The sequence below is a fragment of the Salinivibrio sp. MA351 genome (genome assembly GCF_001996065.1).
Classification (GTDB): Bacteria; Pseudomonadota; Gammaproteobacteria; order Enterobacterales; family Vibrionaceae; genus Salinivibrio; species Salinivibrio costicola.
On record NZ_MUFG01000004.1, the window covers coordinates 57,672 to 115,342 of the forward strand.

A 57,671-nucleotide genomic window follows, 5' to 3' on the forward strand; every position below is an offset into this window, starting at 1 on the left:
CAAGGTGGAAAGCACCGTTGCGGGTTAAATGGTAATCATTGTTTTGCAGCTTGTCATTTGACACACCGAAGAAACCATTGCCGCTAATCCGCAAATCGAGCGGATTATTGGTATAAATACTCGAGCCTTCGTGGAATTGCTGCGCCACGGTCGATGTTTGAACACCTGTGCCGTTGGTAGTCTTCGAGTTTGAGAAGATCGACGTCGAATACACATCACCAAACTCTGCGCGAGATTCCTTAAAGCCATAGGTATTGGCATTAGAAATGTTGTTACTGGTGGTGTTCATGTCTTTCTGGGCCGCACCAAGGCCACTTAACGCAATATTAAAACCCATTGCTTTTCACTCCTAATAAATCGGTCAGCCTTTCGTCACATTACCGACGTCGGCATTACCGACCTCTAGCACTTCAGCCAGTTTCATCGGTGAGGAAAAGCCAGCAATATTTAACATCACATTGCCACCACCATTCCCCAGCAAAACACTGTTCACATTGGCATAGGTGGACACATCAAACTCTTGTGTCTGTCCATCAACCATGCCACTCACCTTGAGCTTGTAAGTGCCCTCCGGCATAGGATTGCCGTTGTCATCCATCCCATCCCACTCGACGCGATGATCACCTGGTGGTTTGGCACCCATACTGAACGTTCTCAATAGTTGTCCTTGTTCGTTCTCAATTCGAACACTGACATTATCTAGCGCTTGAGGCAGCTTCACCATGCCCGCGACACCGCCCGTTTCACCTTTCACACCGGTGGAGCCGGGAACTAGCACGTCACGCCCTACTAACGATGACGCTTGTAATGCCTGGTTGGACGTAATCGACTCATTGAACGTATCAAACTGCTTGTTCATTTTGCCGATGCCCTCTACCGTGGCAAACGACGCCATCTGCGAGATCATCTTGTCGTTATCGACAGGTTTGGACGGATCCTGCTGTGACAGCTGCTTGGTGAGCAATTTGAGAAAGTCTTCCTGTTCGAGTGCTTGCTTACCCGTGGTCGAGTCTTGCCTCTCTTGCAGTTTCTTCTCTTGCTGCGCCTTTAGCTGGTCAATGTAGGACAGTCCGTTACTAGAACCTGTACCGTCAATTCCGGCCATCTTCGCCTCCTACATTACTGACCCATCTGAAGCGTACGCATCAGCATTTGTTTACTCGCATCCGCGACCTGAACATTGGTTTGGTAAGATCGCGACGCAGAAATCATGTTCGCCATCTCTTCCATCACATTCACATTCGGTTTAAAAATATACCCTTCGTCATTCGACATCGGATGGTTGGGGTTATATTCCGCGCGTAGTGGTTTCTGGCTTTCGACAATACCATCAATGTTGACCGGCACACTTTCGCCCTGCTGCTTAAAGCGATTAAGCTCCGCAGAGAAAATGGGATGCCGTGCTCGGTACGTCTCTTCAGCAGAGCTACTCACCGAATTGGCATTGGCCAGGTTGCTTGATGTGGTGTTCAATCGTACTGATTCGGCGCTCATGGCCGATCCCGACACGTTAAAAATATTAAACAAACTCATCGATTATTTCCCATTCAATGCCTTCTTCATATTCTTGAACTTAGAGCCAAGAAAATCGAGTGAGGCCTGGTATTCCAGTGCGTTCTGCATGAACAAATTCTTTTCTAGCTGCGCATCAACCGTATTACCATCGCCCGTATCCGGCTGTGATGGGACACGGTACTTTTTCTCTCCGGTCACCCGGCTAGAGGCAGCGATGTGCCGCTCATTTGTGCGACTTAGGCCAATACTTGCCTCGGAGCTTGCCGCCTTGAGCGCGCGTTGAAAGTCAATATCTTGCGCTTTATAGCCTGGCGTGTTGGCATTAGCGATATTGCTAGACAAGGTCTCTGCCCGCTTTCCTCTTACGCCAACGGTGTGCTGGTGCACACCCAATGCATTGTCAAATGTAATCGCCATGGACAACCTCCGAATTCTTACTGAATAGAATAAAGCAAACAAAGTGCCAAGTTTCGATTTAGCACTGTTTTTTAAAGTGAACACTAGGTAGGACGCGGGTTCGAAGCACTCACACTTCGACATAATGCAGCGAGGAGGCAGGTGTTAAACAAAAAAGCGGCAAACACTGTGCCGCTTTTTAAAATGCTATTTTAACTTGTAGATGATGCCTGGATTACAACGGATCATCTCAAACTTATCGGTTAAACCAGTGAGTGACTCCGACGCCCCGAGAATAAGATACCCACCGGGGTTGAGCGCCCCTGCCATTTGATTAAGCACCTTGGCTTTCATGTCCGGAGAAAAATAAATCAAGACATTACGACAGAAAATAATGTCGAACTTGCCCAGCAAACTGTAGCTTTCCATCAGGTTTTGCGGACGGAAAGTCACCATTCGCTTGATACTGTCTTTGATCCGCATTTTGCCGTCACCCACATCTTCAAAAAAAGTGCGGCGACGCTCTGGAGATAAACCGCGGCCCAACGCTAAGTTGTCGTAGATGCCCTGCCGACACGCCTCTAACATCGACGTGGAAATATCTGTCGCAGTAATACTGACACTGCTCAGCATCCCAGGTTTTCGCTGCTGTGTTTCTGCGACCGTCATGGCAATCGAATAAGGCTCTTGCCCCGATGAACTGGCTGACGACCAAATTTTGATTGGTTTACGTGCTTTCGCCAGCTCTGGAAGTAAACGGTGTGCCAAGACTTCATACGGATAGGTATCACGAAACCATAACGTCTCGTTGGTCGTCATCGCATCAATGGCCGCAACAGCTAATTCACGATTTCGTCCAGTGATGACCGACTTAACCAGCTCAGACAGTGACGCCAAGCCAAATTTATTCACAAGTGGGCTCAGTCGGCTACGCACCAGATACTGTTTACTGTCTCCGAGTACGATCCCACACTTGGACTCGAGGTGCTTACAGAAGTCCCGATATTCTTGATCACTGATTGCTACATTTGTCATTAATTCACTCAATCGCTCTGGTTACGTTACGACTTAACCGCTTCAAGGACGGTAGATCCCAGCTCATCTGGATCGAACTTAGCGATAAACGAGTTGGCTCCGACGCGCTGAACCATCGCCTCGTTAAAAACCCCACTTAGTGATGAGTGCAATACTACATGAAGATCTTTAAGACTCGAATCTTTTCTAATCTCAGTTGTGAGCGTGTACCCATCCATTTCAGGCATTTCGATATCGGATATCACCAAGGCTAACTGGCTATAGATACTCCCCTCTGCGGCCATTTCTTTCAGCTTATCGAGCGCTTCTTTGCCATCTTGCACGAGGATAACGTCATAGCCGACACTTTCTACAGCACGTTTCACTTGTCGACGCGCGACACTGGAATCATCCGCTACCAAGACCTTACTGGGCGCGCTTTCCTCTCGCTCTTCACGTTTTGACAAGACTTCTTCGCTGATTTCCTCATTCACTGGGGCGATTTCGTTGAGGATTTTTTCGACATCAAGCACTTCAACCAGCTCATTATCGATTTCAGTGACGGCTGTCAGATAATGCGAGCGGCCCGTTCCCTGTGGCGGGGGCAGTATTTTTTCCCAATTCATATTAACAATGCGCTCAACAGAACCCACCAAAAATCCTTGCATGGATCGGTTAAACTCTGAAATGATCACAAATCGATTTTCAGGATCGGGAATAGCTGGCCCACCCGTTGCAAGGCTCATATCAATGACAGAGATCGTTTGACCTCGAATATGGGCCACGCCTTTGACAAGAGGATGCAAATTCGCCATCGCCGTCAATCGCGGACACTGCAAGACCTCTTTGACTTTAAAGACATTAATGCCAAAGCGTTGGTTTCTCATCAGGCGGAAAGTCAACAACTCTAAGCGGTTCTGCCCCACCAACTGCGTACGTTGGTTGACCGAATCAAGAACACCACCTGTCATAAGATAAACTCCATATTGCCCCATTTTTTTTGTAGAGTAGCATGGTAATCATAGTGGGTAATCACATGACTCTCGAGAAAGAAGGGAAATTTCTTCTTTGTCCGCTACCGATGGTTTGGAACTATGTCCAAGATATTACGCTTATTTAGCGTCACTTTGCTCGCAAGCTTTAGCTTAAGTATAGCCGCTGCAACAGTAAGTCAAATTGAAGCGGTACAAGATGCAGCAGAAAAACATGTTGCAGACATTATTTCTGTGCCCAAAAACGGCAAAATCGATATTACAGCAGGTAATCTGGATTCTCGCATGCGTTTAACAGACTGCCCTGTTCCTTTGGATACCGATGTGCCTGGACGACAACAGCTTAATACGTCGGTTACTGTGATGGTGTCTTGTGATCAAGACAACTGGCAAGTGTACATTCCGGTTAAGATTGCGCTGATGACACCCTCGGTCGTGGCGAAGCGGCCTCTTAATCGTGGCATGACTATTGCTTCAAATGATCTTGCCATTCAAATGGTAAATAGTCGGTTTCAACGCGGTAGAACCTATACTCAGCCCGCCCGCTTGATTGGTTCCAAAGTCAAACGGACGGTGGGGATGGGCGAACCGATCAGCAGTAGTGATGTCTGTGCGGTGTGTCGAAATGATGACGTTTTAATCACTGCACAAGGAAACGGACTCAATATTGTTGCAAAAGGCACGGCATTAAGTGATGGAGCGCTAGGTGAGCAAATAAAAGTCAAGAACAACAAATCTAAACGTCTCGTCGATGCTACAATCTCAGCGGTCGGCGAAGTAACGGTTAATTTCTGACTTTTTACGTCTCAATGCTAAAGTAACTGCAAAATGTGCCGATATGCTGAGCGACGGACTCAAAAGCGACTGACAGTAAGGCAATGTTATGGCGAGTATTGATCAACTACGTGGTAACCAGCAAGCGCTGACCACCACACGAAACACCAGTAACCAGACCAAAACACAAGAGACACAAGGCGGCGCGGTCCGTGAACAGCAGGGAGTGAAATCTCAAGACGATGCTGTTTCATTAAGCCAACAAAGCCAGAAGATCGACAAAATGAATCAAGAAATGGCCGCCGAGCCCCACTTTGATAGTGCGAAGGTTGAGCAAATCAAGCAAGCGATTGCTAACGGTTCGTATAGAGTGGATGCTGACAAGCTGGCTGCCAACATGATGCGCTTTGAGAATGATCTAAACGAAAGCTAAGCTGACGGAGTGGTTATGAGTCCTACTGCGCCTTTAATGACGCTTGTCGAGCAACAGCGTGAGTGTGTTCAAGCGCTGCAAACGCTCCTTGAACAAGAAGCCAGTATCATCGCGAGCCGTGTATCGGATGATATCGAAGCCATCGCGAAAGAAAAACAAGCGTTAATCAATGAAATCCAGCGAAATGATGCGCAAATCAGTCGTCACTCTGAACGTGATTCACTCCATCATGACGAAACCATGCGTGAACACATCAGCGCGATCCAAACGTGTTTGTCCACCTGTAAACAACAAAACGAAACCAACGGCGTTGCATTGCAACGAGCCAGCTTAAGCATTCATCGTCTGCGCAACTTGTTCCAAGAAAGCGGTGGCAAATCAGAGCTGACTTACAACCAGGACGGCAATGCATCAGGGAGAAAAACACTCGGCACTAACATCAAAGCCTAAAAAGCGCTGTCTATCTTCCCCTCGCCCCCTCTCTAAGCCTGCGCGTCAAATATTTGTCATCGATTAAAGCTTCAACCGTCTCAACGCGAAAAAAAGATTAAGCAACGGTCGTTTTTAATCACAATCAATCAGCCAACTAAAAAAGCGAGCACTTGGCCCGCCTTATTGTCGTGGTTCACACACATATTATTGAAAAATCAGACAACGCCATTAGAAGATAATAGAGTTGTTGGTTGGCACCTGCTGTGACTCACCATAGCGTTTCATTTTTTGCATTGTATCTAGGTTCAGTTCGAGCTCTGTGACGTAACTATCACCAACTTTGTAACTCGCCACCACTTCGGCGCCGCGAATAATGCCATCGACGGCGCCTTGTGTGCTGTCACGACCTAAACTTTGATCGTTAACGCTCGCACGGCTGCTTATCCGCAATCCATAAACTTGCTCGCTCAACTCTTTGTAGGCGTCCACTTTAGACGCGCGCATCGCCCGTGTTTCTTTGTCTTCTTGGGTCGCACCTTGTTGGGCGCTGATCGAGGCCATACCAACCGCCGAAATAATGCTTTCTTCTTTCATTCTGGTAAGAGGCTGACATGCAGAGAGCATCAATAATGCGGCGAAAAGTAATCCATGTCTTTTAAACATTTATCTACCTTACTCTTTTCCTGTGCTAAGGCTTTAGTACGACGGTTTCACGTTTCATGCGGTTTTGATCGTCGCGAATGATCACACCATCACGTTTACGCACCTTGTACAAGCTATCGATATCACGGCCAATCCGGTCCGCGGGTAAAAACCCTTGCGCTGAGGCGACAACCACACGCGACTCCATACCGATGACACGCGCATTGACGAGCACCCCACCGCCTTGACGCAGCATGGTGCCTGTTAATACATAGTCGATTTGCTGCTCAGGATCGAGCTCCTTCCAGTCACGGCTGATGGTGAAATCACCTTCTTCTGTGACCCGAATAGCGCCCGTTGACTTAAAGTCTACCACCGTAAAACCACGTCTTTGCATCTGGTAAATCAACCCTTCGGTGACAGTGTTCCCTAACCAGTTTGTTTCGCCCATATTTTGCAGATCGACAAACGAAGTCACGGCCAGCGGTGTGCGTGCCGTCAAATAAGCGTTGGTCGCTAAAAGTTCATCCGCCATGCTATTTAAAAAATAGTCGAGTGTGTGGCGTGGCCGCTGCTTAAGAAAAAACTCACTGCCTGAATACGGCTCTTTACCGTTATAAATAGGCGTATAAGCACAGCCCGTTACCAATAGCGCTACTATCGCCACTATCCACTTTTTCATCGTATCATGCTCCGCGCTCAGTCATCGATGTGAGACAAGTGTGTTATCTAGTGTATCGGTCAATGTCGTCAAACCTTTACCTTAGATTGCTCATTCTCATTTAGGAACACAACTTGCATCAGCGTCTTTGCGTCATCTTATTGGTAGGCCGTTACCCTACGCGTTAATGAAGTTAAAGCAATTTCCGTACCCACTAAGTGAGATCTTGACTATGAAAACCCTTTTGGCGCGGCTAACACTGGTTGTTAGCTTTGTTGTCACTCCGTTCACGCACGCTGCCTGGTATGAGGTATCCGCCAGTTCCCCTATACTCGAAAGCCAGCAAGCGGCGCGCGTGCGCGCACTCGAAGCGGCAACTTTTGACGCCATTCGCTTTGCGGGTGCCGATGTGGGGAGCCTTCAGCAGCTCAAACGTTTTTATACACAAGTAAAACCTGACTATCTATTTAGCGGTAACGCGGTGCGCGAGGTACAAGTGCTGGAGGAAGGCACACAAGGTGGCAATTATGTGGTTAACCTGCGGCTAGATATCTACCCCTCGGCAAACGCTTGCCACAAAACCCAGTATAAAAAAGGCATAGTGTTAACCCGTTTCCCCATTATGTCGCCACAGCAGGCAGCGTTAGGTGGGATCTATCAATTCGGTGATGACTTTTCAGTGCTATTGAGCCGTGAAGTTAAACAGCATGCACAAAGTTTTGTGGGACGCGGGATCGCCAATGTTGATGTATCACCCAATATGCCAAACGCGATTACCATGCTGGCGGAAGACAAAGACGCGCAGTTTGTTGTGACAGGTGCGATCACCGACTTATCTGCCACCACGGATGATAGTGGCTTCGGTAAAGCTAAAAATAATCGACAATTAGCGGTCAATGTACAAGCGATGGACAGTGAGAGCGGGGAAGTGATCTTCCAACGCCGCTATCGTGATATCGCGCAATGGCCGTTTGAGCGACACAGCCAAGTCGATACGCAAACGGCACGGTTTTGGCAATCACCCTATGGGCAGATGGCGCGCCGGATGAGCCGAAATATTTTGTTGGATCTCGAGTCTTCACTGGCTTGCCGTGCCAGTAAGCCTAAAATAGTGTCATTAAAAGACAATATTGCGCAAATTAATGTAGGCCGTGTGAATGGTGTGCAGCAAGGTGATCAATTAAACCTATGGCATGTCGCTTCTTTCACTGATGATTTAGGGATTGTACGCACCCAGCGCCGCAAAAGCGGTATCACCCTGACCGTGGCTCGCGTGTATGAGAGTAGTGCAGAAGCTGTGATTCAGCCTCAAACCTTAACCGGCAGCATTCAAATTGGCGATATAGTGACCAAAGGGCTTAACTAAATGAAAACAGGCGCTTAAATCGCGCCTGTTTTTACGTATAATGGCCGCACGCTCTCATAGCTCAACAGGATAGAGCAGTCGCCTCCTAAGCGATCGATCGGGGTTCGAGTCCCTGTGGGAGCGCCATCCTTAATGCATAATTAATGCTGAATGAGTCATGCTAAAAAAGCGTAGGCATGTAGGTCGTTAAGAGCCACAAGCTTAGCATCGCCATCACCCCGGCGAGAATATCATCCACCATGATGCCGATACCGCCATGAACATGTTTGTCTAACCAGCTGATTGGCCAAGGCTTTGCCATATCGAAAAGGCGGAATAAAATAAAGCCAGCCAATACCGTTTTCCAATCTGTTGTGGGGACAAGCGCCATCGTCAACCAGAAGCCGACAAACTCATCCCAAACAATCGCACCATGATCATGGACTTGCATGTCTTTAGACGCACGCCCACAGATCGCAATCCCTGCGATGCCGCCAACAATAATGGCGATCCAAAGCCCAACAACCCCACCAAAAGTGACCAGCGCACAATAAAACGGAATCGCAACTAACGTACCGACTGTGCCGGGCATTATCGGCGATAAGCCACCGCCAAACCCGAGCGCCAATAAGTGGATAGGATTAGACAACGATAAACGGTGTTTAGGATCCGTCACAATTTGACTCCTTAAAATGATCCCAACCTGTCAGCGTCCAATCAAGTGGCTGACCTTGTGAAACTAACTCAAGCGCACGGTGGCCATTAATTTGACCAATACGCTGCACCTTAGTGCCACTGTGTTTTAATGCTGTATCAAGTGTGCCACGATGCATTTCTGGGACAGTAAAGCAAAGTTCATATTCCTCGCCACTCGTCAGAGCCATTTTTTGTGCGGCTGTTTCGCTATCAACCTCTGCGAGTAAACGTTCAGAAATCGGCAGCCGTGTGACCTCAATTTGCGCCCCGACATCACTGGCTTGGAGAATATGGGTTAAATCTGCATACAAACCATCAGAGATATCGATAGCAGCCGAAGCAATGCCCCGCAGTGCCTGCCCGGCAGCTACGCGCGGTTGAGCGCGATAATGATGGTTAATCAAGCGATTAGCACGCGCCTCATCAACGATGGGTTTGCCAAGCACATAAGCAAGCCCTGCCTGGCTTTCACCTAGCGATCCCGTGACATAGATCCAGTCGCCATGTTTGGCGCCTGAACGCGTCAGTGCCTGCCCTTTAGGCACATGGCCATGCAACGTCATGGTAATGCTTCTTGGACCTCGCGTGGTATCGCCCCCGATTAACTGAACCTGAAAGTGTTCAGCCAAAGCAGAAAATCCCTGACAAAAACCGGCAACCCAGGCTTCATCAGAATCGGGCAAGGTTAGAGCGAGCGAGCACCAAGCTGGCATCGCACCCATTGCGGCAAGATCACTTAAGTTAGAGGCTAAGGCTTTGTGAGCAACGTCAGATGCCTTGGCGGAAGGAAGAAAATGCGTGCCCTCGACTAACGTATCTGTGGTGACCACGAGTTGGCAGCCGTCTGGCACCTCAGTGATCGCACAATCATCGCCAATGCCTAGGGCGACATCTCGACGGTTAACCGGTTGACGTGCGAAATAATCGCGAATCAAATCAAATTCGTTGCGCGTCATAAAAACTATTTATCGGATTAGATCAATAAAAAGGCCAGCATGGCTGGCCTAGTAAGGAGGGATTAACGTAACCGAGGATACGCTTTATCCAAGACACCATTAACAAATTTATGGCTGTCTTCCGCACCAAAGCGTTTAGCCAACTCAATGGCTTCATTGATGACCACTTTATAAGGGACATCATCGCATTTGATCAGCTCATACATCGCAAGGCGCAATAAGGCGTGCTCCATGTCGTCAAGATCTTGTAATGGACGAGACAAATACGGACGCATCTTACTATCAAGTTCTTGATGGCTGAGCGCAACACCACTGAACAGCGTACGAAAATACGCAACATCTGTTTCCGGATCGCGAAGAAGTGGCTCTGTTTTCTGGTGCTCATCTTCTTCTTCGTATTTATCTGCGGCCAAAAACTGCGCTTCAATATCAGCGACATTCCCTTTTGCGATTTGCCATGTGTAAATGGCTTGCAATGCAAATTGGCGAGCATTACGCCGTGCGGCTGGTTTCACTTTAACCCCCATTAGGATTCAATCTGGGACAGAACATTCACCATTTCAAGCGCGCTCAGTGCAGCCTCTGCCCCTTTATTACCAGCCTTGGTACCTGCGCGTTCGATCGCTTGCTCAATGGTGTCTACCGTCAGCACACCAAAAGCAACTGGGGTTTCATACTCCAGTGCTACTTGTGCCAACCCTTTGTTACATTCTCCGGCAACATAGTCAAAATGCGGTGTGCCGCCGCGGATCACTGAGCCTAGCGCGACAATCGCATCATAACGACCGCTTTTCGCCAACTTTTGGGTCACCACAGGCAACTCGTAAGCACCGGGACAACGGACCACGGTGATATTATCGTCGTTGACTTGGCCTTGGCGCTTCAGTGCGTCAACCGCACCATCTAGCAAACTCTCATTAATAAAGCTATTAAAGCGAGAGATAACAATAGCAACCTGCGCATTGGGCGCGGCAAATGCACCTTCGATTACGTTCATGAGCCTTCCTGTGACTTGCTTTCCGGAATGAGAAACCGCGCGATTCTAGCATACTTTTTACCATTGACACCATGCTCAGTGTCTTGGGAAACGCGCCCGAGCCTCATCGTTTCTCTCAGTATTTATTCGGTCACGTATTCAACCACGTTCAGACCAAAACCTGACAGGGCGTGATAACGCTTTGTCGATGAAGAGAGCAAACGCATTTGTTTCACGCCCAGATCGGCTAATATTTGTGATCCAATTCCGACTCGGCGTGACGTGCCCTGCCATTTGGCACCTGCTGGTTTCTCACCTTTATCTTGCGCTTCAAACGCTTTGACTTTACTGATAATGGAATCAGGCGTCTCTTCTTTCCCCAAAATAACCAACACGCCGCCTTCTTCACTGATGCGCTTCATCGCACGAGTCAACCCCCAGCTGCGCTCAGCAGTACGATCGGAGCGAAGTAAATCGGTAAACGTATCTTGCAGATGAACCCTTACCAATGTCGGATCGGTGCTAATCTCGCCTTTACGCATCGCGTAATGAATTTGGTTATCAATGGTATCCCGGTAGGTCACCAGATCAAACTCACCAAATTCGGTCGGCAGGGTACAGGCGGCAACTCGCTCGATGGTCGTTTCGTTTAAATTACGATACTCAATCAGATCGGCAATGGTGCCAAGTTTAATACCATGCTTGTCACAAAACACTTCTAAGTCAGGACGACGCGCCATGGTGCCGTCTTCATTTAAGATCTCAACAATCACCGAGGAAGGGTTAAAACCACCTAGACGCGCCAGATCACAGCCCGCCTCTGTATGACCTGCGCGAGTCAGTACACCGCCCTCTTGCGCCATGAGCGGAAAAACATGCCCAGGCTGTACTAAGTCGGCGGCTTTGGCATCTGACGCCACCGCCGCTTGCACGGTGCGCGCGCGGTCGGCCGCCGAAATGCCAGTGGTCACGCCTTCGGCCGCTTCAATCGAGACAGTAAAGGCGGTGGAAAACTGCGCATTGTTATCTGACACCATCAAGGGCAATCCAAGTTGCAGACAGCGCTGTTGAGTCAGCGTTAAACAAATCAAACCACGCCCGTGGGTCGCCATAAAATTGATCGCTTCTGGCGTAATGGCTTCTGCTGCAATGATCAAGTCGCCTTCATTTTCGCGATCTTCGTCATCCATCAATACCACCATCTTACCTTGGCGGATATCATCAATGATTTCTTGGGCGCTACTAATTGCCATCTTGGATTCCTTATTTCAAAAAACCAGAACGGGCGAGCGTTTCAAGACTCACGCCCGTTGATTGTGTCGGTTCAGCCGCTTTGTCTCCGAGCATCAATCGCTCAAGGTAACGGGCGATGACATCGACTTCAATGTTCACCTTACGCCCCGGAGCAAAGTGCTGAATTGTCGTTTGTTCAGCCGTATGCGGTACGATAGTGAGCTTAAACACACTGCCATTGACGTCGTTCACCGTCAGGCTAATCCCATCCACCGTTATCGATCCTTTCAACGCCACATACTTGGCAAGTTCAGGCGGTAATGCAATCCAGTACTCCCATGCACGTCCCGTTTGACTCACTGACGTCACTTCCCCTAGGCCATCCACATGCCCAGAGACCATGTGTCCGCCAAAACGCGTAGTCGGCAACATCGCCTTTTCCAGGTTGACGTTATCACCAACAGACAAGATCCCGAGTGATGAACGCGCCAGCGTTTCTGACGATACATCGGCGCTATAACCGGTTGCGGTCAATGCAACCACGGTTAAACACACCCCATTGGTGGCGATGCTGTCGCCCAATTTGACATCCGAGAGGTCGAGGGCACCACTCTCTATGATGAGGGTCATGTCTTGGCCACGGCGAGTCAGCTTTTGAATTCGGCCCACCGCTTCGATAATTCCAGTAAACATCGTATTAATACTCTTGCGTGATGACCGCATGCTCCGAGAGCATTGCGATTAGGCGAATATCGTCACCGATAGGCGTCACTTGATTAAAATGAAAACGCGGTGCGTCATCCATACGTTGCAACCCGTCTAAAGCAATCAGCGGGCGGCTATCTGCCCCCAGCAATAACGGCGCTTGATAAACAATCAGCTCATCCACTAACGACTCAGTTAATAACTGATTCGCCAGCCTCGCGCCTGCTTCTACCCAAACCTTATCAATATCATGTTGTGCCAATGCGTGAAGGATAGCGCTGAGCGAAGCGTCGGGCATGACCCATTCATGGACGTTATCCGGCCATATCTGACTACTTGGCATATCGACAATTCGGATCACCTCGCCCTCAAGCTGATAGACGGTCGCTTCAGGAGACGTTTTGTTATGTTTATCCAAGATCACGCGCGTCGGCTGGCGCAGTACTGATTGCGGGTAATGGTCGACGATCTCAGTTGCAAGCTGGCTACGACGTATATTTAGGCTGGGGTTATCGGCTAATACCGTGGCGCTGGTCGATAAAATAGCGCTCGCTTGGGCGCGAAATGTCTGCACATCGGCGCGCGCTGGCTCACCCGTGATCCATTTACTTTGACCATTTGCCAAGGCGGTGCGCCCATCAAGACTGCCCGCCAGTTTGAGCTGAACATAGGGCATCTGGGTTTGCATACGTTTAATAAAACCAGGATTCAGCGCTTTGGCCTGCTCAGCCATCACACCAACCACGACCTCAATACCGGCTTGTTGTAACCGCGCGAGACCGCGCCCTGCCACTTTAGGATTAGGGTCTTGCATCGCACAGACAACACGCGTGACCTTGGCGGCAACCAACGCATCACAACACGGCGGCGTGCGACCATAATGAGAGCAAGGCTCTAAGGTGACATAAGCCGTCGCGCCCACCGCGCGCTCCCCCGCTGCTTTTAAGGCGTGAACTTCGGCGTGTGGACCACCTGGAGCAATGTGAAACCCCTCACCCACAATGTCATCACCGTGAGCAATCACACAGCCGACATTGGGGTTAGGCGTGGTGGTAAAGCGACCTTGGGCCGCAAGCGCTAATGCGCGCGCCATCATCGTTTGATCTTGGTGGCTAGTTGTCATTTTTGTAACCGTGCAATCTCTTCACCAAATTCGCGAATATCTTCAAAGCTATGGTAAACAGAGGCAAAACGGATATAAGCCACCTTATCAAGCTCCTTCAGTGCTTCCATGACCAAGTTGCCAACCATGGCTGATCCTATTTCTCGCTCACCCGTCGCTCGCAAACGCGACTTAATGCTATTTATCGACTTTTCGATATCATCCGTACTGACAGGACGCTTCTCCAACGCACGTTGAATACCGCCCCGCAATTTATCTTCGTCAAAGGGCTCTCGATTACCGTTGGTTTTGATCACCCGTGGCATGACTAATTCCGCTGTTTCAAACGTCGTATATCGCTCAGCGCACGCCAAACACTGGCGACGACGGCGAACTTGATGGCCATCAGCCACGAGTCGAGAATCGATCACTTTGGTGTCGGTAGCACCACAGAATGGACAGTGCATGCGCGTCGTCTCCTCAATATTGTCCTGCTAGTGTAACCGATTTGCGAGGATGAAAAAGCCTCTCTAAGGAGACGGAGTACGGGTTTTGTGTCTCAACTAGACTTCGTTCTCAGATAAATATAAAAAAGGCGCCCATAGGCGCCCATCTTTTTAGATAATCTGTATTGCTTTATTAAGCATATACCGGCAAACGACGGCAGATGGCTTGGACCTTCTCTTTGGTCTCTGCAATCACTTGCTCATTGTTGATGTTATCAAGCACATCACACATCCAATGCGCGAGTTGTTCGGCGTCTTGCTCGGTAAAGCCACGACGTGTAATCGCTGGCGTCCCCACACGAATACCGGAGGTGACAAACGGACTACGTGGATCGTTCGGTACACTGTTTTTGTTTACTGTGATGTTAGCGGCACCTAACGCGGCATCGGCCTCTTTCCCAGTAATGTCTTTATCAATTAAATCCACCAACAACAGGTGGTTGTCAGTGGAATCCGATACGATTTTATAACCGCGAGCTTGGAACCCTTTCACCATCGCACGTGCGTTATCAATTACGCGCGCTTGATAGGCTTTGAACTCTGGCTCCATCGCCTCTTTAAACGCGACGGCTTTACCCGCAATTACGTGCATCAATGGGCCGCCTTGGCCGCCAGGGAACACCGCAGAGTTGAGCTTTTTATAAATGTCTTCACCGGCATTTGATAAGATCAAACCACCACGCGGACCTGCAAGGGTTTTGTGCGTCGTCGTCGTGACCACATGTGCGTAAGGCAGTGGATCGGGATAAACACCAGCGGCAATTAAGCCAGCCACGTGTGCCATATCCACCAAGAACCAAGCCCCGACTTTATCTGCAATCTCACGCATGCGTTTCCAATCAACCACTTGTGAGTATGCAGAAAACCCGCCAATGATCATTTTTGGCTTATGCTCGAGTGCAAGCTGCTCCATTTGCTCGTAATCGATTTTACCGGCTTCATCGATACCGTAAGGGATCACATGATAATGCTTGCCGGAAAAGTTAACTGGCGAACCATGGGTTAAGTGACCACCATGCGCCAAGCTCATACCCAGTACCGTATCACCTGGGTTTAGTAGCGCCATGTAGACCGCGCTATTCGCCTGTGAGCCAGAGTGCGGCTGAACATTGGCATACTCACAGCCAAAGAGTTGACAGGCACGCTCAATCGCCAAGGCTTCGGCTTTATCCACGTATTCACAGCCGCCGTAATACCGTTTACCAGGGTAGCCTTCCGCGTATTTATTGGTCAGTTGAGAGCCTTGCGCTTCCATCACGCGCGGGCTGGTATAGTTTTCTGACGCAATCAGTTCAATGTGTTCTTCTTGACGCGTACTTTCTTCTTCCATCGCCGCAAACAGCGCTGGGTCATAATCCGCGATATTCATGTCACGCTTTAGCATTGGTCTCTCCTGACTTAACATTGGCGGGCAATCACCCATAAAGCGAACGCTAGGATCCGATAGGCCACCTAGCAACAATTAGTCTCGGTGTGATGTTTTAGATCACGCCCTGGCTTAATCGCTTTCACCTGCGAATCAAAGCGATTAAGCCAAGGCAACATCAAACGTTAGGCCTACTTACGCAAACGTTTTCGTTACCGCCATGACTGCGTTTGCTATTCTACAAAAATTCCCTTCAATCAGGTAGCCTGAGGGATGATTTTTTTATTCAAAACCTGGCTATTTTGGGTTGTATCGCGGCGCAGCAGCGCGCTATCCACTGTAAATACTTTACAGCGGAGTATCATAATAATGACAATCAAGACGCAGGTTATTTACGTTGTCGACTGTTTCCCAAGCCTCATTGGCGATAGAATGCGCGCCCGCACCCGCAGGCACTCGTCGCCAGTGCCCATTAACCTTTTTTAACCGCCAGCCTATTGGGTTTTGGCGGGGCTTTTGTTGCTAACACGTTTTTGTTTTTATCACGCTAATTAAGTAGGGAGAAGCCGTGTGAGCCAGTATCAACACAGCTTTAAAGAAGACATTATTGCTATCGCCTCGGGCGCGTTTTTAGTCGCCCAGGGGGTATTTTTCTTGCAACAGGCCGGACTCTTAACCGGGGGGACCACAGGCCTGGCGTTATTAGTCAGCCAATTTACCGACCTATCGTTCGGTACTTTGTATTTTCTTTGCAATTGCCCGTTTTATGTAATGGCTTGGTTTCGTATGAGTCCGCGATTTGCATTACGCAGTTTACTTGCCGGTGGCGCCGTATCGGTGATGGCTGATCATATTGCCTACTTTTTTCAAATCACTTGGCTGGCCCCCGCCTACTGTGCGGTGATTGGTGGACTATTGATGGGCGTCGGTATGTTAATGATTTTCCGCCATAATGCCAGCTTAGGCGGTTTTAACGTACTGGTGCTCTATTGTCAGGACAAGTTTGGGATCTCGGCAGGAAAGCTACAAATGGGCATCGACTGCACCATTCTCGCGTTATCTTTCTTCCTTATCGATCTGAACCTGCTGATGTGGTCTGTGGCCGGTGCGATTGTACTCAATTTAGTGTTAGCGATGAACCACAAACCGGGACGCTATCAAGCGCATCCGGCCAATCCTGGCACGTAGACAGTATCTACACCGCGCATACGTTATCTACACCGTGAATACGCTATCTACACCGTGAATACAATAAAGCCAAGCATCACGCTTGGCTTTTTATTGCTTGCCGTATTAGTCTAACCCGTGCAATTAAATCGCTTCTTCGTCTTCTTCGCCGGTACGGATACGCACCACACGCTCAACGTCAAAGACAAAGATTTTACCATCACCAATTTTGCCGGTTTGCGCGGTCTCAATAATGGTATCGACACATTGCTCAGCAACATCGTTAGACACCACTACCTCCAATTTCACCTTGGGCAGAAAGTCCACCATGTATTCGGCACCACGATATAGTTCAGTGTGGCCTTTTTGACGACCAAAACCCTTTACCTCTGAGACGGTCATCCCTGTAATCCCGACGTCTGCCAGCGCTTCGCGTACGTCATCGAGTTTGAATGGCTTGATGATGGCTTCAATTTTTTTCATTTCGTTATCCTTCTCGTTGGCCGCAGCCGGTCCTGATGGATCAGTTGTTTAGTTGAAATTGTATCGCAGCAGGATAAAAAATCATCCATCGATTCTCGCATATCACCAAAAAGCCGCCAAAGTGTGGCGGCTTTATTGGTATGGTGCTTACCCTAGAGTGACCCGCGCGTTGCGGAACATCCGCATCCACGCGCTATCTTCCCCCCAATCATCTGGGTGCCAAGAGTTAGCGACAGTACGGAATACCCGCTCAGGGTGCGGCATCATAATGGTCACACGGCCCGACTCGGTAGTCAGCGCGGTAATGCCATTTGGTGAGCCATTCGGGTTGGCAGGATACGCTTGTGTTGGCTGGCCGTGATTATCGGTGTAACGCAGCGCCACCGTGCCTGACGCCTCAATCGCCGCCAAGTGCTCAGCATCGCGCACTTCTACCCGTCCTTCACCATGCGATACCGCAATGGGCATCCGTGACCCTGCCATCCCGGCAAAAAAGGCGGATGGGCTTGATTGCACTTCCACCATGCTAAAGCGGGCTTCAAAGCGCTCGGACTCATTGCGAACAAATCGTGGCCAGTGTGCAGCGCCTGGGATCAGTTCATGCAGGTTCGATAGCATTTGGCAGCCATTACACACGCCAAGTGCCAAGGTGTCTTCACGCGTAAAGAAGTCACTGAATTGATCGCGTGCGCGGCTGTTAAACAGAATGGATTTCGCCCAACCTTCACCAGCGCCTAACACGTCACCGTAAGAGAAACCGCCACATGCCACCAACCCTTGGAAACCGTCCAAACTGACGCGTCCTGAGAGAATGTCACTCATATGAACGTCCACGGCGTTAAATCCAGCGCGATCGAAGGCGGCTGCCATTTCCACATGCGAGTTCACGCCTTGCTCACGCAAAATAGCCATAGTCGGTTGTTGACCGGTCGCGATATATGGCGCAGCAACATCTTCGTGCACATCAAAGCTCAGGCTGGCGTGCAACCCAGGATCGGTTGCCTGTTTGGCGTCAAACTCTTGGCGTGCACAGTCCGGATTATCGCGTCGCGCTTGCATTTGATAGGTGGTTTCAGCCCAAATCTGACGCAGGTGCTGGCGACTGGCTTGATAGATAGGCGCCTCACCGTGACGCAAGATAATCTCATCGCTATCACTTAGGCCGCCAATCAGGTGACTGCATGCGGTTAATTGATGTTCATCCAACACCGCATTAACACGCTCGAGATCTTGCGCCGCCACTTGGATCACCGCGCCCAGTTCTTCGTTAAACAACACCGACAAGGCATCGTCGCCTAAACGGGCGATGTCCACGTCAATACCGGTGTGACCGGCAAAGGCCATTTCAGCCAAGGTAACGAATAGTCCGCCATCGGCTCGGTCGTGATACGCCAGCAGTTTTTGCTCTGCTACCAAGGTTTGCATCGCATTGAAAAAGCCTTTTAGGCGGGCGCTGCTGGTGACATCGGCAGGCTTATCGCCCAATTGATGATACACCTGAGCCAACGCGGTTGCGCCCAGACGCTGCGCGCCTTCACCAAGATCAATCGCAATCAGGTGGCTGTCACCTTTATCGCTACGCAATTGTGGGGTCACGGTACGACGCACATCTTCCACGCGGCCAAAGGCGGTGATGATCAGCGACATCGGTGCCGTCACCGTTTTGTTTTCACCGTCTTGCTGCCACTGGGTTTTCATCGACATCGAATCTTTACCCACCGGAATGGTCAGTGATAGCTCAGGACACAGCTCCTCACCCACCGCTTTGACCGCTTCGTACAAGCCAGCATCTTCGCCCGGGTGACCCGCCGCGGACATCCAGTTGGCAGACAGTTTAATGTTGGTCAGACTGCCAATATCGGCACAGGCGATATTGGTCAGCGCTTCACCCACTGCCATGCGAGCAGAGGCAGCAAAATCGAGCAAGGCGGCCGGGGTACGTTCGCCCATCGCCATCGCTTCGCCGTGATAACTGTCATAACTGGCTGCAGTCACCGCACAGTTCGCCACCGGCACTTGCCATGGGCCAACCATTTGGTCACGCGCGACCAGTCCGGTCACCGAGCGGTCGCCGATGGTGATCAAGAAGGTTTTTTCGGCCACTGCTGGCAAGCGTAAAACACGCTCGCAGGCTTGTGCCAGTTCAATGCCTTGGGTGTTTAGTGCGGTCCCAGTCACTTGTTGGCGTGTAACGTCACGGTGCATTTTGGGCGCTTTACCCAGCAGAATATCCATCGGCATATCGATAGGGCTATTACCGAAGTGGCTGTCTTCAAGCGACAGGTGACGCGCGTCGGTGGCATCACCAATCACCGCGTACGGGGCGCGTTCACGCTCGCACAAGGCTTCGAAAAGCGCCAGGTTTTCGGGTTTGACCGCCAAGACGTAGCGCTCTTGTGACTCGTTACACCAAATGGCGAGCGGGCTCATTCCCGGCTCATCATTCGGAATATCACGTAAGTTAAAACACCCGCCGCGGCCGCCATCATCAACCAGCTCTGGCATCGCATTTGAAAGGCCACCCGCGCCCACATCGTGGATAAAGGCAATTGGGTTATCCTCGCCAAGCTGCCAGCAGCGATCAATCACCTCTTGGCAACGGCGTTCCATTTCTGGATTCTCACGTTGTACCGAGGCAAAGTCCAAGTCTTCCGCCGACTGGCCGGATGCCATCGACGATGCTGCTCCGCCACCAAGACCGATGTTCATCGCCGGGCCACCCAACACAATCAGTTTGGCCCCGACGTCAATCTCACTTTTTTGCACATGGCCGTCGCGGATGTTGCCCATTCCGCCTGCGAGCATGATCGGCTTGTGATAGCCGCGCACTTCCTCACCGGCATGCGAGGTCACTGATTGCTCATAGGTACGGAAGTAGCCCAGCAAGTTAGGACGGCCAAATTCGTTATTAAACGCCGCACCGCCTAGCGGGCCTTCCAGCATAATATCGAGCGCAGTGGCAATGCGCTCAGGCTTGCCATAGTCTCGCTCCCACGGCTGAATAAAGCCCGGGATTTTCAGATTAGAGACGGAAAAACCGACCAACCCTGCTTTGGGTTTACCGCCGACACCGGTCGCACCCTCGTCACGAATCTCACCGCCAGAGCCGGTCGCGGCCCCTGGCCACGGTGAAATCGCGGTGGGGTGGTTGTGGGTTTCCACCTTCATCAAAATATGGGCGGGTTCATGGTGATACTGATAGCTGTGGCTCTCTGGTGTCGGGAAAAAGCGCCCAACGTTTGAGCCCGTCATTACGGCTGCGTTGTCTTTATACGCCGACAGCACGTTATCTGGGGTTTGCTCATAGGTATTTTTGATCATCTTAAACAGCGATTTAGGCTGCTTTTCACCATCAATGCTCCAGTCGGCGTTAAAGATTTTGTGGCGGCAATGCTCTGAGTTGGCTTGCGCAAACATCATCAGTTCGATGTCGTTGGGGTTACGCCCCAGCTGGGTAAAGTTCTCAACCAGATAGTCAATTTCGTCTTCTGCCAGAGCCAATCCTAAGACTTGGTTCGCCTCAGTCAAAGCGGCTCGACCACCCACGAGAATGTCCACGCTGTGCATCGGCGCAGGTTCCGCTTGTTCAAACAGCACCTCAGCGGCCTCAAGCTCACTAAATACCGTTTCCATCATCCGATCGTGCAACAACCCGATTAAGGTTGCATGTTGCTCACTGGTCAAAGGAGCAGATAACTGAATATAGTACGCGGTACCGCGCTCCAAGCGTTTCACCGCGTCCAAGCCACAGTTATGGGCAATATCGGTTGCTTTGGATGACCACGGCGACAAGGTGCCGGGACGAGGCGTAACGAGAAACAGCGTCCCTTCAGGTGCGTGCGGCGGTAAAGTGGGTCCGTAAGTCAGCAGCTTTTCGAGCTTCTCGCGACTCGCGCTATCCAAAGGGTGATGCAAATCAGCGAAATGAATAAACTCAGCATACAGTGCCGTGACCGGTAACTGATGCGCTTGGCAGCTGGCCAGTAGTTTATTGACACGAAACTCAGACAGTGCGGGGGAACCACGCAAAATATCCATGTGCGTACGTCTCTCGTTAGCGGTAAATGAAAGGGTATACCCAAATTGACGCATCCTGGCACGATAACTTGGGTATCACCACGCTCTTGACCGCAGTGGTTTGAACACGCAAAAATGCGTTTTCGCTGGCCTTTTAAGCAGACGGCGGCCATTATAGGGCAAAATCCTTAGCGACAACACACCTGACGCAACCGTTTGCGCAAAAAATTTTCCCTCTATCCGTATCCAACCTATTCACGTAGAATGTGGCGTCTATCGATCATCGCTAGCACTACCACGCTAGCCAGCAACTGCGAGCGACAGCCTTTGATACAGCGTGACTTTTCTCTGAAATCATGGATGACTAGCCTTGTCGTGCTGGTAGTTAGCCTAGTATTAACGGGGTGTGATTGGCACTTCGACGATCGCACCGTACTGGAAAAAATCCGCGACCGCGGCGTGCTAAGAGTCGGAACACTCAATAACGAACTTTCTTATTATATTGGTCCCGATGGCCCGACCGGGCTTGATTACGAACTTGCATCACGTTTTGCTGACAAGCTTGGCGTAAAGCTGGAAATGGTGCCGACCTATACGTTATCCGGCCTCTTTCCTGCATTAGAGCGCGGTGATGTCGATTTAATTGCTGCAGGACTCACCATTACCGACCAACGCTTGGCCCAATTTCGCCCCGGCCCCGCCTACTATTTTGTCAGCCAACAAGTGGTGTATAAAAAGGGACATTGGCGCCCTCGCGATGTTGGCGATTTTAACCGCGAGAACGCGGTAATGGCGGTAGTGGAAGGTTCGAGTCACGATCTCACCTTACAATCGCTTAAAAACGATCACCCCGATTTAAGCTGGAAAGTTGTGCAAGACGCCGACGACGATGAACTGCTTAAACAGGTTGCAGACGGTGATATCGATTTTACCATTGCCGACTCCGTCGATATTGCCTTAATGCAACGCACCCAACCTGATATTGCCGTCGCCATGGCTCTGAGTGAAGATGAGCCCGTCGCCTGGTTTATGAAAAAACAGGGCGACAGCAGCGCCTATGCCCTGATGGTGAATTTTTTTGGTGAGCTGAACCAAACCGGTGACTTGGCAATTTTAGAAGAAAAGTATTTTGGCCACGTGAATCAATTTGATTACGTTGATACCCGCGCATTTTTGCGCGCCATAGAAAGCAAACTCCCGCAGTGGGAGCACCTTTTCAAAAAGCATGCAAACGATTTTGATTGGCGCCTGCTTGCTGCCTTGTCGTATCAAGAATCACACTGGAATCCACGCGCCATATCTCCCACAGGGGTACGTGGGATGATGATGCTGACGTTACCGACCGCTAAATCCGTCGGCGTGCGCAACCGTCTGGATCCAGAACAAAGCATCAAAGGCGGCTCACTCTACCTGCAGCGTATGCTCGACCGGATTCCCGACAGTGTTAACCCACACGAGCGGATTTGGTTTGCTTTCGCCTCTTATAACATTGGCTTTGGTCATATGATGGATGCGCGGCGACTCACTGAAGCGCAAGGCGCCAATCCTAACTCGTGGAGTGATGTGAAACAGCGCCTTCCCTTGCTCGCTAAGCGCCAATATTACACGCAAACACGATACGGCTATGCACGTGGCTATGAAGCGCTAAGCTATGTTGAGAATATTCGCCGTTATTATCAGAGTATTCTAGGCTATGAAAAAGCACATATAGAGTCGCTGGACAGTCAGCAAGTCGAATCGCTCGGTGGGCTGCAAACCATCATTGCGCCCGAGCCATCCTCCGAGCAAGTTGCTGAACCAGCGCCGGATACTACGCCAGAGGGCTCTGAACAAAACCCAATATCGCAATCAGAAAAGCAACCGCAATGAGGATCCTATGGTGCCAAAAAAACGGCTGGTGAAACAAAGCTTTCGTAAAAACAATATTTCATCGGCCAACCGTCGCAAGCGCATGCGCCAAAATATGCACAAGAAAGTACTATGGCGCCAACGCGCGTTTGCAATTCGTGAGTTTGCCGCGTTTGATGAGGCGTTTTAAGACGCTTGGTCTGAATCAGACGACACAATAGAGGCCTCACCACGGGCTGTCTTTTTTGCAGCCTTTTTTTCAGCACGACGACGGCGGAAAAACGCTTGCAGTTGCGCACGGCACTCAGCCTCTAATACCCCACCCTCGCTTTGCACATGATGATTTACCTCTTCATAACTGAGTAGGTTCATCACCGAGCCAGCCGCGCCGGTTTTGGGATCCGGCGCGCCAAAATACACCTTTCTGACACGGCCATGCACCATCGCCGCCGCACACATCGGGCACGGTTCGAGTGTCACATAAAGATCCGCGTCTAATAGGCGATAATTACCCAGCACTTGGCCGGCTTGGCGTAAGGCCATCACTTCGGCATGGGCAGTGGCATCATGCTGGGTAATGGTTCGGTTCCACCCTGTGCCCACAACCTCACCTTGATACACCACCACGGCGCCGACAGGCACTTCACCTTCTTGCTCAGCATTGTCGGCCAGTGTGATCGCCTGGCGCATATAAACGTCGTGAATCGTATCCGACGTTTGTGGCTCGTTCATTCCAACCTCGATTTATTGGCTATGTAATTCATCGCTAGTATACGACACAAATAAGCCGGCTCGAAGGCCGGCTTGTGTCTGCAACGTCATGATAGACGATACGCGCTCTATGTGACCGTTATTGCACCAGGTACTGATAGCTTGCTTGAATACCCAGTGGCAATCCGAATGCCCAGTACGCTAGCAAGAACAAGGTCCAGCCCACCAGCATGGTCAATGAATAAGGGATCATCATTGACGCCACGGTGCCAATGCCTGTTGCTTTAACATAGCGCTGGCAATACACCACAACGAGCGGGAAGAACACCATTAATGGCGAGATAATGTTCGAAACGGAATCCCCGACACGATAGGCCGCTTGTGACAATTCAGGGGAAATACCGACAACCATCAGCATTGGCACCAAAATCGGTCCAATCAGACCCCATTTCGCTGACGCAGAACCGATTAACAGGTTCACGAGAGCGGTGAGCAAAATCATCCCCACAATCGTCATCTCACCTGGCAGGTTCATTGACTGCAATAGCTCCGCGCCATTCAGCGCTAACAAGGTACCAATATTTGATTGGGTGAATGCGGCTAAAAATTGCGCACAGAAAAATGCCATCACCATATAAGCGCCCATGGTCGCCATGGTGTCAGACATGGATTTAATCACATCTTGGCTGGTTTTAAAGGTGCCTGCGGTTTTGCCATACACAATGCCTGGAATAATAAACAGCACAAAAATGAGCGGCACGATCGATTGCATAATCGGTGCATCAAAGGCGGTGAGCTCGCCCGCCGGTGACCGAAGCGGCGAGGTTTCCGGCCATGAGGCCGCCACCAGCGCGGCAATCCCGGCCAGCATCGCCAATCCGGCACGGTTAAAGGCTTTACCTTCAATGGTGGTGAATGAGCCCAGATCAGGCGCCTCTTCGGCATCCTCATCAATCGGTGTGCGATTTAAGCGTGGCTCGACAATTTTCTCAGTCACAAACCAGCCCAGCGCCACGATTAAAATAGACGACAAGCCCGTAAAGTAGATGTTAGCGAGGGGATTAACTTGGTAGCTGTCATCCAACACGTGTGCGGCCGACTCGGTAAAGCCTGCCAGCAAAGGATCAATGCCAGACGGAATAAAGTTGGCCGAGAAGCCTCCCGACACCCCAGCAAAAGCGGCGGCAATCCCCGCTAGCGGATGACGCCCCGCCGCGTGGAAGATAATCCCGCCGAGTGGGATCACCAGTACATAGCCTGCATCCGCCGCCGTGTGTGACACGATCGCCACCAAAATCAGCATGGGTGTGAGTGCTTGCTTCGGCGTCACACTCAGCATTTTCTTCAAACCGGTGGTGATAAAGCCTGACTGATCAGCCACACCCACCCCTAACATCGCAACCAATACAATCCCAAGCGGCGCAAAACCTGTAAAAGTGTCAACCATATTGGCTAAAAAGTGGGCGAGCGCATCACCGGTGAGCAGGTTTTTGACTTGGACGGTGTCCCCGGTCAATGGGTGAACAGAATTAAACGTGATTTGTGACAAGAGAGCGGAGAGCACCCAAACCGTCACCAGGCCCCAGAAAAACAATAAGGCGGGATCTGGGATCCGGTTACCCGCACGCTCTATCATATTTAAAAACCGATCCATGCCGCGCGGTCGGCCTGTATCGGTTGCTGGATTAATATGTTGACTCACTGGGAACTCCATTATTTTCGATGTTGTGTTTTGGCTTACCTGATCCAGCAGGCTTTAATGACAATAAAATGACAAATTATCGTCAGTAAAGCAAAAATCAGCATAGTTAGCCATAAGTAAGCCAGTTAACCCAATGTTAAATTCCTTTAAAGTTAGAAAAGCAGCACAAAAAACGGATGCTTACAGACAGCAATGAAACATTTAGAAACAAAAACCCCGCTAGCGAGGAATAGGAGTGTTGATCCTTAGCACTCTGCAGCAGCGACGATATAATGGAGGGACATCAATGGTAGGAGAGCACCATGAAATCCATTTCGCGTATTACTAAAGCCCCTGCAGCACACTGGGTAGGCAATGGTTTCCCAGCCCGTTCGCTATTTTCCTATCACCATCAAGCGGCGGAGATGAGCCCCTTTTTACTGCTGGACTATGCCGGTCCAATGCACTTTCCTGCCGATGGCGTGAAGCGAGGGGTGGGTGAACACCCCCATCGCGGCTTTGAAACCGTGACCATTGTGTATCAAGGCGAAGTAGAGCATCGTGACTCCACTGGTAAAGGCGGCGTGATTGGCCCCGGGGATGTACAGTGGATGACCGCAGGTAGCGGCATTATGCACGAGGAGTTTCATTCCAGTGCGTTCAGCCACACTGGCGGCGAGCTGCAAATGGTGCAACTGTGGGTTAACCTCCCCAAAAAAGACAAAATGACCGACCCGAGCTATCAAGGCATTCGCAAAGCCGATATTCCCGACGTTCCCCTGGCCGATAAGGCGGGCACATTACGGCTCATTGCCGGTGAGTTTGAGGGTCAGCAGGGGCCGGCCAAAACCTTCAGCCCTATGCAGGTTTGGGATATACGGCTAAACGCTGACGGGAAAACGCAGCTTACGCTTCCCCAAGACTGGACCACCGCGGTGGTAGTACTGGAGGGCAATGTCAGTATCAACGGCTCCGACCCAATTGGCGACGCCGATATGGCACTGCTTAGCCGCCAAGGCCGCGAGGTCGCATTGCACGCCTCACAAAATAGCGTGATTTTGCTACTCAGTGGCGAGCCCATCACCGATCCCATCGTCGGTCATGGCCCCTTTGTGATGAATACCAAGCAAGAGATTTTGCAAGCGTTCAACGATCTGCAAGCAGGCAAGTTCGGACAGTTATAGGGACTAAGCCAAGACGCTGTCATCCGCGAATACAAAAATGGCACGCTGGGTTGTGCGGATGATCAGTGTCAGTACAGGCTCAAACCCAGGTTTCAGGGAGTGTTTTAAGCTGTAGATATTGCTCATTGATGCGTTCGGCAACCTCCTTGTTTCGGCTATCTCTGCTTGCAAGTAGCTCAGCAACAGCCAACAATGCCTTGGCATTGATATTGATATCCAGCGCCTTTCCCCAGAATGCAGGCACCAACCAGAGCCTGCCCGAAGCGTCTGGCTTTGCTTTGATCAGCGCAAGCTTTTTTTGCAATGGCTCTAAAGTAAAGAGCTGTAACTCATAAGGCTGTAAATAGCGTGTCAGTTCATCGGCAGCGACTTCTCCCCCCCAGCAATCCTTGGATGTTAAAGGGATGTCTCGCCAATCATCCGGCGCAACTAATTTTAGCCCTCCGAGCTTTGGCCTAAGCACGGTACGATAGTGTTCAATCCAGATCTGATAAAGGGCCTCTTTATCCAAAATGCGACGAGTACGACCAAGACTAACAAGCTTCTCGGCTTCTAAGTATTTAAACCCCTTACTCACCATACCTAATGAGATATTCGCCATCTCGGCTATGGTTCGAAACGGCAGATGCAACACATCTTCCTGAACCAACAAAGCAAACAACAGCTTCATAAAACCTAACCCCGGCTTTGCCGGCTGTGGAATTGCGAGGTGGTTTTCAGTGAGATTTTTGCCCTCAATCCATAAATTCAGCCCGTCATAGCTCACGCGAGCATTACCGGCCTCATCAATAAAATTGATCGCGTTCTCGGTACAAAAATCGGCGAGATGAGTCGTCAGTCTGTTACACACCAACAGATTGTCTGAGCGAGCAGCGCCTAGCAATGCTGATAGGCTCTCTTTACGATGGATACGCTTTATTTCAGTGCTAAACAAATAGCGTTGGCCGTGCACTGTCAGAGTCACCTCAGCATCGGTGTAATGCTCACCATCCGGCTTAGGATCGAAAGAGTACTCCCCTTGAATATGCGAAGGCAGATTATCCAAAGCTAGCATTAGTAGTGTTGCGTGTTCGTTCACACATAAATACCGTTCATGATTCATGAACAAATAATAGTCGTGAACGATAAATTCCGCAAGATGAGCGGCGAGCTAGAATTAAATAGGCACCGGTTAGCGTAACGCGCGACTGACACTACGTGATTACAATGCACAAGTTAGCGAAGCACTAGCCAACGTAAAAACGATGAACAAAGTCATAAGACTTGGTATGCCTGTTAGCTACCGAATTTATTGATGGGAGCAATCCCATTGGGATCAGTACGTTAGGTGAGTAATTTGATCAACAAAGCCATTTTGTTGAACTCATTTACAATATTTCAATAGGTGTTGATCTAGCTCAGATAACACCTATTGAGATAGGTTCTTAAATTATTAACAGTTTCTCTTTTGGATGTGTGCCTTCATGTGCTTGTTGTTAGCGTCTCTAGGGTGGCCTGAATTCAGATAATAAGTGCAACACTCTGATCATGTACTTGTAGGCAAGCCGGCTAGCCTGTTTTGGAATATACCCATTTTACCGGCAATGGCTCTGATCTTCGGACTGTTTTTCGGTTTTTGCAGCAATGACGTCAATAGTTGATGGGTAGCGATCATAAAAAATGCCAGTCAGAAAAACTGACTGGCATTGTTGTTAGTTGGCAAGGCTTAATTCGCTATATCGCGAGTCTTACTCCCACTCAATCGTCGCTGGGGGTTTGCCGGAGACGTCGTAAACTACGCGGGAGATGCCGTCGACTTCGTTGATGATGCGGTTCGACACTTTGCCGAGGAAATCGTATGGCAGGTGTGCCCAGTGCGCGGTCATAAAGTCGATGGTTTCGACGGCACGCAAGGCAATGATCCAATCGTATTTACGGCCATCGCCCATCACACCTACCGAGCGAACCGGCAGAAACACCGCGAAGGCTTGCGAGACTTTCTCGTAGAGGTCAGCATTGCGCAGCTCTTCGATAAAAATCGCGTCAGCGCGACGAAGCAGATCGCAATATTCTTTTTGAATCTCACCCAGCACACGCACACCTAAGCCTGGCCCTGGGAAGGGGTGGCGGAACAGCATGTGATATGGCAAGCCAAGTTCAAGGCCGATTTTACGCACTTCGTCTTTGAACAGCTCTTTGAGTGGCTCAACCAGACCCATTTCCATCTCTTCCGGCAAGCCACCGACGTTATGGTGTGATTTAATCACATGCGCTTTACCGGTTTTCGAAGCCGCCGATTCGATCACGTCTGGGTAGATGGTGCCTTGCGCCAGCCATTTAGCATTGTCCATTTTACTCGCTTGCTCGTCGAACACTTCGACAAACACCCGGCCAATGATTTTACGCTTCGCTTCGGGATCGGCTTCACCTTTCAAGGCATTAAGGAAGCGGTCTTCCGCATTGACATGAATAATGTTCAACCCAAAGTGATCGCCGAACATTTCCAGCACTTGCTCACCTTCGTTAAGGCGCAGCAGGCCGTTATCAACGAACACACACGTGAGCTTATCGCCAATCGCACGGTGAACCAGCATAGCCACTACAGAAGAATCGACGCCGCCAGACAAGCCAAGGATCACCTCGTCATCCCCCACTTGCTCACGAATACGCTCAATCGCATCGTCAATAATGGTTGCCGGTGTCCACAAACGCTCGCATTGGCAGATTTGCATCACAAACTGCTCAAGCATCCGTTTGCCTTGGCGCGTGTGCGTCACTTCTGGGTGAAACTGAACACCATAAAAACGTTTATCTTCGTTGGCCATGGCTGCAAACGGACAGGTATCTGTTTCAGCGATTTTGACAAAATCTTCCGGAATCGCGACCACTTTATCGCCGTGGCTCATCCACACATCTAAAAGTGGGTGACCATCATCGGCAATAGCATCTTCAATGCCATCAAACAGTGCGCTCTGGCCAACGCGTTTTACTTGCGCGTAGCCAAACTCGCGATGCTCAGAGCCCGCAACCTTGCCACCAAGCTGCTCAGCCATGGTCTGCATGCCATAGCATACGCCCAACACAGGCACGCCTGCGTCAAAGACATATTGCGGTGCACGTGGCGAGTTGGCTTCTGCCACGCTCTCTGGGCCACCGGATAGGATGATGCCGTTGGGAGCAAAGTCACGAATGTCTTGCTCATCGACATCCCAGCTCCAAAGCTCACAATACACACCAATTTCACGGACACGGCGCGCAATCAACTGGGTGTACTGGGAGCCAAAATCAAGGATCAAAATACGTTGAGCATGAATGTTCTGGGTCATTATCTGGCTTTCTCAATTAAGTGGAACAAAGGGGAGCTGTGCTCCCCTCTCAAATGCATCGCGGTAGTGATGTCTTTAGCCGAGGCGATAGTTCGGCGCTTCTTTAGTAATGGTGACATCATGCGCGTGTGATTCTTTCATGCCCGCGCCGGTCACGCGAACAAACTGCGCGTTAGTGCGCATCTCTTCTATGGTAGCAGAGCCCGTTAAGCCCATGCTTGAACGCAACCCACCCATTTGTTGGTGGATGATCTCTTTCATCATGCCTTTGTAATCAACGCGCCCTTCTATGCCTTCAGGCACCAACTTATCGGCGGCGTTATCGCTTTGGAAGTAACGGTCAGATGAGCCTTTTGACATGGCGCCCACTGAGCCCATACCGCGATAAGATTTGTACGCGCGGCCTTGGTAAAGCTCGACTTCACCCGGAGATTCTTCGGTACCGGCGAGCATTGAGCCCACCATCACACAGGATGCGCCGGCAGCAATGGCTTTACACAAGTCACCCGAGAAACGAATACCGCCATCGGCAATTACCGGAATACCATACTCTTGCGCGACGGCAGCGGCATCACTGATCGCGGTAATTTGCGGCACACCCACGCCAGTGACGATACGCGTGGTACAAATAGAGCCTGGGCCAATACCGACTTTTACGGCATCCACACCCGCGTCAATCAAGGCACGTGCGCCCTCGGCAGTGGCAACGTTACCGCCCACAATTTGTAAGTGCGGGTACGAGGCTCTGGCATCACGAATACGTTGTAGGACGCCCTCAGAGTGGCCGTGTGATGAGTCAATAAGTAACACATCGATTCCCGCTTCCACCAAGGCCGCGATACGCTCTTCATTGCCCGCCCCTGCGCCGACGGCACCACCGACACGCAAACGACCTTGTTCGTCTTTACAGGCGTTAGGCTTGCTTTCCGCTTTCTGGAAATCTTTGGCGGTGATCATGCCGCTGAGGTGATGGTCTTGGTTGACGACCAGAATTTTTTCGACGCGATGCTGCTGCATCAACTGTTGCACTTGCTCACGCTCAGCGCCCTCACGCACGGTGGCGAGACGAGACTGAGGGGTCATCACATCTTCAACACGTTTGCTAAGATCTGAGACAAAACGCACGTCGCGTCCTGTAATAATGCCTACCAGCTCTTTTTGTTTATTCACCACTGGATAACCGGCAAAGCCATTGCGTTCGGTCAAGGCTTTGACATCGGCAATGGTCATCTCAGGCGTCACCGTAACCGGGTTAGACACCATGCCCGCTTCATAGATTTTCACCAAGCGCACTTGCTCGGCTTGCTGCTCGATGGTCATATTTTTATGGATAAAGCCAAGGCCGCCTTCTTGTGCCAATGCGATGGCCAAACGGGCTTCGGTCACTGTATCCATTGCTGCAGAGAGCACAGGGATGTTCAGGCTAATTGAACGGGTCAATTGGGTCCGCAGATCCGCATGGTTAGGGAGTACATTTGAGTGGGCAGGGACGAGGAGTACATCGTCAAAGGTTAACGCTTCTTTCGCGATTCTCAGCATTGCAATATCTCACACTAAAAGTTGTGAAGGGGAACAAAATATTGCCGCAGAATTATACGTGCAGCGCAAACGTTTGGCTATCGATTTTTACTAAGAATAGCGATTGATTGCCCAAGACAGATTTAGTCGGTTGATTTATCAACGGATACATTGTTCATTTTTTCGCAATCGATTGCTTCGATCGCCTGGCTATCGTCATGCTGAGTCAGTTGGCATCCCAGTATACGGCAGGTAGTATGCGATCAGGTTTATCAAAAGGATCAGCGATTGTGACCGCGAGTAATCAACATATTTTGTCCGTTTCCCGCCTCAATGCGGAGGTGCGTCTTTGCTTAGAAAAAAACATTGGCATTGTCTGGCTAACGGGCGAACTCTCCAATTTTACCGCGGCAACGTCTGGCCATTGGTATTTGTCACTCAAAGACAACCAAAGCCAAGTGAAGTGTGCCATGTTTCGTGGTAACAATCGTCGCGTGACCTTTAAACCCAAAAATGGGGATCAAGTCCTGGTGCGCGCGCGTGTGTCTATGTACGAGCCTCGAGGCGACTATCAGCTGATCTTAGAAAGCATGCAGCCCGAAGGCGATGGACGACTGCAGCAGGCGTTTGAGCAACGTAAACAAGCGTTAGCCGCAGAAGGGTTATTCGCACAAACCGCTAAGCAAGCTTTGCCCGACCAACCAAAGCGCGTTGGCATAATCACCTCCAAAACCGGCGCTGCCTTGCATGATATTCTGAATGTACTTAAAAGACGGGACCCTAGCCTGCCGGTGGTGATTTATCCGACCCTGGTGCAAGGGCAAGATGCGGCAGTATCGATAGCGCAAGCGATCGGGCGCGCCAATAGCCGTCATGAGTGTGACGTACTGATTGTTGGTCGTGGCGGTGGGTCACTCGAGGATTTATGGTGCTTTAATGAAGAAATCGTCGCCCGTACTATCGCCGCGAGTCAGATCCCCATCGTCAGTGCCGTAGGCCATGAAGTGGATGTGACCATTGCTGACTTTGTTGCCGATGTTCGCGCCCCCACCCCATCAGCTGCCGCAGAGCTTGTTAGCCGTGATCTGAGTTATCGCTTGCAGCAATATCAGCAGCGCGAGCAAGCGCTTAAAAACGCGATCGGCACGCTACTTTATCGCCAGCAACGGGCACTGACGCAGCACGAACACCGTTTGTCTCACCAACACCCCCGTCGTCGTCTGCAACAGCAAAGTCAGCATATTGATGAGCTGCAAAGGCGCATTCACCAAGGACTGACGAAACAGCTTTCACGATATAACCACCAGCTTAATGCCCTGGATAGCCGGTTACAACGCGTGACGCCTGAGCATCGTATTCATCAACATCAGGCTCAATTGGCACAGCACCATCAACGCCTCGTCCACGTGATGAACTCGCAATTGTCACACGCGCAGCAGCGACTTTTGACCTTGGTGGCGACCTTGGATGCCGTCAGTCCATTAGCGACGCTCTCTCGTGGCTATTCGATTAGCCGTGACAGTGATGGGCGAATTATTAATAACATCAATCAACTGCATGAAGGCGATATCCTGCGCACCCAGCTCAGTAACGGCGAGATCACCAGCGTGGTACAACAGCGTCATCCAAGTCAGTCGGCTGATTAAACTCTGTACAATACACATCTAACCGATCAGTAAGCGATCGAGCGATCTTGGGGTTAATTCCCCTTGATCAGCTTCCTACCCTGAAAAGAATATTTATCAATACACTTCCCGAAAGCATAAGTTACATGTTCTGCATTTGGATTTTTATCGATATAAAACACTAAAAAAGAGTGTTGTAAATTAAAGATCCAGCATAAATGAAATGAGAGTAGCGTGAAGGGGTGATGCAATTATCGCCGCTCAAAACCTGCCCAGTCACGCGATAAGCTAAGATCCACGACATCACAGACGACGTGGCTTTAATGTGATTATGATCACGAATGATAAATTCAAGATCCAGGTTTGGATCGTTAAAAGTAGGCGGGATCAAAAAAGCCCAGCATCAAGGCTGGGCTTTCGTTTACTTCTTATTGCGGTTTTTAACCATGTCCATCAAGCGTTTGCGTTGACGTGACTGAGATAACGTCAGCTTTTCTTTTTTACCCTCATACGGGTTTTCACTGTTCTGGAACTGAATCTTTATCGGTGTGCCCATAATGTCTAAGGTTCGACGATAATAATTCATCAGGTAGCGCTTATAGGAGTCTGGCAACTCACTCACCAAGTTACCATGGACGACCACAATGGGTGGGTTATATCCACCGGCGTGTGCATATTTTAGCTTCACTCGGCGGCCACGTATCATTGGAGGCTGATGGTCATCTTGCGCCATTTTCAAAATACGGGTTAGCATCGCGGTTCCGACACGTTTGGTCGCCGACTGATAGGCTTCTTGAATGGACTCAAACAAGTGACCGACACCGGTACCATGCAACGCAGAAATAAAGTGAACGCGTGCAAAGTCGACAAAACCAAGGCGACGATCCAGCTCGGATTTCACCCGCGTTTTAATCTCGCTATCTAAGCCATCCCACTTGTTAACCGCCAACACGATCGAACGGCCCGCATTCAAGGCAAACCCTAGCAAGCTCAAGTCTTGATCAGATATATTTTCTCGAGCATCAATCACTAGCAGCACGACGTTCGCGTCTTCGATAGCCTTAAGTGTTTGAATAACAGAAAATTTTTCAACTTTTTCACTAACATGTTTACGACGACGTATACCGGCCGTATCAATCATCACGTACTCGCGCCCATCGCGCTCCATCGGGATATAAATGGAGTCTCGTGTGGTCCCCGGCATATCGTAAACGACGACTCGTTCTTCACCGAGCATGCGATTGGTCAAGGTCGATTTACCCACATTGGGGCGACCTATAATACCAATTTTAATCGGCAGTGATTGAAGGTAGGCGTACTCATTTTCTGCCTGCTCTTCTGTGTTCACGGTCGGGTTGTCTTGATCATCGATGTCATCTTGCTCATCGGTCAGGTCAACCAGACCTGTCTCTTCCTGCGCTTGCTGTAGCGCTTGTTCGGCAAAGGGCGTTAGAGCACGATTAATCAATCCGCTGACCCCACGGCCGTGTGCGGCAGCAATTTGATACATGTTGTCCATGCCTAATTGCCAAAAGTCTGCGGTTGCGGTATCTGGGTCAATACCGTCTACTTTGTTGACGACCAAAAAGCTGGTTTTTTCGCGGACACGGATATGTTGAGCAATATCCCGATCAGCAGGTGTTAATCCTGCACGCCCGTCCACCATAAATAACACCACGTCGGCTTCTTCAATCGCAGCAAGCGATTGTTCGGCCATTTTGGTTTCTACACCCTCTTCTGTACCATCAATCCCGCCGGTGTCGATCACGATAAATTCGTGCTCATCCAGCAATGCCTTGCCGTATTTTCGATCCCTGGTCAGTCCCGGAAAATCCGCTACTAATGCATCGCGCGTGCGGGTAAGACGGTTAAAGAGCGTCGATTTTCCCACATTCGGGCGCCCTACTAGGGCTATAACAGGAATCATGTAGACCTCTTAATTTTCATTCTCTTATCAATAAACAAGGCTCCCAACTGTCTATACAGCCAGGAGCCTAAATATAAAACTGGGTGGCTGATACTAGTCGATAGCCAGCTTTCTCAATTGGCCATCGCGTGTTATCACGATATAGCCATTATCGGTTTGCACGGGCGCCACCGCAATACCCTCGCCTTCAAGCGATTGCTGGGCAACAAAATCCCCAGTTTCTGGATCGAGCCAATGCAAGTACCCTTGGCTATCTCCAACCACGAGATAACCATCGCTTGCCGCTGGCGCAGTTAATATGCGATACGCTAACTCACTGTTGCGCCATTTCTCTAAACCATTACGTGCATCTAATGCGACAATATTGTCTTTATCATCAATTAAATAAAGGCTATTACCCGCCGCAATAAAATCGTTGGCCGATGAAAAATCACGCTTCCATGCTGCTTTTCCCGAGCGTAAATCAATCGACACTAACTGCCCATTATAGCCCACGGCATACAAACGGTCGCCATCAATCACAGGGGTCGCATCCACATCAACAAGACGATCAATTTCGGTCGCCCCTTTGGGTGTCGAAATCGGAATTTGCCAAATAGAGCGACCTGTTTCGATCATCGCGGCGCCAAGACGACCATTCGCCATCCCCCAGAATACACCGCCTGACACGGTTACGGGGGCACTCTCGCCGCGCAAACTTAGATTAGGGACATCATTGGCGTTACTCCACTGAGGCTCACCGGATTCCGCATCAAGCGCAACCAACTCACCGCGGCTGGTATTAACGATCACCATACCAGCGTCGACCAAAGGCTTGGCCAGGATTTCACCGTTCACATTTTGCTGCCAAAGGCGCTCGCCTGTTTCAGCATCCAAGGCATACAGTTCGCCGGTTTCTCCGCCAACATACACCTTACCGTAGGACGCACTCAGCCCACCAGATAACAACGCTGGCGTCTCAGTTTGCACCGACTGCTGCCAAATACGCTCGCCACTTTCAAGATCAAACGCAGCCACTTCTCCCTGGCGGTCAGCGGCGAATACCTTATCGTACGCGACCGTCGGTTGAAGGGCCGAATAATATTGCCCGACACCATCACCGACTTGGGCTTGCCAAATCTGTGATGATGCAATTTTATCCGTTACAGTGGGTAATGGTGCCATTTGCACAACATCTTCTTCACCCGCACAACCGGTCAGTATCGCCAAAGTCGTGGCCACAGCGGCTATGCGCCATAATCCTTTTTTCATACCACGCCCTTATTGACTGAGGTTATCAAGCTTCATCGTGACGGTTGGACTCGCTCCTGCCTCAAGCGAGGCGGTATAGGCATCACGAGCGGCCTCACTGTCCCCTTGGCGAAGCAAAATATCACCGCGAATTTCCTGTACTTTGGCTGTCCAACTTGACGCGGTCACTTTATCCAGTTCACTCAGTGCCGCGTCATACTGACCCAGCTCCGCGTTCACACGCGCTAAACGCGTGGTTACCAACCCATAGAGCGCATCATCATTTACCGCTTGCTGGGCCGTTTGCAGCTGTTTACGTGCACTGTCTAGCTCTCCCTGTTCAACCTGTTTCTTTGCCAGGTTAAGTGCCGCCAGCGCTTGATAACCTTCATGCCCCTCGAGCTGGCTCAGTGCCGTGCCATCACCGCTCTCGATACTGTTCAAAGTTTGTTCGTATTGTTGAGAGGCTTGTTCCTTACTTTCGACCTGTTGCGACTGGAAATAACGCCAGCCATACAAGGCACCTAAACCGACAACAGCGCCGATTACAACCGCTTTCCCGTTATCTCGCCACCACTTTTTAATGGCTTCAACTTGCTGCTCTTCTGTGGTGTAGACGTCCACGATCTGTCCTCTCTAAATCAATGCTTTTAATGTCGCAGCGATCTGATCCTGCTTCAGAGTTTGTTGCTCGCCACCTTTTAAATCTTTTAGCGCTACCGTTTGATTAGCGACTTCGTCTTCGCCCAAAACCAATGCGACGGATGCGCCGACTTTGTCTGCACGTTTAAATTGCTTTTTAAAACTGCCACCACCAAAGTGCGACATAACGCGTAACCCCGGCACTTGCTCACGCAGGTTTTCGGCTAGTTTCATCCCAGCGGCTAAGGCGCCCTCGCCTGCCGTCACCATGTATACATCCACCACTGGGCGGATATCATCTTGGCTCAGGTTTTCGAGCATCAAGACTAAGCGCTCAAGGCCCATTGCAAACCCGACCGCCGGTGTTGCCTTACCACCGAGTTGTTCAACCAAACCATCGTAGCGGCCGCCGCCACACACCGTGCCCTGCGCGCCTAAGCTATCGGTAATCCACTCAAAGACCGTGCGGTTGTAATAATCAAGTCCACGTACTAGACGGTGATTCACTTGGTATTCGATACCTGCCGCGTCCAAGAGTTCACACAATCCAGCAAAATGTTGTTTTGACTCGTCATCCAGATAATCACTGAGCTTTGGCGCATCAACAAGAATCGCCTGGATATCCGCGTTTTTGGTATCTAATACACGTAGCGGATTGGTCTGCATGCGACGTTTACTGTCCTCATCCAACACCGATTCGTGCTGCATCAGAAAATCGACCAGTGCTTGGCGATAATCCGCACGCGCTTGCGGCGAACCAATGGAGTTAAGTTCTAAACGTACGTGCTCAGCAATCCCCAGCTCACGCCACATCCGGGCCGTCATCATGATCAATTCGGCATCAACGTCAGGGCCATTCAAGCCAAAGACTTCCACCCCAAATTGATGAAATTGACGATAGCGGCCTTTTTGTGGACGTTCATGACGGAACATTGGCCCGGTATACCACAAACGGTGTTCCTGGTTATAGAGCAAGCCGTTTTCGATCCCTGCGCGGACACAACCCGCCGTGCCTTCAGGTCGTAGCGTTAGGCTGTCACCGTTTCGATCATCAAAGGTGTACATTTCTTTTTCGACAACGTCGGTCACTTCACCAATCGCACGGCTAAACAGATGTGTTGCTTCGACGATAGGCATACGTACTTCACTGTAGCCATAGGCACTGACGACCTGTTTAATCGTATTTTCGAGCTTCTGCCACAAAGGAGATTGAGAAGGGAGGCAGTCATTCATGCCTCGGATTGCTTGAATTGTTTTAGCCACGTTAACTTCCGTTACCGATATCATATATAAAAGGGGAAAAGGCAGCCTGATGGCTTAGCCTTCTTGATCGATTTGAGACACCTTGATGCGGTTGCGCTCATCCATCATCGCCGCTTTGGCGCGGATTTTTGCTTCTAACTCATCCACCAAGTTGTCATTGGTAAAGCGCTCTTTTTGACGTTTGCCGTCGAGATAATAAGCACTGCGCTTGTTGCCACCAGCAAGGCCAAGATGTGACGCTTCGGCTTCGCCTGGGCCATTGACAACGCAACCAATGATTGAAACGTCCATTGGCGTCAGAATATCTTCTACGCGCTGTTCAAGCGCATTCACGGTGCCGATAACGTCAAATTCCTGACGAGAGCAGCTTGGACAGGCGATAAAATTCACCCCGCGTGAGCGAATTCGGAGGGATTTAAGAATATCAAACCCAACTTTAATTTCTTCAACAGGATCGGCCGCTAACGACACACGCAACGTATCGCCAATACCTTCAGCGAGTAACATGCCTAGCCCAACCGATGATTTTACCGCCCCTGCGCGCGCACCACCTGCTTCGGTGATCCCGAGGTGAAGAGGTTGCTCAATCTGTTGTGCTAATTTGCGGTAGGATTCCACCGCTAAAAAAACGTCTGATGCTTTCACACTGACTTTAAATTGGTCGAAGTTGAGTCGATCGAGAATATCAACATGACGCATCGCGGATTCTACCAGCGCGTCTGGCGTTGGCTCACCGTATTTTTCCTGGAGATCACGTTCTAGCGAGCCACCGTTAACACCAATTCGAATCGGGATATTTTTATCGCGAGCAGCATCGACCACCGCACGGATGCGCTCTTCTTTACCGATATTCCCAGGGTTGATCCGCAAACAATCGACACCGTATTCAGCGACTTTAAGCGCGATACGATAGTCAAAGTGAATATCTGCCACTAGCGGGATCGACGTTTGCGCTTTAATTGTTTTGAAGGCTTCAGCGGCATCCATAGTGGGGACTGACACGCGAACAATGTCTGCACCCACATTTTCGAGCGCTTTTATTTGCGCCACGGTCGCCTCAACATCCGTGGTGCGCGTATTGGTCATTGATTGCACTGCAATGGGCGCACCATCACCAATCGGCACATTGCCCACATTGATACGTTTGGACGGACGACGTTTAATCGGATTTTCGTTGTGCATATTGACGTTCTCTGATTACTGCGGAAGGCGCAACCGAGCCACTTGCCCGGTTGGGTAGCCATCAAGATCAATATTGTCGCCATTAAAGGTAATGTTCACCACACTTGGCGCCCCAAGTACCAATTGGTACGGCGTTTCGCCAGTTAAGGTAATTTGCTCACCTTCAGCTTTTATTCCTGTCGCCAAGCGTTCGCCATTGGCATCACGCACATCAATCCAGCAATCGCCAGTAAAGGTCATGACCAAGCGGTTTTCGTTGGCGCTTGCGGTTGTTTTTGCTGCCGGATCCGTCACTGACGCTTGTGCTGTTTCCTGACGACTTGCTGCGTCAGTCGTTTGCGCTCCCATTTGTGTCTTAGCGGCTGATGTCTCATCAGAGGTAGACACAGGATTCGATTGCCCCTCGTCACTGGCTTTGGCCGCGAATTCTACCGGCTGCGGCGCATCGACAGCTTTAGCAGGCTCAGTGTCGAGTTCATCGGTGGTCGGTTGGGGCTCGGCGGCAATCACAGCACTGTCTTGGTCAGAAGGGGTCGTCACTAACTCATCGGCTTGTTCGCTATCCAGCTGCGTGGGTAACGATGTCATGGCTTGTTGATTTTGCCAATACCACACGCCAGTAATACCCACCGCAATAGCAATGATCACCCAAGACAACCACATCAAACGGCTTTCACTCCTTTGCCGTCGTGTCTTGCGCGAAAAGCTTTGCATTTTCTGAACCGTTGCCGCACTGCTTGCTTCCATATTGCTGTCACCGAGAAGCTGGTCGGCGTCGATTTGCATTAACTTGGCATAGGATCGCAAATAGCCACGTGTAAACGTGGCCAGTTGACCCATATCTGGATTATTGCTTTCGAGGTCCTCGATGACACTGACGCGCAATCGCAGTCGGTCAGCCACATCGCGAACACTCCAGCCCATTTTTTCTCGCGCTTGCTTTAATACTTCCCCGGGCGCAGGTTGCGTATCTTTTTGCGCGTGTTCTTCCGTCTGTTCAGTATTCATTCGCTAAGTACAATTGATATTCTTTGGATTCTGGAAACTGGTGCGCCAATCGCTGAGCATCATGGGCAGCTCGCTCCGTGTTGCCTTGTTGCTGATAAGCTTTGACCAACAATAATAATCCGCTGGGATGGGCACCAACGCGTTTATGGAGTCGTTTGATACGCGTAATGGCACCTGCCTCTTGCCCTCGTTCTATCTCTAACTTGGCAAGTTGTAATCCTGCGCGGACATTCAGCGGGTCATGCTCAGTCGCTTTTTCCAACAAGGCCTTCGCGCTCTTGGTTTCGCCCGCTTTTAGCTGGCAGAACGCGGCATTTTCATAACTGTCTGACACGCGATGATAATACGGTTGTGCGACGGCTTGCAAAAATGCCTCTTTTGCCTCAGCAAAACGCTGTTGTTCGCACAAAAACACACCGTAGTTATTATACACATCGCCTTTTTTAGACGCTTGCGATAACGCTTTTTGATATAAACGGTCCGCTTGGTCGGTTTCACCGACACGTTGTTGATAATACGCCATAGACAGCGAGGTACGATAGTAATTAGGCGCATATTGGTGTGCTTGCTGCAAGTTTTGCTGCGCTTGTTGATAGCGATCACTGTTTAAGTAACCTAACCCCAACGAAATTCGTGCCTCGGCCGCTTGAATCTTATCAAACTTAGCGTCGTTTTGCTGTGAAACTGGCGAGGCACAACCTGCCAACGTGATAATCAACACCCATACCCAGCCAGTTTTTACCATGTTCTTCCCTTATAAAGACCTATAATGCTTAGACGGGTCGAACAGGGATCACCTCCTGCGCACCCAGTCGCTTTTCGGCGCGTTTTGTCCGGTCGACAATGTCTCCGGCTAATTGGCCACACGCCGCATCAATATCATCGCCGCGCGTTTTACGCACCGTGACCGTAAAATCGTATTCCATTAAGGTTTTCATAAACCTATCAATACGAGAGTTACTTGGTTTATTGAATGGCGATCCAGGATACGGGTTAAATGGGATCAGGTTAATCTTCGCCGGTGTATCTTTTAACAGCTCTGCGAGTTGGCGCGCATGCTCCATGTAGTCATTCACATGATCGAGCAAAATATATTCAACCGTGACACGACCACGGTTGGCATTCGAGGTTTCAATATAACGATGCACCACATCTAAGAAAGCGTCGATATCCCAGCGATCGTTAATCGGCATAATTTGGCTACGCAGTTCATCATTCGGCGCGTGCAGTGAAATCGCTAGCGCAACATCAATTTTACCAATCATCTGCTCCAAGCCAGACACCACACCGGAAGTCGATACCGTGACACGACGCTTCGACAAGCCATAGGCATTATCATCGAGCATCAGGTTGAGTGATGGCAGCAGGTTTTTCATGTTCAGCAACGGCTCGCCCATCCCCATCATCACCACATTGGTAATAGGACGGCGTCCGGTTTCTTTTTCGATACCAATTTCTTTTGCGGCACGCCAAACCTGGCCAATAATTTCAGAAACCCGCAAATTACGGTTAAAACCCTGCGCACCGGTCGAGCAAAATTTGCAGTCGAGCGCACAACCAACCTGAGAGGAAACACACAATGTCGCCCGGTCATCTTCAGGGATATACACGGTTTCCACATCTTGACCGCCCACTCGCATCGCCCATTTAATGGTGCCATCTTTTGAGTAATGCGCTTCACTCACCTCAGGGGCTTTAACCTCGGCGACAAGCTTGAGTTTTTCACGTAACTTCTTGTTGATGTTGTTCATTTCATCGAAGTCATCGCAACCAAAATGATACATCCACTTCATGACTTGGTCAGCGCGGAAGGCTTTTTCACCGAGTTCATCGGCGAAATAGGCACGCAATCCTTGCCTGTCAAAATCAAGCAGATTAACTTTCTCTGTCGTCATTGGGGTTGCCTCGTAAAAACTAGCTATATGGTAAGACACGGGTATTGGCCTGGCGTTCTCGAGTGAATACACCTTGAATCTAGTCAAGATCCCTGTTCGGAACGCGCTTAAGGCGCGAAATTGTACAGGCTTTAGATCACACTTTCCACTCTCTATGAGCGTGGTTATTCAGGTAAGAGGCAGGAGAAGAACAAAACAAAAAAGAGGCTCGCGCCTCTTTATAAACCTTTTATATCCGTCTTTGCGTTAACAACGAGGATGAATCTCATCCGCGGTGAAAAAATACGCAATTTCACGTTCAGCCGAGCCTGGGCTATCCGAGCCATGTACGGAGTTATATTGCATACTTTCCGCGTAGTCAGCGCGCAATGTCCCGCAAGCCGCTTCTTCAGGGTTAGTTTTGCCCATCAACTCACGATAACGGTTAATGGCACCCTCGCCTTCCAACACCTGCACCATAATCGGTCCAGAGGTCATAAACTCGACTAAGGACGCAAAGAAAGGTTTACCTTGGTGCTCAGCATAAAACCCCTCAGCCTGTTCTTTGCTAAGGTGTAACATTTTCGCTGCCACGATGCGTAAGCCAGCACTTTCGATACGCTGATAAAGCGTACCAATCAAGTTACGCTCTACGGCATCAGGTTTGACGATAGAAAAAGTGCGTTCAATGGTCATTCGCTTGTCCTTTTACTGTCTAAATCAGGCTCACTAGGAGCAACAACGCGCTTACCCTAGCAAACTTTATTGTCTGCCCCTATCACCAATGCGGTGAAGCGTTAACTCACACAAAAAATTCGTTAACACCTCACCGATTAATTGATTAGGTTATTTGGCTTCATCCAATAACACACGCGCCAAGGTTTTCACGCCCATCCCGGTGGCACCGACCGCCCATTTGTCACTGGCGGCTTTACGATAAGTCCCCGAACAGTCGATGTGCATCCAGCCTTTTTGGTAATCTTCGACAAAATACGATAAAAACGCGGCGGCCGTGCTCGCACCTGGCATGTACGCGCCTGTAGATACGTTGGCAATATCAGCAAATGAAGAAGGCAGTAACTTACGATGGAATTCAGCCACAGGGAGAGACCACATTCCTTCACCCTCTTGCTGTGCCGCCTCAAGGGTACGATGGGCGAGCTTATCATCAAAGCTAAACAATGCGTGATAATCGTTACCCAATGCGGCTTTTGCTGAGCCCGTCAGGGTGGCGCAATCAATTAAGAGTTCAGGCTTTTGCTCACTGGCATACATTAAGCCATCCGCGAGCACCAAGCGTCCTTCGGCATCGGTATTCAATACTTCAACCGTCACGCCGTTTTTGTAAGTGATAATATCACCTAGCTTGTAGGCACTGCTTGAGATCATGTTCTCTGCACAGCAAAGCACTAATTTCACGCGCTTATTTAAGCCCTTCGCCACTGCCATCGCCAATGCGCCTGTCGCGGTTGCCGAGCCACCCATATCGGCTTTCATGGTGGTCATAAAATCTGAGCCTTTGATGCTATAGCCGCCCGAATCAAAGGTGATCCCTTTTCCGACTAAGCATGCATAAACCGGTGCATCCGGATCGCCGGTCGGGTTGTAGTCCAATTGCAACATGGTCGGTTTACGGGCAGAGCCTCGTCCAACGGTATAGATGCCGTGCCAGCCTTTTTCTAACAGATCCGTGCCTGAAATAATCTTGTAAGTGACATGCTCCGGCTCCGGTGCCATCGATTTTACAAATTCCCCTGCGCGGGCCACCAACTGATGCGGACCGACTTCTTCTGCCGGTTGGTTGATAATATCGCGCACCCAGTCACCAACAGTTTGCCGAAGTTCGAACTCCTTGGTGTCTGTGTCATTTAAGACCGCTTGCGCAAAAGCCACTTTATTTTTAGGACCGCGAAGCCCTTGGTAAAAGGCCCACACTAATTCAAGATCCCAATGCTCGCCGGTCAGCGTCAGTGCAGGGACACCTTGCCCCTCGAGTTTACGCGCGGCTTGTTGCACCTTATCTCGTTGATTGGTGTCGCTCGGTGCATGGATAAACGCTTTATCGGCGTCAAAAGAGACCAGCGCATTATCGCCCCATTGCGCGGCTGCCGGCTGATGCGACAGGGTTACTTTTAATGTTTCTGACATTTTGTACTCCTTGTACTGTCGCGCTGTTTTTTACTGTACAGCGTGTTTGACTGGGCAGCGTACGTTGAGTACATGGCACCCAGTGGAATAAAAAAAAGCGAACCGATGGGCCCGCTTTTGGTAATAAATCTATTTGGCCGTCGATACTGTGCCGAGCCGGTGACAATAACACAAGTATTATCAATCACTCACGAGAGCTAGCCCTCAGTCTTGCTCATCCATCCAGCACATAATGATCGCTTCCAAAATCCGTTCATTCGAGCGCTCAGGATCATCGTCAAAGTCATCCAGTTCAGTGATCCATTGATGCAAGTCGGTAAAACGTACTGTTTTAGGATCGACATCTGGGTAAGCGTCACACAGCTCAATCGCAATATCGAGTGAATCCGTCCATTTTAAACTCATTTTGCTTCTCCGTCCGTTACAGCATTAGATTAATGATTTTCCGCTGCATGGTTTAGGGTGTAGCGTGGAATTTCGACCACCAGATCTTCATCGGTAATTTTCGCCTGACAGCCCAAGCGGGACTCTGGCTCAAGTCCCCATGCTTTATCGAGCATGTCATCTTCAAGCTCATCACTTTCGTCGAGCGAGTCAAAGCCTTCGCGAACCACAATGTGACAGGTAGTACACGCGCAAGACTTTTCACACGCGTGCTCGATGCCAATGCCATTTTTTAGCGCCACATCGAGGACGGTCTCCCCTTCTTTCCCTTCCAGTTCCGCACCTTCTGGGCATAACTCGTGGTGCGGCAGAACAATAATCTTAGGCATGATTACACCTCATCAATGGATTGACCGGCCAACGCATTACGAATCGATTTGTCCATACGACGTGCCGCAAAGGTCTGGCTGGCTTTATCTAGTGCTTTGATTCCCGCTTCAATGGCAGCGCCATCATCGCCGTTACGCAGCGCGATCAATGTTTCAATTTCGTTCACGAGCGCTTGTTGCTCATTATGATCGAGCAAGGTGTCACCGTCTTGTTGCATGGCGACCAGTAGGCCTTCGATCACCCGATCGGCTTCAACGCGTTGCTCCGCCAAATAGCGGGCATCTTTGTCTTCTTCCGCATGGGTAAATGATGATTTGATCATGTTGGCGATTTCGTCATCATTGAGCCCGTAAGACGGTTTAACCTGGATCGACGAGGCCACACCAGTCGACTTTTCCATGGCCGACACAGACAGCAAACCGTCGGCATCCACTTGGTAGGTTACGCGGACATGGGCTGCCCCCGCGGTCATCGGTGGAATGCCTTTTAAGGAGAAACGCGCCAACGAGCGGCAATCATCCACCATTTCACGTTCACCTTGTACCACGTGCACTTTCATGCCGGTTTGACCGTCTTTAAACGTGGTGAACTCTTGGGCTTTCGCCACAGGAATGGTGGTATTGCGTGGAATGATTTTTTCTACCAGGCCGCCCATGGTTTCAATGCCGAGCGAAAGCGGGATCACGTCCAACAACAACATGTCAGAGTCAGGCTTATTGCCGACCAAAATATCCGCTTGTGTTGCGGCACCTATCGCGACCACTTTATCTGGGTCGATACTGGTTAACGGTTCACGACCAAAGAAGTCGCCGACTTGATGGCGAACGGCCGGTACCCGGGTTGACCCGCCGACCATCACGACTTCTAGGATTTCATCGGCACTGACGCCGGCGTCTTTAAGCGCACGACGGCACGACATCAAGGTCTTTTTAACCAAAGGGGCGACCAAGGCATCAAAGGTGTCACGTGTCAGCGTACCTTGCCAACCGAGTACGTCAATGTCGGTACTAGCGGAGGAAGACAATGCGATTTTAGCCTGTGTCGCTGCGTGGAGCACCGTACGGCGCTCATCACCACTGAGGGTTTCAAACCCGGCTTGCTCACAGATCCATTGCTCGAGCAGGTGGTCAAAATCATCCCCACCTAGTGCTGAATCGCCCCCGGTGGCCATGACTTCAAACACGCCTTGGGAGAGACGGAGAATCGATATATCGAAGGTCCCGCCCCCGAGATCATACACAGCAATCACGCCCTCTTGGCCCGAGTCGAGCCCGTAAGCAATGGCCGCTGCGGTTGGCTCATTGAGTAAACGGAGTACATTCAGGCCCACGAGTGTCGCAGCATCTTTGGTGCCTGCTCGCTGCGCATCATCAAAATAAGCTGGAACAGTGATCACCACGCCTTCAAGCGCATCACCCAAGCTGACTTCTGCACGTTCACGTACCGCCCGCAAAATATCGGACGAGCCTTGAACTGGGTTGATCGCACCACGTCGTGTCTCGACTTGTGGCAGGCCATTTTCAGTTTGTGAAAACCGATAAGGAAGTTGCGGATAACGTGTCTGGACGTCATCCAAAGAGCGCCCCATCATGCGCTTGACCGATACCAGGGTGTTGGCACTATCCGTTTGCACATGAGGAAGGGCATCATAACCCACTGAAATGGCATCACCACCATAGTGAACCACCGACGGGATCAGTGATCGATCGTGTTCATCGTTCAAGGTGGTTGCGACACCGCTTCGTACCGTGGCAACCAAAGTGTTGGTCGTACCCAAATCGATGCCGACTGCATGCTTGTGTTCATGCGGCGCGGCACTTTGACCGGGCTCTGAAATCTGTAACAGTGCCATGTCTAATCCTTAAACTTTACTGCGTTGACAGGCGAATAGTGCCGATCAGCTCATCAGCTGATCTTCGACGCGCTCCACTTCGGAGCAAAGCTTCTCTGCAAACTTAAGCTTGCGCACAATCACTGCCGCCTCTTGCCATTGAGAAGCAGCGAGTGCCTGCTTAACCTCTTTGATCAAGGCATCATAAAGCGCTTGTGCTTTTGCGCCAAAATCAAATAACGCAGCATCGTCTTGGCTATCAGTGATCGACTCCAGTTCTTCACGCAGTGTCATTTGCTGCATTAAGAACTCAGGATCCTGCATCGTTTGCTGTTCGTCTTTTATATCAATGCTTTGTAACGTCAGCATATATTCAGCGCGTCGAACGGGATCTTTCAACGTCTGAAACGCATCGTTAATTTGCGAGGCTTTCTGCACCGCCTGAAGACGCGTTTTATCGTCTTGGCTAGCAACGTTATCTGGGTGATACTGGCGTTGCAGTTCCCGAAACGTTGAAGAAAGCGAGCTACCGTCCAGCTCAAACTGATACGGTAGCCCGAAGAGTTCAAAATGATTCATGTTCTCTCACGTATTACACGTTGAAGCTTTCGCCACAACCACATTCGCTACTGACGTTAGGGTTGTTGAACTGAAAACCTTCATTTAGGCCTTCTTTGACAAAATCTAACTCTGTCCCTTCGAGATAGAGCAAGCTCTTGCCATCGACGATTACCTTGACGTCATCGTATTCGAATACCTGATCACCTTCTTGAAGCTCATCAGCAAATTCAATGACATAGGCCATGCCAGAACATCCTGACGTCCGTACGCCAAGACGCAAGCCAATGCCCTTTCCACGGTTGTCTAGAAACGCTCTTACGCGATCTGATGCCGCTTGTGTCATGGTAATAGCCATAGTATCAACAACCCCTTCGTTTTACTGCTGGTGTTTTTTCTTGTAGTCGCTAACTGCTGCTTTAATGGCGTCTTCCGCTAAGATAGAGCAGTGGACTTTAACCGGTGGCAGCTCAAGCTCTTCCGCAATCTCAGAGTTTTTGATTGCAGCGGCATCGTCAATCGAACGGCCTTTTACCCATTCGGTGACCAACGAGCTCGATGCGATCGCTGACCCGCAGCCATAGGTTTTAAATTTAGCGTCTTCGATGATGCCTTCGTCATTCACCTTGATTTGTAGCTTCATGACGTCGCCACATGCAGGGGCACCGACCATGCCGTTACCGACGGATGGATCGCCTTTTTCAAACGAGCCAACGTTACGTGGGTTTTCGTAGTGGTCAATTACTTTTTCGCTGTAAGCCATAATTGCTTCCTCAATATGATTGCTCACTGTTGCCAGTTGGCGCGTTTTTCGTATTAGTGGTGCGCCCATTCAACGGTACTTAAATCAATACCGTCTTTGTACATGTCCCAAAGTGGTGACATTTCTCGCAGCTTGTTCACGGCCTCACGGACTTTTTCAATCGCGTAATCCACTTCTTCTTCAGTAGTAAAACGACCAAATGAAAAACGTAGTGAGCTGTGTGCTAGCTCATCGTCGCGTCCTAGCGCACGAAGAACATAAGAAGGCTCAAGGCTTGCTGATGTACACGCCGACCCAGACGATACCGCCAGATCTTTTAGCGCCATCAACAAAGACTCACCTTCAACAAAGGCAAAGCTCACGTTCAAGTTGTGTGGAACGCGCTGCTCCAAATCACCATTAACGTAAACTTCTTCTAAATCTTTGACGCCGTCATAAAAGCGATTACGTAACGCAAGTGCATGTTCAAAATCTTTTTCACGCTCTTCTTTAGCGATACGGAAGGCTTCACCCATACCCACAATTTGGTGGGTCGGTAAGGTGCCTGAGCGCATACCACGCTCGTGACCACCACCGTGCATTTGCGCCTCAATACGCACCCGTGGCTTACGGCGAACATACAAAGCGCCGATGCCTTTTGGTCCGTAAGCTTTGTGCGCGCTGAAAGAAATCAGATCAATTTTCATTTCTTTCACATCTAAAGGCACTTTGCCCACAGATTGTGCAGCATCCACATGGAACATAATTTTGCGCTCGCGGCATAATTCGCCGATAGCCGAAATGTCCTGAATCACGCCAATTTCGTTATTCACGTGCATGATAGAGACCAAGATGGTGTCATCACGCATCGCCGCTTCTAGCTTTTTCAGATCAACTAAGCCGTTTTCTTCTAGGTCGAGGTAGGTGACTTCAAAGCCTTCTCGCTCTAGCTGCCGGCATGGATCAAGTACCGCTTTGTGCTCGGTCTTGCAGGTAATGATGTGCTTGCCTTTTTTCGAGTAGAAATTGGCAATGCCTTTAATGGCTAAGTTGTCTGATTCCGTCGCGCCAGAGGTGAACACGATCTCACGCGGATCGGCATTGCAATAGTCGGCAATGTTTTCGCGTGCGGTATCAACGGCTTCTTCTGCTTGCCAACCAAAACGGTGCGAGCGAGAGGCTGGGTTACCGAAGACCCCGTCCATGGTCAGATGCTGACTCATTTTTTCAGCAACGCGCGGATCAACCGGACACGTGGCTGAATAATCAAAATATATGGGCAATTTCATGTTTTTCTCCAATTACACCGACATTGGTCATCAGGAGCGAACGTTCACGCCTATGGTGGCGCTATCTTGTTTGACCTTCGAGCTAAACGTGTTTCTTGGCGCCAATGAGGCGTCCAGTTTAGCATCCTGACGATCTGCTACTTGCTTCACTTCGTTATCATGCATCAGCTCACCGAGCGTGATGTCGTTTAGAAAACCGCTAATACGGGCACTTAAGTCGTGCCACAAGGTGTGTGTCAAACAACGGGTTCCGCCTTGGCAATCTGCTTTACCTTGGCATTTTGTCGCATCAACCGATTCGTCAACCGCGGCAATCACCGCGCCAACGGCAATCTCGTTGGCTGCTATCCCGAGACGATAACCACCGCCTGGACCACGAACACTGCTGACCAGTCCCGACTTACGGAGCCGTGAAAAAAGTTGCTCAAGATAAGACAAGGAAATGCCTTGACGCTCAGAGATGTCCGCCAGGGGCACAGGGCCCTGCTCGGCATGAAGCGCCACGTCGAGCATGGCGGTAACCGCATAACGGCCTTTCGAAGTCAATCTCATAACACGCTACCTGTGGTGAATAGATGCTAAAATGGTTACATACCCGAGTATTTTGGTCAAGTATTTACCTGAGTATTTTTGTCAAGTTTTCACCAAGGTGTACGACGCCTCATTTGAAAGGATCAACGTGGGGAGTGATTATCGGTATTTTGCTCGCTCGATGCCGCCTGTTTGGTCACCTTTTCCACCGAAGACAGCACGCCTCGTAAAATATTGAGCTCCTGACTCTCTAAGCGCGCGCGATTAAATAAGCGACGTAGTTTTGTCATGACCATGCCAGGGTGCTGAGTACGGATAAACCCTGTTTTAGTAAGAACCGTTTCGAGGTGCGTATAAAAACGCGCCAAATCTTGGTTCAGCGGATAGTCTTGTTCAAGGGTTGGTCCTTGATAGGCTTGACTGTCCAACCAGGCGACACGCATTTCATAACACAGCGTTTGCACAGCCATGGCCAAATTCAAAGAGCTGTAGTCTGGATTGGATGGAATCGAAACATGATAGTGACATGTTTGCAGCTCTTCATTGGTTAAGCCAGTTCGCTCTCGGCCAAAAACGATGGCAACCGGATGTGTTGCGGCTTCTTGAATGGCTTTTTGGCCGCACGCTCGCGCATCCAGCATCGGCCATTCTAATGTTCGGCTTCTTGCGCTGGTACCTATTACTAGGCCACAATCGGCCACCGCTTCTTCAAGCGTATTCACCACTCTCGCGTTATTGGCAATATCACTGGCCCCTGCGGCTAAGGCAATGGCTTGACCGTCCACTTCACAGCCAGGCGCCACTAATGTCATGTTGGTCAGTCCCATGACTTTCATCGCTCGGGCGGCTGAGCCAATGTTTCCGGAGTGGGACGTGCCTACTAATACAACGCGAATTTGATCTAGCATGATGTTGTTTTCGTCTCTTGCTCTGTCCATCTTGGATGGGATGGGCAGCGGTCTGTCAGATCTGCGCAGTTTATCACAGTGCAATCGATAATACTTCTCATCTAAGCCTGCGGCTGGCGTCATATTTAGCAGAGAGCACGCGCTTATTGACGGTTAAAAAATACCCACTTTCCTTTTGCTCTGGCTCTGTTATACTCCGCCCCGCTTTCGTTCTTTAACATCCGTTGGGAAAACCGTATGCATCCGATGCTAAACATCGCCGTCCGTGCTGCACGGAAGGCTGGCGATTTTATCGCTAAATCTGCAGAAAACAAAGACAACATCGAAACCGCACAAAAAGGCACTAATGACTTCGTCACTAATGTCGACAAAGCGGCGGAACAAATCATTATCGATATTATTAAAAAGTCATATCCGGACCACACCATCGTTGGCGAAGAGTCAGGCGTGGCGGAAGGCAAAGATAGCGATTATCAATGGATCATCGACCCACTGGATGGCACCACTAACTTCATTAACGACTTCCCGCATTTCTGCGTTTCCATTGCTGTGCGCATTAAAGGCCGTACAGAAATTGGTTGCGTTTACGATCCTATCCGCAATGAGCTATTTACCGCTCAACGTGGTTCTGGCGCACAACTCAATAACAAGCGTATCCGTACTGGCAGCGCCAAAGAGCTTGACGGCACCCTCTTAGCGACCGGCTTCCCGTTTAAAGCTAAACAGCACGCTGAAGGCTTTATCGCCGTTGTTGGGGCGTTGTTTGTCGATTGTGCTGACTTCCGTCGTACTGGATCGGCAGCGCTCGATCTTTGCTACGTTGCCGCGGGCCGTGTTGACGGCTTCTTTGAACTGGGCCTTAAGCCTTGGGATCTGGCTGCGGGTGAGTTAATTGCGCGCGAAGCGGGTGCCATTTGCACTGACTTTAACGGCGGTACCGACTATATGCGCTCTGGCAATATTGTCAGCGGTGGCGCACGTGTGGTGAAAGGTATGCTCGCCAAAGTGCGCGAACACGCGCCTGAGTCGATGAAAAAATAAAGACACCGATAAGATATTAATAAAAAGCGGCGCTCAATGAGCGCCGCTTTTTTATGCCTGAATTTTATGCCTGAAGATGACGCCTTGTAAACAATTCGCCACTTGGTCACTGCATAGCCCCACTCTAAGCGCAGGGCAAGCATGATTAAGGCATCGCGTCGAACTCTTCCCCTTCTTTTTCCACTTCAGGGATCAAGAGGTGCTCGCGCGCAATACCGAGTTTCAAGGCCAGCGCCGAAGCGACATAAATCGATGAGTATGTCCCGACGGTAATACCAATCAACAGTGCCATGGCAAACCCATGGATCATCGACCCACCCAAGGTAAAGAGCGAAATCACCACAAACAAGGTAGTGCCTGAAGTAATGGTTGTCCGACTTAGGGTTTGTGAAACAGACGCATTGATGATTTCGTCTGACTCACCTTTACGAAGTTTGCGGAAGTTCTCACGAATACGGTCAAACACCACAATGGTATCGTTAAGCGAGTAGCCCACGACTGTCAGCAAAGCAGCGACGATAGTGAGATCCACCTCCACGTCGAACAGAGAGAAAATCCCCAGCGTAATAATCACATCGTGAGCCAGCGCCATGACGGCACCGGAAGCTAGACGCCATTCGAAACGGAACGAGACATAGATCAGGATACAAACCAATGCAATGATGATTGCCAAGCCACCCGCTTCGGTCAGCTCGTCCCCGACATTGGGGCCGACAAACTCGATGCGGCGCATCTCGACGTTAGCACCGGTACCGGCTTTGATGGCATTCAGTACTTCATTACCGAGGTTTTCACCTTCCATGTCATCACGTGGACGCAGCCGAACCATCACGTCCGTGGCGCTACCAAAGTTTTGCACCACCGCATCGCCAAAGCCTTCAGCGGATAACGAATCACGGATTAGGGCAAGATCAGCCGGTTGTTCAAAACCGACTTCAATCAAGGTACCGCCGGTAAAATCGAGCCCCCAATTCAACCATTTGGTTGATAAGGTGACCACAGAGGCCGCAATCATGAAGATCGAGAACACGAAGGCCACTTTAGACCAACGCATAAAGTTGATCGACATGTCCGGTTTAAATATTTGAAACATGCTTGGGCTCCCTTAAATCGACAGTTTTTCGACGCGCTTGCCGCCATACACAAGATTTACCAGTGCACGCGTTCCCACGATAGCGGTAAACATGGAGGTCAAAATACCAATCGATAGTGTCACCGCGAAGCCTTTAATTGCGCCAGTACCCACAGCAAACAAGATAATCGCCGTAATCAGCGTGGTAATGTTAGCATCGGCAATGGTACTAAAGGCGTTGGAATAACCCCGATCAATCGCATGTTGTGGACTACGCCCTTCGTGCAGCTCTTCTCGAATACGTTCAAAAATAAGCACGTTAGCATCCACCGCCATCCCCACGGTTAAGACAATACCGGCAATGCCCGGTAGCGTCATGGTGGCGCCCGGAATAAGCGACATAATCCCAATAATCAAGATGATATTCGCGAACAAAGCACAGTTAGCAAACAAGCCGAAGCGGCGGTAATACACCAGTGTAAACAGCATGACTGCAACGAGGCCCCATAAACAGGCTTGTATACCCATATTGATGTTTTGCTGCCCCATGGATGGACCTATGGTGCGTTCTTCAACAATCGAAATGGGCGCAATCAACGCACCGGCACGTAGCAATAACGCAAGGTTGTGAGCTTCAGCTGCTGAGTCGATCCCGGTAATTCGGAAGTCACGGCCTAATGCCGATTGAATGGTCGCTTGGTTAATCACTTCTTCGTGTTTTTCCAAGATCACTTTGCCATTTTCGTCACGCTCACCACTGTCTTTGTACTCAGCAAACACCGTTGCCATCAGCTCGCCAATGTTACGCTTACTGAAGTCAGACATTTTGTCACCGCCCTCGCTGTCGAGCGAGATATTTACCTGTGGGCGACTGTACTCATCACGTGATGAACTGGCGTCTGTGATGTGTGAACCGGTTAAGATGACCCGCTTTTTCAATACTGCAGGACGCCCGTCACGCGAGCTCATTAGCTCACTACCGGGCGGAACACGCCCTGCCATCGCTGCAGATAAATCGGCATCTTGGTCGACTTCACGAAATTCCAAGGTCGCGGTCGCGCCGAGAATTTCTTTTGCTCGGGCCGTATCTTGCACACCTGGCAACTCAACCACGATGCGACTCGCACCTTGACGTTGGACCAAAGGCTCTGCGACCCCGAGCTCATTGACACGATTACGCAAAATAGTGATGTTTTGCGCCACCGCGTAGTTACGGATTTCTTTTAATCGCTCTTCTTTGTACACCGCGGTTAAGGTGCCGTCGTCTTCATCAATCGAGAAGTTCATATCCCGATAATTGTTCGACAGTAGCTCGAGCGCTTTATTGGTGTCTTCTGCGTTACGCAAGTTAACCATTACGCGCGTGTTATCTTCGACACGTAAACCACGATAGCGAATGCGCGCTTCACGTAAATCGGTACGAAAGCTGTCTTCTTGCTGGGTAATCAACTTTTCTAGCGCAGCGTCCATGTCCACTTCCATTAAGAAGTGTACCCCGCCACGTAAATCGAGTCCCAATTTCATTGGTGTTGCGCCAAGGGCGTCCAACCAAGAAGGGGTCGCTGGCGCCAGGTTTAATGCGACCACATAGTTATTGCTATCGAAGCGAGACATCAACGCATCACGAGCACTGATTTGCGATTCAGTGTCTTTAAAGCGGGCTAAGACAGTGCCGTCTTCGAGCGCGATAGATTGATAGGAGAGATCGTTGGATTCGAGGGTTTGTTTGATGGAGTCCAGCGCAGTCATATCTACCGAGGCGCCACGCGCCCCGGAAATTTGTACTGCTGGATCTTCACCGTATAAATTGGGAAGCGCATACACGATGCCAGTAATCAAGATTACCAGCAACATGATGTACTTCCACAAAGGATAACGGTTTAGCACAGCATGCATCCTTTATGGTTGCGAGAATTAGAGAGACTGGATAGTACCTTTGGGCAGTACTGCCGTCACGAAGTCTTTTTTAATGGTCACTTCGTTATTGTCGTTAAGAGCAATAACAATAAAGTCATTGTCTTCAGCAATTTGGATGATTTTACCCACCAAACCACCACCGGTCAGTACTTCGTCTCCTTTGCTCATGGATGCCATTAGGTTTTTATGCTCTTTAACACGCTTAGATTGCGGGCGATAAATCATAAAATAGAAAATAACCGCAAAGAGACCAAGCATAATAAAAAGCTGCATACCGCCACCTTGTGGGCCGGCTTCAGCCGCTGCGTGAGCTTGTGAGATAAACATTCAATCACGTCCTCGTTTTAGTTGTTGAATTCGAAATCAATCGAGCGGTGGCACTTCCTTGCCACGACGCGCGTAGAAATCCGCTACAAAGGCATCTAATCTACCTTCGTCAATCGCGTTACGCAAACCTTCCATGACGCGCTGATAATAACGCAAGTTATGGATAGTATTGAGTCGCGCACCGAGGATTTCATTACAACGGTCTAAGTGGTAAAGATAGGCACGGCTATAATGGCGGCAAGTGTAACAGTCACACTCAGGATCCAGAGGCGAGGTATCACTTTTATGTTTCGCATTACGGATCTTGATCACACCACCGGTAATAAATAGGTGACCATTTCGGGCATTTCGGGTCGGCATCACGCAATCGAACATATCAACGCCACGACGCACCCCTTCCACGAGGTCTTCCGGTTTACCCACTCCCATTAGATAACGGGGTTTGTCTTCCGGCAACTGCGGGCAGGTATGCTCCAAGATGCGATGCATATCTTCTTTTGGCTCACCGACGGCAAGTCCGCCAACGGCGTAACCATCAAAGCCAATCTCAGTTAGGCCTTCTACCGACACATCGCGTAAGTCTTCATATACACCACCTTGCACAATACCGAACAGCGCATTTTTGTTACCAAGTTTGTCAAAATGATTGCGACTACGCTTGGCCCAGCGCAGTGACATCTCCATCGACTTTTTCGCTTCAGCGTGCGTCGCAGGATACGGGGTACATTCATCAAAGATCATCACGATGTCTGAGCCAAGGTCGTATTGGATCTCCATGGATTTTTCCGCATCCATGAAAATCCGATCACCGTTAACCGGGTTACGAAAATGCACCCCTTCTTCAGTGATTTTACGGATATCTCCTAAGCTAAAAACTTGGAAGCCGCCAGAGTCGGTTAAAATAGGGCCATGCCACTGCATAAAGTCATGCAAATCCCCATGCAGTCGCATAACTTCTTGCCCCGGACGTAACCATAGGTGAAAGGTATTACCGAGTAAGATCTCAGCCCCGGTGCCTTTCACTTCTTCAGGGGTCATGCCTTTTACGGTGCCATAGGTCCCCACGGGCATAAATGCCGGGGTTTCGACCGTGCCGCGCTCAAAAATCAAACGGCCACGGCGGGCGCGTCCATCGGTTTTCTTTAGTTCGTATTCCACGAATCCTCCTCAGTGCCAGAGAAACAGTCTGGCGTGTGTCTTATGCTAACAAGGTTTACCCTGCCGCAAGCTTAGATCACACGAAGCCAGGCTTCGCGTGAACTTAATTAATCAGGTTGTTGCTGACGGGTTATAAACATGGCATCGCCATAGCTGAAAAAGCGATAGCGTTCTTCAACTGCCGCGCGATAAGCGGCCATGGTATGTTCGTAACCGGCAAAAGAACTCACCAGCATGATCAAGGTTGATTCCGGCAAGTGGAAGTTGGTGACAAGCACATCCACTAGCTGCCACTGGTAACCTGGATAGATAAAAATCTGGGTGTCATTAAAAAATGGCGCCAGTGATTCACCTTTTTGCTTCGCCGCTTGTGCTGCACTTTCCAATGACCGTACTGACGTGGTCCCCACCGCAATCACGCGTTTACCTTGTGCACGTGTTCGATTGACCGCATCGACCACCTCTTGAGGCACTTCAGCATACTCGGCATGCATGATGTGCTCTTCAATGTTGTCGACCCGAACCGGTTGGAATGTTCCGGCGCCCACATGCAAAGTAACAAAGGCAATATTGACGCCTTTTTCTTTGAGCGTTGCCATAATGGCATCATCAAAGTGTAATCCCGCCGTTGGCGCAGCCACCGCCCCAGGTTTTTGGTTATACACGGTTTGATAACGCTCTTTATCGCTTTCTTCATCAGGACGGTCGATATACGGCGGCAACGGCATATGGCCGATGTCGTTGAGTGTATCCACTACGCCTTTATCGCTGTTTAGCTGGATTTCGAACAGGGCGTCATGGCGTGCCACCATTTCTGCCAGGATCTGTCCGTCATCACCGAGGAATAATTCAGCACCGGGTTTTGGCGCTTTAGACGCGCGCACGTGGGCAAGGAAACGACGTTCGTCGAGCACACGCTCCACCAGCACCTCTATTTTTCCACCCGAGGCTTTGCGGCCATACACG

Annotated in this window: 58 protein-coding genes, 1 tRNA gene and 1 pseudogene (2 of these 60 cut by a window edge); 12 read left to right on the plus strand and 48 right to left on the minus strand. The window is 50.1% G+C overall.

What is annotated here, in order from left to right:
• From flgE to BZG78_RS03980, 6 genes are all read right to left on the minus strand, one after another.
• On the minus strand, window positions 1-337 hold the beginning of the coding sequence (gene flgE / locus BZG78_RS03955) for a flagellar hook protein FlgE (protein WP_077460295.1). Its footprint begins 977 nt before the window's first position; the window shows 337 of its 1,314 coding nt (coding positions 1-337); the start codon lies at window positions 335-337; its stop codon lies off the left edge, out of view.
• A 24-nt stretch (window positions 338-361) separates the two neighbouring features.
• Entirely contained in the window at window positions 362-1,105 is a 744-nt protein-coding gene (flgD, locus tag BZG78_RS03960; protein ID WP_077646277.1) for a flagellar hook assembly protein FlgD, read from the minus strand.
• Between the two features lie 14 nt (window positions 1,106-1,119).
• Complete coding sequence (gene flgC / locus BZG78_RS03965; protein WP_021023034.1) at window positions 1,120-1,533, minus strand: flagellar basal body rod protein FlgC; 414 nt, start codon at window positions 1,531-1,533, stop codon at window positions 1,120-1,122.
• A gap of 3 nt (window positions 1,534-1,536) precedes the next feature.
• The gene (gene flgB, locus BZG78_RS03970) at window positions 1,537-1,932 is read right to left on the minus strand and encodes a flagellar basal body rod protein FlgB (RefSeq protein WP_021023033.1); all 396 of its coding nucleotides are present in this window, start codon (window positions 1,930-1,932) and stop codon (window positions 1,537-1,539) included.
• A 186-nt stretch (window positions 1,933-2,118) separates the two neighbouring features.
• Window positions 2,119-2,946, minus strand: coding sequence for a protein-glutamate O-methyltransferase (locus BZG78_RS03975; RefSeq protein ID WP_077660442.1), 828 nt, complete (start codon window positions 2,944-2,946; stop codon window positions 2,119-2,121).
• A gap of 26 nt (window positions 2,947-2,972) precedes the next feature.
• On the minus strand, window positions 2,973-3,896 hold the full coding sequence (locus BZG78_RS03980; RefSeq protein ID WP_021023031.1) for a chemotaxis protein CheV: 924 nt from the start codon (window positions 3,894-3,896) through the stop codon (window positions 2,973-2,975).
• A gap of 123 nt (window positions 3,897-4,019) precedes the next feature.
• Between BZG78_RS03980 and flgA the strand changes: the two genes are divergently transcribed.
• From flgA to BZG78_RS03995, 3 genes are all read left to right on the plus strand, one after another.
• On the plus strand, window positions 4,020-4,712 hold the full coding sequence (flgA, locus tag BZG78_RS03985) for a flagellar basal body P-ring formation chaperone FlgA (RefSeq protein WP_077660443.1): 693 nt from the start codon (window positions 4,020-4,022) through the stop codon (window positions 4,710-4,712).
• An 88-nt stretch (window positions 4,713-4,800) separates the two neighbouring features.
• Window positions 4,801-5,124 (plus strand): flagellar biosynthesis anti-sigma factor FlgM, encoded by a 324-nt coding sequence (gene flgM / locus BZG78_RS03990; RefSeq protein ID WP_021023029.1) that lies wholly within the window; start codon window positions 4,801-4,803, stop codon window positions 5,122-5,124.
• A 15-nt stretch (window positions 5,125-5,139) separates the two neighbouring features.
• Window positions 5,140-5,574: a flagellar protein FlgN gene (locus BZG78_RS03995; RefSeq protein WP_077460290.1), complete on the plus strand. Its 435-nt coding sequence runs from the start codon at window positions 5,140-5,142 to the stop codon at window positions 5,572-5,574.
• Window positions 5,575-5,784: 210 nt separating this feature from the next.
• On the opposite strand, the gene BZG78_RS04000 is transcribed toward BZG78_RS03995, so the two are convergent.
• Together BZG78_RS04000 and BZG78_RS04005 are read right to left on the minus strand one after the other, a co-directional pair.
• Entirely contained in the window at window positions 5,785-6,219 is a 435-nt protein-coding gene (locus tag BZG78_RS04000) for an LPP20 family lipoprotein (RefSeq protein ID WP_021023027.1), read from the minus strand.
• Between the two features lie 25 nt (window positions 6,220-6,244).
• On the minus strand, window positions 6,245-6,880 hold the full coding sequence (locus tag BZG78_RS04005; RefSeq protein ID WP_077460288.1) for a FlgO family outer membrane protein: 636 nt from the start codon (window positions 6,878-6,880) through the stop codon (window positions 6,245-6,247).
• Between the two features lie 211 nt (window positions 6,881-7,091).
• Between BZG78_RS04005 and BZG78_RS04010 the strand changes: the two genes are divergently transcribed.
• Complete coding sequence (locus tag BZG78_RS04010) at window positions 7,092-8,225, plus strand: flagella assembly protein FlgT (RefSeq protein ID WP_021023025.1); 1,134 nt, start codon at window positions 7,092-7,094, stop codon at window positions 8,223-8,225.
• A gap of 50 nt (window positions 8,226-8,275) precedes the next feature.
• A tRNA-Arg gene (locus BZG78_RS04015) sits at window positions 8,276-8,351 on the plus strand.
• A gap of 34 nt (window positions 8,352-8,385) precedes the next feature.
• Here BZG78_RS04015 and pgpA read toward each other — a convergent pair.
• From pgpA to glyA, 9 genes are all read right to left on the minus strand, one after another.
• The gene (pgpA, locus tag BZG78_RS04020) at window positions 8,386-8,880 is read right to left on the minus strand and encodes a phosphatidylglycerophosphatase A (protein WP_077660444.1); all 495 of its coding nucleotides are present in this window, start codon (window positions 8,878-8,880) and stop codon (window positions 8,386-8,388) included.
• Entirely contained in the window at window positions 8,867-9,856 is a 990-nt protein-coding gene (thiL, locus tag BZG78_RS04025; protein WP_077660445.1) for a thiamine-phosphate kinase, read from the minus strand. The genes pgpA and thiL overlap by 14 nt, the downstream gene beginning before the upstream one ends.
• 62 nt (window positions 9,857-9,918) lie before the next feature.
• Complete coding sequence (nusB, locus tag BZG78_RS04030) at window positions 9,919-10,383, minus strand: transcription antitermination factor NusB (RefSeq protein ID WP_021023022.1); 465 nt, start codon at window positions 10,381-10,383, stop codon at window positions 9,919-9,921.
• On the minus strand, window positions 10,383-10,853 hold the full coding sequence (gene ribE, locus BZG78_RS04035; protein ID WP_021023021.1) for a 6,7-dimethyl-8-ribityllumazine synthase: 471 nt from the start codon (window positions 10,851-10,853) through the stop codon (window positions 10,383-10,385). Before ribE ends, nusB begins: the two co-directional genes overlap by 1 nt.
• Before the next feature lie 122 nt (window positions 10,854-10,975).
• Complete coding sequence (gene ribBA / locus BZG78_RS04040) at window positions 10,976-12,085, minus strand: bifunctional 3,4-dihydroxy-2-butanone-4-phosphate synthase/GTP cyclohydrolase II (protein ID WP_077460285.1); 1,110 nt, start codon at window positions 12,083-12,085, stop codon at window positions 10,976-10,978.
• 10 nt (window positions 12,086-12,095) lie between these two features.
• Complete coding sequence (locus BZG78_RS04045; protein WP_077660446.1) at window positions 12,096-12,758, minus strand: riboflavin synthase; 663 nt, start codon at window positions 12,756-12,758, stop codon at window positions 12,096-12,098.
• A gap of 4 nt (window positions 12,759-12,762) precedes the next feature.
• Entirely contained in the window at window positions 12,763-13,893 is a 1,131-nt protein-coding gene (gene ribD, locus BZG78_RS04050; RefSeq protein WP_077660447.1) for a bifunctional diaminohydroxyphosphoribosylaminopyrimidine deaminase/5-amino-6-(5-phosphoribosylamino)uracil reductase RibD, read from the minus strand.
• Window positions 13,890-14,339: a transcriptional regulator NrdR gene (gene nrdR / locus BZG78_RS04055; protein WP_021023017.1), complete on the minus strand. Its 450-nt coding sequence runs from the start codon at window positions 14,337-14,339 to the stop codon at window positions 13,890-13,892. Before nrdR ends, ribD begins: the two co-directional genes overlap by 4 nt.
• Window positions 14,340-14,511: 172 nt before the next feature.
• Window positions 14,512-15,762: a serine hydroxymethyltransferase gene (gene glyA / locus BZG78_RS04060; RefSeq protein ID WP_077460282.1), complete on the minus strand. Its 1,251-nt coding sequence runs from the start codon at window positions 15,760-15,762 to the stop codon at window positions 14,512-14,514.
• Window positions 15,763-16,314: 552 nt separating this feature from the next.
• Here glyA and BZG78_RS04065 point away from each other — a divergent pair.
• Window positions 16,315-16,932, plus strand: coding sequence for a YitT family protein (locus tag BZG78_RS04065; protein WP_077660448.1), 618 nt, complete (start codon window positions 16,315-16,317; stop codon window positions 16,930-16,932).
• Between the two features lie 123 nt (window positions 16,933-17,055).
• On the opposite strand, the gene glnB is transcribed toward BZG78_RS04065, so the two are convergent.
• The gene (gene glnB / locus BZG78_RS04070; RefSeq protein WP_021023014.1) at window positions 17,056-17,394 is read right to left on the minus strand and encodes a nitrogen regulatory protein P-II; all 339 of its coding nucleotides are present in this window, start codon (window positions 17,392-17,394) and stop codon (window positions 17,056-17,058) included.
• A 147-nt stretch (window positions 17,395-17,541) separates the two neighbouring features.
• A complete protein-coding gene (gene purL / locus BZG78_RS04075) occupies window positions 17,542-21,432 on the minus strand; it encodes a phosphoribosylformylglycinamidine synthase (RefSeq protein ID WP_077660449.1) in 3,891 nt (1,296 codons plus the stop codon).
• Between the two features lie 339 nt (window positions 21,433-21,771).
• Here purL and mltF point away from each other — a divergent pair, with 339 nt between their 5' ends.
• Together mltF and BZG78_RS15470 are read left to right on the plus strand one after the other, a co-directional pair.
• Complete coding sequence (gene mltF / locus BZG78_RS04080; RefSeq protein WP_077660450.1) at window positions 21,772-23,280, plus strand: membrane-bound lytic murein transglycosylase MltF; 1,509 nt, start codon at window positions 21,772-21,774, stop codon at window positions 23,278-23,280.
• 7 nt (window positions 23,281-23,287) lie between these two features.
• Window positions 23,288-23,449, plus strand: coding sequence for a hypothetical protein (locus BZG78_RS15470; RefSeq protein WP_021023011.1), 162 nt, complete (start codon window positions 23,288-23,290; stop codon window positions 23,447-23,449).
• Here BZG78_RS15470 and tadA read toward each other — a convergent pair.
• Together tadA and BZG78_RS04090 are read right to left on the minus strand one after the other, a co-directional pair.
• Window positions 23,446-23,991: a tRNA adenosine(34) deaminase TadA gene (gene tadA / locus BZG78_RS04085; RefSeq protein WP_021023010.1), complete on the minus strand. Its 546-nt coding sequence runs from the start codon at window positions 23,989-23,991 to the stop codon at window positions 23,446-23,448. The two genes, BZG78_RS15470 and tadA, sit on opposite strands and share 4 nt — an antisense overlap.
• A gap of 118 nt (window positions 23,992-24,109) precedes the next feature.
• A complete protein-coding gene (locus tag BZG78_RS04090) occupies window positions 24,110-25,624 on the minus strand; it encodes an AbgT family transporter (RefSeq protein WP_241833844.1) in 1,515 nt (504 codons plus the stop codon).
• A 350-nt stretch (window positions 25,625-25,974) separates the two neighbouring features.
• Between BZG78_RS04090 and BZG78_RS04095 the strand changes: the two genes are divergently transcribed.
• Window positions 25,975-26,835, plus strand: coding sequence for a pirin family protein (locus tag BZG78_RS04095; protein WP_077660452.1), 861 nt, complete (start codon window positions 25,975-25,977; stop codon window positions 26,833-26,835).
• 79 nt (window positions 26,836-26,914) lie between these two features.
• On the opposite strand, the gene BZG78_RS04100 is transcribed toward BZG78_RS04095, so the two are convergent.
• Window positions 26,915-27,913, minus strand: a complete 999-nt coding sequence (locus BZG78_RS04100; RefSeq protein ID WP_077660477.1) for a type IV toxin-antitoxin system AbiEi family antitoxin — start codon at window positions 27,911-27,913, stop codon at window positions 26,915-26,917.
• A 109-nt stretch (window positions 27,914-28,022) separates the two neighbouring features.
• Here BZG78_RS04100 and BZG78_RS15275 point away from each other — a divergent pair.
• Window positions 28,023-28,130 (plus strand): annotated as a pseudogene (locus tag BZG78_RS15275) (IS5/IS1182 family transposase); the annotation flags it as partial.
• A 432-nt stretch (window positions 28,131-28,562) separates the two neighbouring features.
• Here the strand turns inward: BZG78_RS15275 and guaA are convergent.
• On the minus strand, window positions 28,563-30,140 hold the full coding sequence (gene guaA / locus BZG78_RS04105; protein ID WP_021022937.1) for a glutamine-hydrolyzing GMP synthase: 1,578 nt from the start codon (window positions 30,138-30,140) through the stop codon (window positions 28,563-28,565).
• Between the two features lie 75 nt (window positions 30,141-30,215).
• Window positions 30,216-31,679, minus strand: a complete 1,464-nt coding sequence (guaB, locus tag BZG78_RS04110) for an IMP dehydrogenase (protein WP_021022936.1) — start codon at window positions 31,677-31,679, stop codon at window positions 30,216-30,218.
• Window positions 31,680-31,948: 269 nt separating this feature from the next.
• Between guaB and xseA the strand changes: the two genes are divergently transcribed.
• The gene (xseA, locus tag BZG78_RS04115) at window positions 31,949-33,304 is read left to right on the plus strand and encodes an exodeoxyribonuclease VII large subunit (protein ID WP_077660478.1); all 1,356 of its coding nucleotides are present in this window, start codon (window positions 31,949-31,951) and stop codon (window positions 33,302-33,304) included.
• A gap of 400 nt (window positions 33,305-33,704) precedes the next feature.
• Here xseA and der read toward each other — a convergent pair whose 3' ends face one another.
• From der to trmJ, 19 genes are all read right to left on the minus strand, one after another.
• Entirely contained in the window at window positions 33,705-35,210 is a 1,506-nt protein-coding gene (gene der, locus BZG78_RS04120; RefSeq protein WP_021022934.1) for a ribosome biogenesis GTPase Der, read from the minus strand.
• 93 nt (window positions 35,211-35,303) lie between these two features.
• On the minus strand, window positions 35,304-36,461 hold the full coding sequence (gene bamB / locus BZG78_RS04125) for an outer membrane protein assembly factor BamB (RefSeq protein ID WP_021022933.1): 1,158 nt from the start codon (window positions 36,459-36,461) through the stop codon (window positions 35,304-35,306).
• A 9-nt stretch (window positions 36,462-36,470) separates the two neighbouring features.
• The gene (locus BZG78_RS04130; protein WP_021022932.1) at window positions 36,471-37,064 is read right to left on the minus strand and encodes a YfgM family protein; all 594 of its coding nucleotides are present in this window, start codon (window positions 37,062-37,064) and stop codon (window positions 36,471-36,473) included.
• Between the two features lie 12 nt (window positions 37,065-37,076).
• On the minus strand, window positions 37,077-38,345 hold the full coding sequence (gene hisS, locus BZG78_RS04135) for a histidine--tRNA ligase (RefSeq protein ID WP_077460272.1): 1,269 nt from the start codon (window positions 38,343-38,345) through the stop codon (window positions 37,077-37,079).
• A 54-nt stretch (window positions 38,346-38,399) separates the two neighbouring features.
• Window positions 38,400-39,527, minus strand: coding sequence for a flavodoxin-dependent (E)-4-hydroxy-3-methylbut-2-enyl-diphosphate synthase (gene ispG, locus BZG78_RS04140; RefSeq protein ID WP_021022930.1), 1,128 nt, complete (start codon window positions 39,525-39,527; stop codon window positions 38,400-38,402).
• 15 nt (window positions 39,528-39,542) lie between these two features.
• Entirely contained in the window at window positions 39,543-40,535 is a 993-nt protein-coding gene (gene rodZ, locus BZG78_RS04145) for a cytoskeleton protein RodZ (protein WP_077660453.1), read from the minus strand.
• Complete coding sequence (gene pilW, locus BZG78_RS04150; protein ID WP_021022928.1) at window positions 40,525-41,280, minus strand: type IV pilus biogenesis/stability protein PilW; 756 nt, start codon at window positions 41,278-41,280, stop codon at window positions 40,525-40,527. Before pilW ends, rodZ begins: the two co-directional genes overlap by 11 nt.
• A gap of 28 nt (window positions 41,281-41,308) precedes the next feature.
• Window positions 41,309-42,430: a bifunctional tRNA (adenosine(37)-C2)-methyltransferase TrmG/ribosomal RNA large subunit methyltransferase RlmN gene (locus BZG78_RS04155; RefSeq protein WP_021022927.1), complete on the minus strand. Its 1,122-nt coding sequence runs from the start codon at window positions 42,428-42,430 to the stop codon at window positions 41,309-41,311.
• 246 nt (window positions 42,431-42,676) lie between these two features.
• On the minus strand, window positions 42,677-43,105 hold the full coding sequence (ndk, locus tag BZG78_RS04160) for a nucleoside-diphosphate kinase (RefSeq protein WP_021022926.1): 429 nt from the start codon (window positions 43,103-43,105) through the stop codon (window positions 42,677-42,679).
• Between the two features lie 150 nt (window positions 43,106-43,255).
• Window positions 43,256-44,557, minus strand: coding sequence for an aminopeptidase PepB (pepB, locus tag BZG78_RS04165; protein WP_077660454.1), 1,302 nt, complete (start codon window positions 44,555-44,557; stop codon window positions 43,256-43,258).
• Window positions 44,558-44,761: 204 nt separating this feature from the next.
• Window positions 44,762-44,962: a Fe-S cluster assembly protein IscX gene (iscX, locus tag BZG78_RS04170; protein ID WP_077460268.1), complete on the minus strand. Its 201-nt coding sequence runs from the start codon at window positions 44,960-44,962 to the stop codon at window positions 44,762-44,764.
• A gap of 29 nt (window positions 44,963-44,991) precedes the next feature.
• Window positions 44,992-45,330, minus strand: a complete 339-nt coding sequence (gene fdx / locus BZG78_RS04175; RefSeq protein ID WP_077460267.1) for an ISC system 2Fe-2S type ferredoxin — start codon at window positions 45,328-45,330, stop codon at window positions 44,992-44,994.
• 2 nt (window positions 45,331-45,332) lie between these two features.
• The gene (gene hscA / locus BZG78_RS04180; RefSeq protein ID WP_077660455.1) at window positions 45,333-47,183 is read right to left on the minus strand and encodes a Fe-S protein assembly chaperone HscA; all 1,851 of its coding nucleotides are present in this window, start codon (window positions 47,181-47,183) and stop codon (window positions 45,333-45,335) included.
• Between the two features lie 45 nt (window positions 47,184-47,228).
• Window positions 47,229-47,741: a co-chaperone HscB gene (gene hscB / locus BZG78_RS04185; RefSeq protein ID WP_077460265.1), complete on the minus strand. Its 513-nt coding sequence runs from the start codon at window positions 47,739-47,741 to the stop codon at window positions 47,229-47,231.
• Window positions 47,742-47,754: 13 nt separating this feature from the next.
• Entirely contained in the window at window positions 47,755-48,078 is a 324-nt protein-coding gene (gene iscA / locus BZG78_RS04190; protein ID WP_021022920.1) for an iron-sulfur cluster assembly protein IscA, read from the minus strand.
• A 21-nt stretch (window positions 48,079-48,099) separates the two neighbouring features.
• Window positions 48,100-48,483 carry a Fe-S cluster assembly scaffold IscU gene (gene iscU, locus BZG78_RS04195; RefSeq protein WP_025744586.1) on the minus strand — a complete coding sequence of 128 codons (384 nt, stop codon included), beginning with the start codon at window positions 48,481-48,483 and terminating at the stop codon, window positions 48,100-48,102.
• Window positions 48,484-48,536: 53 nt separating this feature from the next.
• Window positions 48,537-49,751 carry an IscS subfamily cysteine desulfurase gene (locus BZG78_RS04200; protein ID WP_021022918.1) on the minus strand — a complete coding sequence of 405 codons (1,215 nt, stop codon included), beginning with the start codon at window positions 49,749-49,751 and terminating at the stop codon, window positions 48,537-48,539.
• Window positions 49,752-49,781: 30 nt separating this feature from the next.
• Window positions 49,782-50,303 carry a Fe-S cluster assembly transcriptional regulator IscR gene (iscR, locus tag BZG78_RS04205; protein ID WP_021022917.1) on the minus strand — a complete coding sequence of 174 codons (522 nt, stop codon included), beginning with the start codon at window positions 50,301-50,303 and terminating at the stop codon, window positions 49,782-49,784.
• A gap of 122 nt (window positions 50,304-50,425) precedes the next feature.
• Entirely contained in the window at window positions 50,426-51,190 is a 765-nt protein-coding gene (trmJ, locus tag BZG78_RS04210; protein WP_021022916.1) for a tRNA (cytosine(32)/uridine(32)-2'-O)-methyltransferase TrmJ, read from the minus strand.
• A gap of 237 nt (window positions 51,191-51,427) precedes the next feature.
• On the opposite strand from trmJ, the gene suhB reads away from it, so the two are divergent.
• On the plus strand, window positions 51,428-52,231 hold the full coding sequence (suhB, locus tag BZG78_RS04215) for an inositol-1-monophosphatase (RefSeq protein WP_077660456.1): 804 nt from the start codon (window positions 51,428-51,430) through the stop codon (window positions 52,229-52,231).
• A gap of 145 nt (window positions 52,232-52,376) precedes the next feature.
• On the opposite strand, the gene secF is transcribed toward suhB, so the two are convergent.
• The 5 genes from secF to queA all read right to left on the minus strand — a co-directional run.
• Complete coding sequence (secF, locus tag BZG78_RS04220; RefSeq protein ID WP_077660457.1) at window positions 52,377-53,324, minus strand: protein translocase subunit SecF; 948 nt, start codon at window positions 53,322-53,324, stop codon at window positions 52,377-52,379.
• Between the two features lie 12 nt (window positions 53,325-53,336).
• Window positions 53,337-55,190: a protein translocase subunit SecD gene (gene secD / locus BZG78_RS04225; protein WP_077660458.1), complete on the minus strand. Its 1,854-nt coding sequence runs from the start codon at window positions 55,188-55,190 to the stop codon at window positions 53,337-53,339.
• Between the two features lie 27 nt (window positions 55,191-55,217).
• Entirely contained in the window at window positions 55,218-55,547 is a 330-nt protein-coding gene (gene yajC / locus BZG78_RS04230) for a preprotein translocase subunit YajC (protein WP_077660459.1), read from the minus strand.
• A 36-nt stretch (window positions 55,548-55,583) separates the two neighbouring features.
• Window positions 55,584-56,705: a tRNA guanosine(34) transglycosylase Tgt gene (tgt, locus tag BZG78_RS04235; protein WP_021022911.1), complete on the minus strand. Its 1,122-nt coding sequence runs from the start codon at window positions 56,703-56,705 to the stop codon at window positions 55,584-55,586.
• A 107-nt stretch (window positions 56,706-56,812) separates the two neighbouring features.
• Window positions 56,813-57,671, minus strand: the 3' portion of a protein-coding gene (gene queA / locus BZG78_RS04240) for a tRNA preQ1(34) S-adenosylmethionine ribosyltransferase-isomerase QueA (RefSeq protein WP_077660460.1). It continues 200 nt past the right edge of the window; 859 of the gene's 1,059 nt are visible here — the last part of the coding sequence; its start codon lies off the right edge, out of view; its stop codon occupies window positions 56,813-56,815.

What these genes read in the sequence shown, in the direction of transcription:
- ribBA (WP_077460285.1), bottom strand. Translation starts at nt 12,085, where the DNA reads ATGGCAATTAGTAGCGCCCAAGAAATCATTGATGATATCCGCCAAGGT.
- mltF (WP_077660450.1), top strand. Translation starts at nt 21,772, where the DNA reads ATGACTAGCCTTGTCGTGCTGGTAGTTAGCCTAGTATTAACGGGGTGT.
- flgD (WP_077646277.1), bottom strand. Translation starts at nt 1,105, where the DNA reads ATGGCCGGAATTGACGGTACAGGTTCTAGTAACGGACTGTCCTACATT.
- suhB (WP_077660456.1), top strand. Translation starts at nt 51,428, where the DNA reads ATGCATCCGATGCTAAACATCGCCGTCCGTGCTGCACGGAAGGCTGGC.
- purL (WP_077660449.1), bottom strand. Translation starts at nt 21,432, where the DNA reads ATGGATATTTTGCGTGGTTCCCCCGCACTGTCTGAGTTTCGTGTCAAT.
- ispG (WP_021022930.1), bottom strand. Translation starts at nt 39,527, where the DNA reads ATGCACAACGAAAATCCGATTAAACGTCGTCCGTCCAAACGTATCAAT.
- pilW (WP_021022928.1), bottom strand. Translation starts at nt 41,280, where the DNA reads ATGGTAAAAACTGGCTGGGTATGGGTGTTGATTATCACGTTGGCAGGT.
- flgB (WP_021023033.1), bottom strand. Translation starts at nt 1,932, where the DNA reads ATGGCGATTACATTTGACAATGCATTGGGTGTGCACCAGCACACCGTT.
- BZG78_RS04095 (WP_077660452.1), top strand. Translation starts at nt 25,975, where the DNA reads ATGAAATCCATTTCGCGTATTACTAAAGCCCCTGCAGCACACTGGGTA.
- ribD (WP_077660447.1), bottom strand. Translation starts at nt 13,893, where the DNA reads ATGACAACTAGCCACCAAGATCAAACGATGATGGCGCGCGCATTAGCG.
- tadA (WP_021023010.1), bottom strand. Translation starts at nt 23,991, where the DNA reads ATGAACGAGCCACAAACGTCGGATACGATTCACGACGTTTATATGCGC.
- glyA (WP_077460282.1), bottom strand. Translation starts at nt 15,762, where the DNA reads ATGCTAAAGCGTGACATGAATATCGCGGATTATGACCCAGCGCTGTTT.
- glnB (WP_021023014.1), bottom strand. Translation starts at nt 17,394, where the DNA reads ATGAAAAAAATTGAAGCCATCATCAAGCCATTCAAACTCGATGACGTA.
- iscA (WP_021022920.1), bottom strand. Translation starts at nt 48,078, where the DNA reads ATGGCTATTACCATGACACAAGCGGCATCAGATCGCGTAAGAGCGTTT.
- pepB (WP_077660454.1), bottom strand. Translation starts at nt 44,557, where the DNA reads ATGTCAGAAACATTAAAAGTAACCCTGTCGCATCAGCCGGCAGCCGCG.
- BZG78_RS04200 (WP_021022918.1), bottom strand. Translation starts at nt 49,751, where the DNA reads ATGAAATTGCCCATATATTTTGATTATTCAGCCACGTGTCCGGTTGAT.
- ndk (WP_021022926.1), bottom strand. Translation starts at nt 43,105, where the DNA reads ATGACCATTGAACGCACTTTTTCTATCGTCAAACCTGATGCCGTAGAG.
- BZG78_RS03980 (WP_021023031.1), bottom strand. Translation starts at nt 3,896, where the DNA reads ATGACAGGTGGTGTTCTTGATTCGGTCAACCAACGTACGCAGTTGGTG.
- secF (WP_077660457.1), bottom strand. Translation starts at nt 53,324, where the DNA reads ATGTTTCAAATATTTAAACCGGACATGTCGATCAACTTTATGCGTTGG.
- BZG78_RS04155 (WP_021022927.1), bottom strand. Translation starts at nt 42,430, where the DNA reads ATGACGACAGAGAAAGTTAATCTGCTTGATTTTGACAGGCAAGGATTG.
- guaB (WP_021022936.1), bottom strand. Translation starts at nt 31,679, where the DNA reads ATGCTGAGAATCGCGAAAGAAGCGTTAACCTTTGACGATGTACTCCTC.
- nrdR (WP_021023017.1), bottom strand. Translation starts at nt 14,339, where the DNA reads ATGCACTGTCCATTCTGTGGTGCTACCGACACCAAAGTGATCGATTCT.
- flgM (WP_021023029.1), top strand. Translation starts at nt 4,801, where the DNA reads ATGGCGAGTATTGATCAACTACGTGGTAACCAGCAAGCGCTGACCACC.
- guaA (WP_021022937.1), bottom strand. Translation starts at nt 30,140, where the DNA reads ATGACCCAGAACATTCATGCTCAACGTATTTTGATCCTTGATTTTGGC.
- iscR (WP_021022917.1), bottom strand. Translation starts at nt 50,303, where the DNA reads ATGAGATTGACTTCGAAAGGCCGTTATGCGGTTACCGCCATGCTCGAC.
- trmJ (WP_021022916.1), bottom strand. Translation starts at nt 51,190, where the DNA reads ATGCTAGATCAAATTCGCGTTGTATTAGTAGGCACGTCCCACTCCGGA.
- iscX (WP_077460268.1), bottom strand. Translation starts at nt 44,962, where the DNA reads ATGAGTTTAAAATGGACGGATTCACTCGATATTGCGATTGAGCTGTGT.
- bamB (WP_021022933.1), bottom strand. Translation starts at nt 36,461, where the DNA reads ATGAAAAAAGGATTATGGCGCATAGCCGCTGTGGCCACGACTTTGGCG.
- thiL (WP_077660445.1), bottom strand. Translation starts at nt 9,856, where the DNA reads ATGACGCGCAACGAATTTGATTTGATTCGCGATTATTTCGCACGTCAA.
- BZG78_RS15470 (WP_021023011.1), top strand. Translation starts at nt 23,288, where the DNA reads ATGGTGCCAAAAAAACGGCTGGTGAAACAAAGCTTTCGTAAAAACAAT.
- nusB (WP_021023022.1), bottom strand. Translation starts at nt 10,383, where the DNA reads ATGGGGGTTAAAGTGAAACCAGCCGCACGGCGTAATGCTCGCCAATTT.
- BZG78_RS04005 (WP_077460288.1), bottom strand. Translation starts at nt 6,880, where the DNA reads ATGAAAAAGTGGATAGTGGCGATAGTAGCGCTATTGGTAACGGGCTGT.
- BZG78_RS04045 (WP_077660446.1), bottom strand. Translation starts at nt 12,758, where the DNA reads ATGTTTACTGGAATTATCGAAGCGGTGGGCCGAATTCAAAAGCTGACT.
- hscA (WP_077660455.1), bottom strand. Translation starts at nt 47,183, where the DNA reads ATGGCACTGTTACAGATTTCAGAGCCCGGTCAAAGTGCCGCGCCGCAT.
- iscU (WP_025744586.1), bottom strand. Translation starts at nt 48,483, where the DNA reads ATGGCTTACAGCGAAAAAGTAATTGACCACTACGAAAACCCACGTAAC.
- fdx (WP_077460267.1), bottom strand. Translation starts at nt 45,330, where the DNA reads ATGCCTAAGATTATTGTTCTGCCGCACCACGAGTTATGCCCAGAAGGT.
- yajC (WP_077660459.1), bottom strand. Translation starts at nt 55,547, where the DNA reads ATGTTTATCTCACAAGCTCACGCAGCGGCTGAAGCCGGCCCACAAGGT.
- hscB (WP_077460265.1), bottom strand. Translation starts at nt 47,741, where the DNA reads ATGAATCATTTTGAACTCTTCGGGCTACCGTATCAGTTTGAGCTGGAC.
- BZG78_RS04090 (WP_241833844.1), bottom strand. Translation starts at nt 25,624, where the DNA reads ATGGATCGGTTTTTAAATATGATAGAGCGTGCGGGTAACCGGATCCCA.
- BZG78_RS03975 (WP_077660442.1), bottom strand. Translation starts at nt 2,946, where the DNA reads ATGACAAATGTAGCAATCAGTGATCAAGAATATCGGGACTTCTGTAAG.
- rodZ (WP_077660453.1), bottom strand. Translation starts at nt 40,535, where the DNA reads ATGAATACTGAACAGACGGAAGAACACGCGCAAAAAGATACGCAACCT.
- flgA (WP_077660443.1), top strand. Translation starts at nt 4,020, where the DNA reads ATGTCCAAGATATTACGCTTATTTAGCGTCACTTTGCTCGCAAGCTTT.
- BZG78_RS04000 (WP_021023027.1), bottom strand. Translation starts at nt 6,219, where the DNA reads ATGTTTAAAAGACATGGATTACTTTTCGCCGCATTATTGATGCTCTCT.
- flgC (WP_021023034.1), bottom strand. Translation starts at nt 1,533, where the DNA reads ATGAGTTTGTTTAATATTTTTAACGTGTCGGGATCGGCCATGAGCGCC.
- BZG78_RS03995 (WP_077460290.1), top strand. Translation starts at nt 5,140, where the DNA reads ATGAGTCCTACTGCGCCTTTAATGACGCTTGTCGAGCAACAGCGTGAG.
- ribE (WP_021023021.1), bottom strand. Translation starts at nt 10,853, where the DNA reads ATGAACGTAATCGAAGGTGCATTTGCCGCGCCCAATGCGCAGGTTGCT.
- BZG78_RS04010 (WP_021023025.1), top strand. Translation starts at nt 7,092, where the DNA reads ATGAAAACCCTTTTGGCGCGGCTAACACTGGTTGTTAGCTTTGTTGTC.
- der (WP_021022934.1), bottom strand. Translation starts at nt 35,210, where the DNA reads ATGATTCCTGTTATAGCCCTAGTAGGGCGCCCGAATGTGGGAAAATCG.